This window comes from Flavobacterium aquidurense (genome assembly GCF_001404985.1).
In the GTDB taxonomy this organism is placed as follows: Bacteria; Bacteroidota; Bacteroidia; order Flavobacteriales; family Flavobacteriaceae; genus Flavobacterium; species Flavobacterium aquidurense_B.
Map to the genome: position 1 here is coordinate 1 of NZ_JRLF01000015.1, position 57,671 is coordinate 57,671.

At 34.8% G+C, this 57,671-nt stretch carries 45 protein-coding genes (1 of these 45 running past the window's edge); 27 read left to right on the forward strand and 18 right to left on the reverse strand.

From position 1 onward, the window contains the following. The first annotated feature begins 154 nt into the window (after positions 1-154). Entirely contained in the window at positions 155-628 is a 474-nt protein-coding gene (locus tag RC62_RS18485) for a DUF6934 family protein (RefSeq protein ID WP_055097782.1), read from the forward strand. Positions 629-630: 2 nt separating this feature from the next. Next, complete coding sequence (locus tag RC62_RS22930) at positions 631-795, forward strand: hypothetical protein (protein ID WP_157472577.1); 165 nt, start codon at positions 631-633, stop codon at positions 793-795. A 77-nt stretch (positions 796-872) separates the two neighbouring features. On the opposite strand, the gene RC62_RS18490 is transcribed toward RC62_RS22930, so the two are convergent. Beyond that, complete coding sequence (locus RC62_RS18490; protein ID WP_055097783.1) at positions 873-1,454, reverse strand: Crp/Fnr family transcriptional regulator; 582 nt, start codon at positions 1,452-1,454, stop codon at positions 873-875. A 57-nt stretch (positions 1,455-1,511) separates the two neighbouring features. Then, on the reverse strand, positions 1,512-1,970 hold the full coding sequence (locus tag RC62_RS18495) for a peroxiredoxin (RefSeq protein ID WP_055097784.1): 459 nt from the start codon (positions 1,968-1,970) through the stop codon (positions 1,512-1,514). 238 nt (positions 1,971-2,208) lie between these two features. On the opposite strand from RC62_RS18495, the gene RC62_RS18500 reads away from it, so the two are divergent. The 3 genes from RC62_RS18500 to RC62_RS18510 are packed head-to-tail and all read left to right on the forward strand — an operon-like array spanning position 2,209 to position 4,510. Next, positions 2,209-3,045, forward strand: a complete 837-nt coding sequence (locus tag RC62_RS18500) for a sulfite exporter TauE/SafE family protein (RefSeq protein ID WP_055097785.1) — start codon at positions 2,209-2,211, stop codon at positions 3,043-3,045. 4 nt (positions 3,046-3,049) lie between these two features. After that, positions 3,050-3,439, forward strand: a complete 390-nt coding sequence (locus tag RC62_RS18505; RefSeq protein WP_055098572.1) for a DUF1634 domain-containing protein — start codon at positions 3,050-3,052, stop codon at positions 3,437-3,439. A 48-nt stretch (positions 3,440-3,487) separates the two neighbouring features. Further along, positions 3,488-4,510, forward strand: a complete 1,023-nt coding sequence (locus RC62_RS18510) for an LLM class flavin-dependent oxidoreductase (RefSeq protein ID WP_055098573.1) — start codon at positions 3,488-3,490, stop codon at positions 4,508-4,510. Between the two features lie 218 nt (positions 4,511-4,728). Here RC62_RS18510 and RC62_RS18515 read toward each other — a convergent pair whose 3' ends face one another. Beyond that, positions 4,729-7,167 (reverse strand): TonB-dependent receptor, encoded by a 2,439-nt coding sequence (locus RC62_RS18515; protein WP_055097786.1) that lies wholly within the window; start codon positions 7,165-7,167, stop codon positions 4,729-4,731. 220 nt (positions 7,168-7,387) lie between these two features. Here RC62_RS18515 and RC62_RS18520 point away from each other — a divergent pair, with 220 nt between their 5' ends. Further along, positions 7,388-8,668 carry an acetyl-CoA C-acetyltransferase gene (locus RC62_RS18520; protein ID WP_055097787.1) on the forward strand — a complete coding sequence of 427 codons (1,281 nt, stop codon included), beginning with the start codon at positions 7,388-7,390 and terminating at the stop codon, positions 8,666-8,668. Between the two features lie 97 nt (positions 8,669-8,765). Here RC62_RS18520 and RC62_RS18525 read toward each other — a convergent pair whose 3' ends face one another. Continuing rightward, entirely contained in the window at positions 8,766-9,377 is a 612-nt protein-coding gene (locus RC62_RS18525) for an FMN-dependent NADH-azoreductase (RefSeq protein ID WP_055097788.1), read from the reverse strand. A 157-nt stretch (positions 9,378-9,534) separates the two neighbouring features. Here RC62_RS18525 and RC62_RS18530 point away from each other — a divergent pair, with 157 nt between their 5' ends. Together RC62_RS18530 and RC62_RS18535 are read left to right on the forward strand one after the other, a co-directional pair. Continuing rightward, positions 9,535-9,897 carry a winged helix-turn-helix transcriptional regulator gene (locus RC62_RS18530; protein WP_055097789.1) on the forward strand — a complete coding sequence of 121 codons (363 nt, stop codon included), beginning with the start codon at positions 9,535-9,537 and terminating at the stop codon, positions 9,895-9,897. Positions 9,898-9,958: 61 nt separating this feature from the next. After that, positions 9,959-12,877 (forward strand): PQQ-dependent sugar dehydrogenase, encoded by a 2,919-nt coding sequence (locus RC62_RS18535; protein ID WP_055097790.1) that lies wholly within the window; start codon positions 9,959-9,961, stop codon positions 12,875-12,877. A 136-nt stretch (positions 12,878-13,013) separates the two neighbouring features. Here the strand turns inward: RC62_RS18535 and RC62_RS18540 are convergent, their stop codons facing one another. The 3 genes from RC62_RS18540 to RC62_RS18550 all read right to left on the reverse strand — a co-directional run bounded on the left by RC62_RS18540 (position 13,014) and on the right by RC62_RS18550 (position 15,738). Further along, complete coding sequence (locus RC62_RS18540; RefSeq protein WP_055097791.1) at positions 13,014-14,342, reverse strand: S41 family peptidase; 1,329 nt, start codon at positions 14,340-14,342, stop codon at positions 13,014-13,016. Between the two features lie 3 nt (positions 14,343-14,345). After that, entirely contained in the window at positions 14,346-14,786 is a 441-nt protein-coding gene (locus RC62_RS18545; RefSeq protein ID WP_055097793.1) for a MarR family winged helix-turn-helix transcriptional regulator, read from the reverse strand. Positions 14,787-14,988: 202 nt separating this feature from the next. Further along, positions 14,989-15,738: a 4-hydroxy-tetrahydrodipicolinate reductase gene (locus RC62_RS18550; RefSeq protein WP_055097795.1), complete on the reverse strand. Its 750-nt coding sequence runs from the start codon at positions 15,736-15,738 to the stop codon at positions 14,989-14,991. A 529-nt stretch (positions 15,739-16,267) separates the two neighbouring features. Here RC62_RS18550 and RC62_RS18555 point away from each other — a divergent pair. The 6 genes from RC62_RS18555 (at position 16,268) to RC62_RS18580 (ending at position 23,337) form a co-directional block, all read left to right on the forward strand. Next, positions 16,268-16,699, forward strand: coding sequence for a DUF1810 domain-containing protein (locus tag RC62_RS18555; RefSeq protein ID WP_055097796.1), 432 nt, complete (start codon positions 16,268-16,270; stop codon positions 16,697-16,699). Positions 16,700-16,844: 145 nt separating this feature from the next. Continuing rightward, the gene (locus RC62_RS18560) at positions 16,845-17,195 is read left to right on the forward strand and encodes a hypothetical protein (RefSeq protein ID WP_055097797.1); all 351 of its coding nucleotides are present in this window, start codon (positions 16,845-16,847) and stop codon (positions 17,193-17,195) included. Positions 17,196-17,515: 320 nt separating this feature from the next. Then, a complete protein-coding gene (locus tag RC62_RS18565) occupies positions 17,516-18,211 on the forward strand; it encodes an ABC transporter ATP-binding protein (RefSeq protein ID WP_055097798.1) in 696 nt (231 codons plus the stop codon). A 29-nt stretch (positions 18,212-18,240) separates the two neighbouring features. Continuing rightward, positions 18,241-20,535, forward strand: coding sequence for a TonB-dependent siderophore receptor (locus RC62_RS18570; protein ID WP_055097800.1), 2,295 nt, complete (start codon positions 18,241-18,243; stop codon positions 20,533-20,535). A gap of 5 nt (positions 20,536-20,540) precedes the next feature. Then, the gene (locus RC62_RS18575) at positions 20,541-21,992 is read left to right on the forward strand and encodes an ABC transporter permease (protein ID WP_055097802.1); all 1,452 of its coding nucleotides are present in this window, start codon (positions 20,541-20,543) and stop codon (positions 21,990-21,992) included. A gap of 1 nt (position 21,993) precedes the next feature. Next, complete coding sequence (locus tag RC62_RS18580) at positions 21,994-23,337, forward strand: DUF3526 domain-containing protein (RefSeq protein ID WP_055097803.1); 1,344 nt, start codon at positions 21,994-21,996, stop codon at positions 23,335-23,337. Positions 23,338-23,390: 53 nt separating this feature from the next. Here RC62_RS18580 and RC62_RS18585 read toward each other — a convergent pair whose 3' ends face one another. Next, a complete protein-coding gene (locus RC62_RS18585; protein ID WP_055097804.1) occupies positions 23,391-25,595 on the reverse strand; it encodes an alpha-galactosidase in 2,205 nt (734 codons plus the stop codon). Between the two features lie 284 nt (positions 25,596-25,879). On the opposite strand from RC62_RS18585, the gene RC62_RS18590 reads away from it, so the two are divergent. From RC62_RS18590 to RC62_RS18630, 9 genes are all read left to right on the forward strand, one after another. Continuing rightward, positions 25,880-26,479 (forward strand): RNA polymerase sigma-70 factor, encoded by a 600-nt coding sequence (locus RC62_RS18590; RefSeq protein WP_055097805.1) that lies wholly within the window; start codon positions 25,880-25,882, stop codon positions 26,477-26,479. Between the two features lie 67 nt (positions 26,480-26,546). Then, on the forward strand, positions 26,547-27,653 hold the full coding sequence (locus tag RC62_RS18595; RefSeq protein WP_055097806.1) for a FecR family protein: 1,107 nt from the start codon (positions 26,547-26,549) through the stop codon (positions 27,651-27,653). 40 nt (positions 27,654-27,693) lie between these two features. Continuing rightward, positions 27,694-31,017, forward strand: coding sequence for a SusC/RagA family TonB-linked outer membrane protein (locus RC62_RS18600; protein WP_245176847.1), 3,324 nt, complete (start codon positions 27,694-27,696; stop codon positions 31,015-31,017). Between the two features lie 4 nt (positions 31,018-31,021). Then, positions 31,022-32,500: a RagB/SusD family nutrient uptake outer membrane protein gene (locus RC62_RS18605; protein WP_157472579.1), complete on the forward strand. Its 1,479-nt coding sequence runs from the start codon at positions 31,022-31,024 to the stop codon at positions 32,498-32,500. Beyond that, a complete protein-coding gene (locus tag RC62_RS18610) occupies positions 32,487-33,953 on the forward strand; it encodes a hypothetical protein (RefSeq protein ID WP_157472581.1) in 1,467 nt (488 codons plus the stop codon). The genes RC62_RS18605 and RC62_RS18610 overlap by 14 nt, the downstream gene beginning before the upstream one ends. A 244-nt stretch (positions 33,954-34,197) precedes the next feature. Then, the gene (locus RC62_RS18615) at positions 34,198-35,340 is read left to right on the forward strand and encodes a cytochrome-c peroxidase (protein WP_082421324.1); all 1,143 of its coding nucleotides are present in this window, start codon (positions 34,198-34,200) and stop codon (positions 35,338-35,340) included. Between the two features lie 305 nt (positions 35,341-35,645). Then, positions 35,646-36,299 (forward strand): VOC family protein, encoded by a 654-nt coding sequence (locus RC62_RS18620; RefSeq protein WP_055097810.1) that lies wholly within the window; start codon positions 35,646-35,648, stop codon positions 36,297-36,299. Positions 36,300-36,480: 181 nt separating this feature from the next. Next, the gene (locus RC62_RS18625) at positions 36,481-38,052 is read left to right on the forward strand and encodes an arylsulfatase (RefSeq protein WP_082421325.1); all 1,572 of its coding nucleotides are present in this window, start codon (positions 36,481-36,483) and stop codon (positions 38,050-38,052) included. Positions 38,053-38,163: 111 nt separating this feature from the next. After that, positions 38,164-38,562, forward strand: coding sequence for a tautomerase family protein (locus RC62_RS18630; RefSeq protein ID WP_055097811.1), 399 nt, complete (start codon positions 38,164-38,166; stop codon positions 38,560-38,562). A 64-nt stretch (positions 38,563-38,626) separates the two neighbouring features. On the opposite strand, the gene RC62_RS18635 is transcribed toward RC62_RS18630, so the two are convergent. The 5 genes from RC62_RS18635 to RC62_RS18655 all read right to left on the reverse strand — a co-directional run bounded on the left by RC62_RS18635 (position 38,627) and on the right by RC62_RS18655 (position 47,224). Beyond that, positions 38,627-40,621, reverse strand: a complete 1,995-nt coding sequence (locus RC62_RS18635) for a heavy metal translocating P-type ATPase (protein WP_055097812.1) — start codon at positions 40,619-40,621, stop codon at positions 38,627-38,629. Between the two features lie 409 nt (positions 40,622-41,030). Beyond that, complete coding sequence (locus RC62_RS18640) at positions 41,031-42,260, reverse strand: efflux RND transporter periplasmic adaptor subunit (RefSeq protein WP_082421326.1); 1,230 nt, start codon at positions 42,258-42,260, stop codon at positions 41,031-41,033. A 1-nt stretch (position 42,261) separates the two neighbouring features. Beyond that, complete coding sequence (locus RC62_RS18645; RefSeq protein WP_245176848.1) at positions 42,262-43,509, reverse strand: TolC family protein; 1,248 nt, start codon at positions 43,507-43,509, stop codon at positions 42,262-42,264. 142 nt (positions 43,510-43,651) lie between these two features. Then, positions 43,652-46,804 carry an efflux RND transporter permease subunit gene (locus RC62_RS18650; protein ID WP_055097814.1) on the reverse strand — a complete coding sequence of 1,051 codons (3,153 nt, stop codon included), beginning with the start codon at positions 46,802-46,804 and terminating at the stop codon, positions 43,652-43,654. 96 nt (positions 46,805-46,900) lie between these two features. After that, the gene (locus tag RC62_RS18655) at positions 46,901-47,224 is read right to left on the reverse strand and encodes a DUF6660 family protein (RefSeq protein WP_245176849.1); all 324 of its coding nucleotides are present in this window, start codon (positions 47,222-47,224) and stop codon (positions 46,901-46,903) included. A 317-nt stretch (positions 47,225-47,541) separates the two neighbouring features. On the opposite strand from RC62_RS18655, the gene RC62_RS18660 reads away from it, so the two are divergent. Next, complete coding sequence (locus RC62_RS18660) at positions 47,542-48,663, forward strand: hypothetical protein (protein WP_055097816.1); 1,122 nt, start codon at positions 47,542-47,544, stop codon at positions 48,661-48,663. 10 nt (positions 48,664-48,673) lie between these two features. Next, a complete protein-coding gene (locus RC62_RS18665; protein ID WP_055097817.1) occupies positions 48,674-49,441 on the forward strand; it encodes a porin family protein in 768 nt (255 codons plus the stop codon). 3 nt (positions 49,442-49,444) lie between these two features. Here RC62_RS18665 and RC62_RS18670 read toward each other — a convergent pair whose 3' ends face one another. The 5 genes from RC62_RS18670 to RC62_RS18690 all read right to left on the reverse strand — a co-directional run bounded on the left by RC62_RS18670 (position 49,445) and on the right by RC62_RS18690 (position 56,227). After that, positions 49,445-50,032: a chemotaxis protein CheB gene (locus tag RC62_RS18670; RefSeq protein ID WP_055097818.1), complete on the reverse strand. Its 588-nt coding sequence runs from the start codon at positions 50,030-50,032 to the stop codon at positions 49,445-49,447. Further along, positions 50,014-50,823: a CheR family methyltransferase gene (locus RC62_RS18675; protein WP_055097821.1), complete on the reverse strand. Its 810-nt coding sequence runs from the start codon at positions 50,821-50,823 to the stop codon at positions 50,014-50,016. Before RC62_RS18675 ends, RC62_RS18670 begins: the two co-directional genes overlap by 19 nt. Before the next feature lie 7 nt (positions 50,824-50,830). After that, positions 50,831-51,196 carry a response regulator gene (locus RC62_RS18680; protein ID WP_055097822.1) on the reverse strand — a complete coding sequence of 122 codons (366 nt, stop codon included), beginning with the start codon at positions 51,194-51,196 and terminating at the stop codon, positions 50,831-50,833. A 231-nt stretch (positions 51,197-51,427) separates the two neighbouring features. Further along, positions 51,428-54,997 (reverse strand): response regulator, encoded by a 3,570-nt coding sequence (locus RC62_RS18685; RefSeq protein ID WP_055097824.1) that lies wholly within the window; start codon positions 54,995-54,997, stop codon positions 51,428-51,430. A 15-nt stretch (positions 54,998-55,012) separates the two neighbouring features. Beyond that, positions 55,013-56,227 carry a response regulator gene (locus RC62_RS18690; protein WP_055097825.1) on the reverse strand — a complete coding sequence of 405 codons (1,215 nt, stop codon included), beginning with the start codon at positions 56,225-56,227 and terminating at the stop codon, positions 55,013-55,015. A 310-nt stretch (positions 56,228-56,537) separates the two neighbouring features. Here RC62_RS18690 and RC62_RS18695 point away from each other — a divergent pair, with 310 nt between their 5' ends. After that, on the forward strand, positions 56,538-57,386 hold the full coding sequence (locus RC62_RS18695) for an SDR family oxidoreductase (protein ID WP_055097827.1): 849 nt from the start codon (positions 56,538-56,540) through the stop codon (positions 57,384-57,386). 189 nt (positions 57,387-57,575) lie between these two features. Continuing rightward, positions 57,576-57,671: the 5' end (the start) of a SemiSWEET family sugar transporter gene (locus tag RC62_RS18700; RefSeq protein WP_055097828.1), read on the forward strand. The gene runs 168 nt beyond the window's last position; 96 of the gene's 264 nt are visible here — the first part of the coding sequence; the start codon lies at positions 57,576-57,578; its stop codon lies beyond the right edge, outside the window.

Below are 57,671 nucleotides of genomic sequence, written 5' to 3' on the forward strand. Positions count from 1 at the left end.
TCTGTCGCAAAGACTAAAAAATAGATTATTAATACTGTAATACAGCTTTATTATATAAACTCTATCATTTTCATATGATGGAGTTTTTTATTTTAAATAAAAAAAACAGATTTATCCTACTAAAAAATGTATTTTTACTGATAAATTTTAATCAATGGATTACCCTAAATATGATTTAAAAGTCAGTTCAAATTCTACTATTTTTGAATTTATAAGTTCAGGAAAACAAGGAAACATTAATAAAGTAATAAAATATACTTTAATGCAAAATCCCGAAATTGTAAATCTTGGTTTTGGAGATAAAATTAATATTAATGAGAGTAAAGGAACATTTGATATTGATGATGTTAATACAACCAATAATGGGGATCGTAATATTATACTAGCAACTGTTGCAAATGCAACTTATATTTATACTGAAATTTATCCTGATAAATTTATATTTTTCTCAGGTAGTTGCAAGATTAGAACCAGATTATATAGAATTCTAATTTCGAGTAATTATAATGAATTAGTAAAAACTTTCTTTATCTTTGGTATATTACAAAATCCTATTACAGGAAAATATTATAATGTATCTTTTAGAAATGACACAAATTTTATTGGATTTTTAATTAAAAGAAAATAATCATGAAAAATTTAGATAAAAAAATAGTGATAAATAAAAATCCTTCAAAGATTAACTCTACTGTCTCTATTGATAAAAAATTGGACAAGATTAAAAACGTAAATTTTGTTTCAAATAAAATAGAAGAAGTTAACAAGGTTATAAATAAATTAGAATTAACTTTCTGAAATGACTTATAAATATATGGAGTTTTACTACTCCTTTTTATTTTCCATTTTATAAATTTTACAGCCAAATTATAAATCTAACCTAATCTTTTTCTAATCCTGCTCAATGACTGACTAGTAATTCCCAAATAAGAAGCGATATGATATAAAGCAATCCTATTTAGAATTTCGGGTTGTTCAGTTTGCAATTTGGTATAACGCTGTTCTACTGTATTAAAAAGAAGTGCTTCCATTCTGGATTGAGCGTAGATAAAAAATAATTCTGCCAAAACCCTTCCAGTATTTGCCCAACCTTTATTGACATCATATAAATTCTGAAGATCCTTGTATTTTATAGCATACAACTCTGCATCTTCCAGCGCTTCGACATAATAAACGCAAGGATATTGATAAACAAAACTGGCAAAAGAAACGATAAATTGCCCTTCTGAAAAGAAAAACATATTTCGATCCTCCATTGCTTTTTCATCATAATAATAGATTCTAAAAATACCTTTTCGTATAAAACCAAGATCAGAACATACGAAATTTTGCATATTAAAAAATTCTCCTTTTTTAATTGTTCTGGTATACCAATATTGATTTCCCTTATCAAAATCTACTGTAGAAAGATTGGAGAAATTATGCAAAAAATCAAATAATACTTTTTTATCATCCATATATAAACAGGTAAACCCAGCTTTAGTAAACCGGGTTTAAAAGTATGAAATAAAGTATTACTTTGCTTGTTTTAAAAAATCCAATACTTCTTTTGCATGTGCAGCACCTTTAAAAAAATCCCTGAATTTATAGATTACAATTCCTTCGTTGTTTACAACAAAAGTTTCTCTACCGGTTAAAAACAATGCTTTTTTTACTCCAAATTGCCTGATGACCTTATTTCCGGGATCACTTAATAATTTAAAAGGCAATCTGTTTTTTTCGGCAAAATTTTTATGGCTTTCTATACTTCCTGCATTAATTCCTAAAACCTGTATGCCGGCATCTGTAAAATCCTGATAACGGTCTCGAAAAGCACAAGCTTCTTTTGTACAAACGCCACTTTCATCCTTTGGATAAAAATAAATCACTGTTGTAGTACCTAAAGTATCTGTACTGCTGTTAAAATTATTTCCGTTTTGATCCTGAAGGGTAAAATATGGTATTTTATCTCCTACTTTTAATTCGTTTATCATTTTAGTTTAAATTTTATAGTGCAAATTTGATCCGAAATAAAACTGACCGAATTAACTTAAGTTAATTAATATTCAAAAAAAGCAATTTTACAAAATACAAACGCTTCTATCATACTGGTTTTAAAAGTCTTATTTTGGTTTAAAAATGGCTCCTCTCATTTTTAAGGTATTATTAAGGTCGTAATTTTTCCGGAAACTAATATCAATTCGTAAATTAGCCACAATAAAATTTATCCGAATGACAGTACTTACATTTACCCTGATTATGATTCTTGGTGCTTTTTTAGCAGGTTTTATTGGTTCATTATCAGGCTTGGGTGGCGGAATTATCATAATTCCCCTTTTAACAGTCATTCTTGGCGTTGATATTCATTATGCAATTGGTGCGGCTTTAGTTTCTGTAATTGCAACCTCATCAGGTTCTGCCGCTGCTTATGTCAGGGAAGGAATTACCAATATGAGATTGGGAATTTTTCTTGAGATTGCCACAACAATCGGTGCGGTTTGCGGAGCTTTACTTTCTACCATTGCTCCTACTTCATTTATTGCCATATTATTTGGACTTACCTTGATTTTCTCTGCTATTAATTCACTTCGAAAAAAGCAAGAACATATTGTTTTAGAATCAAGTCCCTTGGCTAAAAAACTAAGACTAGAAGGAACTTATCCTTCGCACGACGGTCAAGTAATTAAATACGGAACCAAAAATGTGGTTGGCGGTTTTGGTATGATGGGAATTGCCGGTATGATGTCCGGATTATTAGGGATTGGTTCCGGTGCTTTTAAAGTAATTGCAATGGATAATATCATGAGAATTCCGTTTAAAGTTTCTACCACAACTAGTAATTTTATGATGGGTGTTACCGCAATGGCCAGTTCTGTAATCTACATTCAAAAAGGATATATTGAACCCGGTATTTGTATGCCTGTTGTCATTGGCGTTTTGTTTGGTGCTATGGCCGGAGCGAAAGTCCTGGTAAAAACCGATCCTAAAAAACTAAGAATCTTTTTTGCGTGCCTGATTTTTGTGCTTGCATTAAACATGATATACAACGGACTTAATGGAAAAATCTAAGGTTATGCAACACGAAAAATTTGGAGAGAAAGATTTTCAATTCATTATTGGTAATTTATTGCGCTACGGTGTCTGGATTTCATTATCTGTAGCTTTTATTGGCGGAATTGTTTATTTAATGGGACATAGCACTGATATAGAGAACTACTCTGTATTTCATGAAAATGACCGAAATATTTTTGAAGTAATTTCGTCAATCTACAATGGGGCAATTCAGGGAAAAGGAGAATCACTGATATTCGTTGGGATTATCCTGCTTTTTCTAACGCCTGTATTGCGTGTTTTACTATCACTGTTTTCTTTTCTTCTCGAAAAAGATTATCTGTATGTAGTGATCACACTAATCGTAATTTTAATAATTCTGATCAGTGTTTCCTTTGGATTTTCACATTAAAGCAGATTGTTTACATCAATAAAAGATTAATTTAAAAGAACTACTATGATAGAAATAGGAATAGACAGTTTTGCTTCGGCAATGTACGGAGACAATAATACTTTGAGCAGTGTCGATGCTATGGAACAATTACTGCAAAGAATCGAACTGGCAGATCAGGCGGGACTTGACGTTTTTGGAATTGGAGAACACCACAAGAAAGAGTTTCTGGATTCGGCTACAGCTGTAATATTAGGCGCAGCAGCAGCAAGAACAAGCCGCATAAGATTAGCAAGTGCCGTATCAGTTCTTAGCGCTGCTGATCCGGTTCGATTGTATCAAAACTTTGCAACCTTAGATTTAATATCAAAAGGAAGAGCTGAAATTGTCGTGGGTCGTGGATCAGCGATTGAAGCCTATCCCCTTTTTGGATTTAGCCTAAACGATTACGACGCACTTTTTAGTGAAAAATTAGATCTTTTACTTCAAATTAGAGATAACGAATTTATAACGTGGTCGGGGAAATTTCGCCCTGCATTAAATAATCTTCCAATTTATCCCAGGGCTTTACAGGAAAAACTGCCAATTTGGTTAGGCGTTGGTGGAACTCCTGAATCTTTTATCAGAGCAGGATCTTTAGGATTACCCTTAATGGTTGCGGTTATTGGAGGGCAAACGCATCGTTTTCGTCCACTGGTAGATTTGTATCGTGAAGCCGGAAAAGCTGCAGGTTACAAACCAGAAGAACTTAAAGTAGGTTTGCATTCCCCAGGGTTTGTTGGCAGTACAACTGCAAAAGCAATCGAGGAATATTATCCCGGTTATGCTGAGCTTTGGACAAAATTAGGAAGAGAACGCGGTTGGCCGCCTGTAACAAAAGACAAATTTGATGGGCTTATTGATGATCAGGGTGTATTAGTTGTTGGTGATCCTGAACGTATTGCCGAGAAAATTTTACGCCACAGCGAATCACTGGGAGGGATTTCGAGATTTACTTTCCAGATGGATAATGCAGGACTTACACATACACAATTAATGAATGCTATAGAACTTATAGGTTCAAAAGTGATTCCTTTAATTAAAAAAGCATAATTTTTTTGCTCACATATAGCACAGATTCAGGTGTTTTCGCTGGTTTACTTTATTAATAGAGTTTTTTTGCCACAAATTAAAATGATTTTTTAATCACTTTCTCTTAGAAAAAAACCAGCGAAAACCCTTTGAATCAGTGAAAATCTATAATAAACAAAAAGCATCCGCCAAATGACGGATGCTTTTTTATGTAAACTCTTCTCAAAGGAGAAATATTCTTAGAATTTATATGTTACACCAACCCTAAAATTTACAGGCTGTTCAGTTTGCCAGTAATACGCATTAAGATAAGAGTAATAAGAACCGCTGTAAAGATATTCATTAAGAATATTGTAAACGTTTGCAGTGATTTTGAACTTTTTGGCATCATAAGATAGCCCTCCATCCATTTTAAAATAATTTGGAAGTTTTTCCAGCCCCACACTCCATGTATCTGTTAAACGTCCTGCAAGATAAGTTCCTCCTAAAGAAGCTCCAAAACCTTTAAAAGTCCCGTATTGAACGGTATAGTTTAACCATGCATTTGCTGTATGTTTTGAATATCCGGGAACAATATCTCCCACTGCAATGCCAGGAATAGTTCCGTTTAATTTCAATACAACAGATTCTGTGAAGGCGTAATTTGCCACAACATTAAAACCATCAAAGATTTTTCCTCTTAAATCAAATTCAGCACCTCTTGCTCTTTTTTCTCCCAAAACAATACTGTATTGTTCTCCTGGTGTATTAGCTGGATCAGATGCCAGTTCATTTTGTTTTAAGATACTGTAAGCAGATAATGTAGTACTCCAAGATCCATCAAACCAGTCTTTTTTAATACCAATTTCAGTATTGCTTCCTGTAAGGGGTTTTACTTTATCTCCATTTTTTATAATACCGGATTGTGGTATAAAAGCCTGATCGTATAATCCGTAAAGTGCTAAGCTTTCAGTAATAGAGTAACTTATACCTACACGCGGCGTAATATGACTGTCAGCAATTGGAGCTCCGCCCCAGCTGGCATTACTAATCCATGTATATCTTCCTGCAAGGGTTACTCTAAGCTTATTTTCAAAAAATCCAAGTTCATCCTGAACATATCCGGCTGCATAGTTTGTAGTCATTAAACCACCTGCAGTTGCAGCTCTTATGGAAAGAGGTGTTGTATGGTCGAAAGCAGGAAAACCGTTAGATGGCGTACCATAATTTGGATTGTAAACATTAAACGGATTATCCACAGTATCAAGATCGTGAGATTGTCCCCAATCTGCCGCATAATCTTTACTTGCCAAATCTACACCAGCTAATATTTTATGGGTAACTGATCCGGTAGTGAATTTTCCGTTCAAAAATATCTGACCTAAATACATATTACTTTCTGCATCCCAAATACCAACGTTTCTGATAATTTCACCTTTTTCAAGTGTACCTTCCGGCACTCCGTCAAAATCCCTGTCTACAGGTCCTGGTCCAACAACGCCCGGCCATGAGCTATAACCTTGTTGTATGTATTTAAAATATGAAGTTTGAGCGGTCAATTTCCAGCGGTCATCAAACTTGTGTTCAAACATTAAATATCCGCTATGATCCTGAATATTGGTATCAGGTAATCCCGGTTGTGTCATTGTAAATCCAACTGGCAAAGTTGCATATCCTTCAGATTCCGGACCAAATACGTAGTAAGATCCAACTTCAGTCATATTAGCATACTGAAAATTATATTCAGCTGTAATTTTAGTTTTATCATCAATCTGGTAGCTGATAACCGGTGCAATTACGTAGCGGTCATTGTGCTCAAACGGACGATGAGAACCTTTTTTTTGTGCAGCAGCATTAAAACGGTATAATAATTTTCCCTTTTTATCTAATTTTCCGTCTAAGTCAACACTTGCTCTGTAAAAATCATAGCTTCCTGCCATAACATTCACTTCACCTTTTGTAATTCCAGTTGGTTTTTTAGTCACTACATTATAAAGTCCGCTTGGATCACCGCTGGAAAGCATGAATCCTGCCGGTCCTTTTACAAACTCAATATGATCGACAAAACTCATATCTTCGGTTAATGGTCCCCAGAAAGACGAAACCACATTAAATCCATTACGGAATGCCTGAATTTGAGATCCACGCATTGTAATATTAGTATACAAATCACCCCAGTGTTCTAAACGTACTGCTCCACTCACATTACGGATAACTCCGTCACTCATACTTATAATCTGCTGGTCTTTTAAAGTCTGACCGCTTACAATCTGAATGTTTTGAGGGATTTCAAGTACCGGAGTCTGAAGACGCAATGACATTGAAGGTTTGTCTTGCTTGTATTTATTTTTTGTAATAACTACTTCATCAAGATCTTCCTGACTTTCAGAAAGCATAAAATTTTTAGTCGTAGTTTGTCTTGCAGTAACTATAATCTGATCTTCGATTGAATGTATTCCTACAGCATGAATACTAATAGTATAACTTGCAGGTTTTACATTTTTAATTTCGTATTGTCCTTTTTCATTGGTAACGGCACTATACTTTGTTCCTCTTAGAACTACTGAAACATTCTCTGCAGGAACATTGCCGCTCAAGGAAACTTTTCCTGTTACTTTTCCTGATTCCTGACCTATCATGGTTAATGAGGTCAAAAACATCAGGCAAAATAAAGCTTTTTTTATAAACATGATATTCATTATTATTTGGTTTTGATTTCGCTCGCAAAAGTAGTAGCTAAAAATCTGTTTTCCAAATTATTTTTAATCATTCTAAATAAAAATTAAAGCTCATTCTGAATTGTCATAAGAGATTTAAAAAAGTTTACAATATATTATTTGAGAAAATATCCTATTACAAATAAGTCTCCTTATCTTTAAATCCGTTAAAATAAAATTGTCTCTATAAAACCAATCAGATATGAATAATACCACCACAATTAGAAAAGTAGCCATTGTAGGATACAACCGAATCCCGTTTGCAAGAGCTAATACAGCGTACTCCGAAGTTGGAAATCAGGATATGATGACGGCTGCACTTAACGGTCTTATTGATAAATATAATCTGAAAGGAAAATTATTAGGCGAAGTTGTTGGCGGAGCCGTAATCAAACATACTTATGATAATAATTTGATTAGGGAATGCGTCATGAAAACCACTCTTGATCCCGCAACTCCTGCTTGTGATTTACAACAAGCCTGCGATACCGGAATAGAAAGTGCCATTTATATTGCTAATAAAATTGCGCTTGGGCAAATAGAATCCGGAATTGCCGGAGGTGTGGATTCTATTAGTGATATGCCAATTGCCGTAAGCGAAAAACTGAGAAAAATTCTATTGAATGCCAGAAAGGCAAAATCATTAGGCGAAAAAATAAAACTGTTCTTAAAATTACGTCCCAAAGATTTGTCTCCTTTAGTTCCGCGTAACGAAGAATCGCAAACGGGACTTTCGATGGGCGGACATACTGAAATTACAGCAAAACACTATAAGATATCCCGTGAAGATCAGGATAATCTCGCGCTTAAAAGTCATTTGAATATGGCAAAAGCATACGATGAAGGTTTTTTTGATGATATGATTACGCCTTTTAACGGACTTGAAAAAGACAATAACCTTAGAAAAGACAGTACAATCGAAAAACTGGCAAAACTTAATCCTGCCTTTGATAAAGTAAACGGAACACTTACCGCCGGAAATTCTACTCCGCTGACTGATGGTGCATCCTGCATACTTTTAGCAAGCGAAGAATGGGCTGCATCACAAGGACTTCCTGTTTTGGCTTATATCACTTTTGCCGAAGTTGCAGCTATTGAATATGTAAAAAACCAACAAAATCTATTGTTAGCGCCTTTATTTGCCGCCAGCAAAATGCTTGATAAAGCCGGGTTAACTTTACAGGATTTCGATTATTATGAAATTCATGAAGCTTTTGCTGCACAGGTTTTGGCTACTTTAAAAATTTGGGAAAGCCCGGAATTAAGTGCTCAAATTGGACTAAAGAAAACTTTGGGAGCTATTGACAGAGAAAAATTAAATGTAAAAGGAAGCAGCCTTGCAGCAGCACATCCTTTTGCCGCAACCGGAGGACGAATTATTGGTGTTATGGCAAAACTACTAAATGAAAAAGGCTCAGGACGAGGATTTATCTCGATTTGTGCCGCAGGAGGTCAAGGAGTTACAATGATAATCGAGAAATAAATAACTATGAATACGAAACCCGACAGATTATACCGATGCTTCGGAACTGTCGGGTTTACTTGATACGAAAATGTCCAACTATCGTATTATTTCTATTTTAAAGCGCAAATTCCTTAACGGCAGTCAAAGCTTTTGGCAAAGCATTTTCGGCAAAATCAGGAATTGCAGTTCCTTCTACACGAAAAGTAGTAATATCTGTTATTCCTAAAAAGCCTAAAACGGTGCGCAGATATGTTTCTGAAAAATCATAACTTTTATAAGGTCCTTCAGAAAATATAGCACCGGAGGCAATAGATAAAAATACCTTCTTATTGATTAACAATCCTTTTGGTCCATTCTCATCATAACTAAACGTTTTTCCTGATCTCGCAACCTGATCGATCCAGCCTTTTAATACAGCCGGAATTCCAAAATTATAAAGCGGTACACCAATTATAATAATATCAGCTTCGATAACTTCTTTTGTTGCTTCATCAGAATATTTAAGTGCTTCTTTTTGTGCTTGCGTATGTTGATCTGCAGGAGTATAAAAAGCACTAATATCTACCGCATTCAAATATGGTAAAGGCGTTTTAGAAAGATCAAGCGTTTGTACCTGCGTTTCATGATATTCCGCTTTTATTTTCTCCAGAATAGCATTCGATAATTGGTTACTAAATGAAGCATCACCTTTAATGCTTGTTATTATATTCAGAATCTTTTTGCTCATATTTATTATTGTTTTGTTTATGATACAAACTTATCTACATTTGCTATCTCTTTTATAGTACTATCCTCAAGGATAGCGCTATCCTTGAGGATAGTAACGCATAAAATAAAAACGATACCGGATAAAAGTTTCACAAACCTTAATACCTTTGAAAATTATGAGTGTAAAAACAAAAGAATTAACTTGTGAGCCAGAAGAATGTCTGGCAGCATTGCGTCCGGTTCGAGATGCATTAGAAGTTTTAAGCGGAAGATGGAAATTACCCATATTGATCGCTTTATCAAACCGCCCAAAAAGATTCAAAGAGATTTCAAAAGACATCAACGGAATTACAGATAAAATGCTTTCAAAAGAGCTGAAAGACCTTGAAATAAACAAGCTTGTTACCAGAACTGTTTATGATACTTTCCCCCCAACTGTGGAATATGCTTCTACAGAACATAGCAAATCTTTGTCGGACGTAATCATGGCATTAAAAGACTGGGGAACTTTACATCGCAAAGAAATTATTGGAAATTAGATAATTAGACAGAAAAAGTTTAGATTTGGTTACCCAAATTATAAATTCATTCTGAATAATTATGAAAAAAAACCTACTCTCCTATTTTCAAAAGAGGCAGCAGTTAAAGCATTTATTCTATGCTTTTTTTCTTTTGCTGTCATCTCAGGCAAATTGCCAGTATATTACACAAAACCTTGCTCCTACAGCTGTTATTAAAGAAGGGCTTTCATTAGAACAATCTTCTGACGGACGAATATTTATAGCAGAAAGAGCCGGAATTGTAAAAGTATTTCAAAACAATACCGTTTCAACAGTTTTTACCGTAACCACTGTTACAGACAATGAACAGGGTTTACTTGGATTAACTTTGCATCCTGATTTCGCGACAAATGGCTACATTTATGTGTTTTATTCGATCAATGACGGTGTAATCAGGCATAGAATTGAAAGAATACAAATCGACAATGCCAATCAGGTTGTAAGCAGGCAGGAAATTTTATTATTAGAACCTATTGGCGGCGGTTTTCATAACGGCGGTGATCTAAAATTCTTTAACGGATTTTTATATGTAACCGTTGGAGACAGCCAGCAGAATACAAATTCTCAGAATTTAGATACGTATAAAGGAAAAATCCTTCGTCTTACAGAAGATGGACAGCCTGCGCCCGGAAATCCATTCTACGGAACTGGTTCTATACAAAGACAAAGCATATGGGTATATGGTTTTAGAAATCCGTGGAGGCTTGTAGCCAATAAAACAGCCAATAAATTATTTGTTCTGGATGTTGGAACTTCATGGGAAGAAATCAATGAAATCAGCAATCCTGCGATTCGCAATTATGCCTGGGGACATCCTCAGGGCGGCGACGGGAAACAAACCGAAACTGATTTGTTTACCAATCCCATATTTACTTATGCAACCGGAAGTATTGGAAACGCTTTAACAAACGGGGTTCTTTATAACCCAACTACATCTCGATATCCTAATCTCGAAGGCAAATTTATCATTAAAGATTTTGTTCGAAATGAAATCCGTTCTTTTGATCCCAATATTGCTGATCCTGTCTCAACCGAATTTTATTCAGCTCCGCAGCAACAGGCGCTCGGTATGATGTTAGGCAATGATGGCTATATTTATTATTGTGCTTATGGCAATAACGGTGCTTTAATTAAACTCGATTATATTGCCACAGCAGCTCCAACGATAGTAAATCATCCCATTTCTCAGTCTATCATGCAAACTACTCCCGTAACCTTTACAGTTTCGGCAAGTGGTGTAGGACTTAGTTACCAATGGCAATTTAATACTGTAAATATTCCCGGAGCAAACGCAGTAAGTTATACTATACCAAGCGTTATGCCTGCAAATGCGGGTGCTTACAGGGTTATTGTGACCAATACTGCCGGTGATGCCACCAGTAATGCTGCAACTTTAACTGTTACACCTTTTAGCAATGCACCAACTGTTACGATAGTTTCACCATTACCAACTTTAAAATGGAATGCTGATGATGTGATTCATTTTGAAGCCAATGGTACTGATATCGAAGACGGAGCATTACCTGCAAGTGCTTATTCGTGGAATATGGATCTCTTTCACGAAGATATTCCCGGAGCAGGACATTCACATCCCGGTGCAAGTCCGCAAGGCGTGAAATCCGGAAATTTTACAGCTTCTAATCAAGGAGAGAAAACACCAAATGTCTGGTATCGATTTACCGTAAAAGTTACAGACAGCAATGGTTTAACAGGAACTGCATTTGTAGATGTAAAACCAAATCTGGTCGATGTAACCGTAACAAGTTCACCGGCTTTACTGGCTTTAGAATTCAATCAAAAACCGGTTGCCGCGCCATCTACAAAACAAGTAGTCGCCAATGCGGCTTTACAGACTTTAAATGCTCCTACCCCGCAATATATTGAAAATATAAGATATGATTTTGACCATTGGAATCATGGAGGAGCTGCGAATCAGACTTTTAAAGCACCTGCAAACGGTACGATAACCTATACCGCAGTTTATACCGCTACTACATTGCCTAATGCACCCTATTTAGGAGTTGCAGCGCAAATTCCGGGTATTATCGAAGCCGAAAATTATGATGTAGGTCCAAGTGCTTATTTTGATAGCAATGGCGGTGGTGATACTGCCTACAGAGCCGGTGATGGCGTAGGAACCGAAGTTTGTAACGAAGGTGGTTTTAATCTTGCCTACGTTGCTAAAAGCGAATGGCTTAAATACACCACAAAAATTAATACAACAGGCAATTATACGATCAATTTAAGAATTGCATCGCCTTATGCCAATAGAAAGCTACATCTTGAAGTCGATGGTATAAATGCAACCGGAACGGTCAATATACCTAATACAGGAGGTTTTCAGGCCTGGCAAACAACTGCAATTCCTAATATTCCATTAACTGCGGGTACACATGTTATTACTTTATTTTTTGAAGAAAATGATATTAATGTCAATAAAATGGAATTTGTATTAACCGGAAGCACAACAGCTCCAATTGCTGATTATGAAGTAAATACACAAATGGGATGTTTGAACAATGCTGTTACTTTTACCTCTGTTTCAATAGGAACTGTTGATAATTATGTCTGGAATTTTGGCGATGGCGCACAACCCGCAACTGCAACAGGAATTGGTCCGCATAGCGTAATTTATGGTACCGAAGGAACAAAAACCGTTTCATTGACTGTAAGCAACACAATTGGCAATAATAAAAAAGAAACAGCTTACATGATTCATAATTGTACGCTTGGCATCGAAAATCCAAACCAGGAATCAAATAAAATCAGCATTTTTCCTAATCCCTCAACGGGAGTATTTCACTTGTCAAAAGAGTTAGAATGGACTGTTTATTCTCCTTTGGGAATTAAAGTAAAACAAGGATCAGGAAGTTTAATTTCTATTTCAGAACAGCCTTCAGGAATCTATTTTGTAAAAACAAATGCCGGCAGTAAATCCATTTCTATTAGCAAACAGTAATATTTAAAGTGCTGAATGTACTAAAGTATTAATTTTAGAGAATAATAAAACCCTGCATTCCCTAGATTTTGGGATTGTAGGGTTTTATTATTATTGCCCGTCTAAAGTGGCAAAATCAGAGAATTTATCTTTTATTTTATTCTTTTTTATAGAACTTTTCTTGTCCGTCCTGATAAATTCTTTTAATTCCTGTTACGGCATTTTTCTCAGCAATAATTTTTATACGAAAAGTGTCAATTCCATCAATTATGAATAAATCCTGCTCCAGCGGAATCAATAAAAAAGTGGCTATATTATTCCACTTATAATATAAATTACTGCCTTCATACGCCAATTCAGATTTCCCATAATGTCCCTGATATGATTTTAAAATTGTACTGTCGACTTTTACTGTTTTTTGTCTGTTTTTAATAACCGGAATATACCAGTCCAGATTGTTTGATGAATCCGTATTTTTTGATGAAAGCTTTTGTATTGCCAGTAAATGTGCTGTATTTACGGCATCTTCGCTTTTGCATAAAACATCCGGCATAACTCCTTTTCCTTCAAAATCCGTATGGGTTACAGGATCTTTTACTTCACCGAAAGGAATGTTTATAGAAAAACCGTTTGGTAATACCTTTCGATCAATTGGATGCGCGCCTCCGGCAGTTTTTTCACCTACAATTGTGACGCGTTTTAAATTTTGAAGAGAATAACTCATCCATTCAGCAGCAGAAAAAGTAACCGAGCTAGTTAAAATATAAATATCGATATCTTCCAGACGTTTTCCGGGAACAGAAGGCAATAGCCACATTTCTCTATCTATTTTTTTTCTGTTCTTCTCGTAATAATAATATTTATACAACGGTAATTCTTTACCTGAATAAAAATAACTGCTTAGAAATTGTCCCATTTCCATAGCTCCTCCATTATTCTTTCGTAAATCTATGATGAGAGCATCAGTATTGTTTAAAAACTGCATGACAGAAGCTGCTTTTTCACTTGCTATGGCAGGATCTTCAAAATAATCAAATTGCAGATAACCAATATTTCCCTCTAAAATTTGTGTCTTTTGAAACCCGAAATTTTTCTTTTTAGCTTCTGCTAACTCCTCTGCCTTAATTTTTTTGAGTATTTCTTTATCTTCTTTTTTCAGTTGATTTTCTGACCATTCGGGATCATAAATTACTGAAAAATGCAAATCTTTGCTAACCTCTATAAGATCTGCACTTAATTTACTGGCAAATTCATTTGGTTTGACAACGTCTTTATAAAGCCCTTTTTTGTAATTTTCATTCAGTTTCTTTTTAATATCTCCAATAGCATTTGGGCGTATATAGAATTCTTCGAGCTCTTTGGTCAGCGAATCAATAATTTGTTTTTTATTTAATTCAGTAAGAGTAACATCCTTTGCAGCCGGGTCTTTTTGCGAATACGCAACAATTGAAAATGAAAGGAATAGTATAGCTAATAGCTGTTTCATAAGTTATGAAGTTTTACAATTTGTGATTATTTTATTCAGGAGTTTATCAAGCAATTCAATTTCATCAGGAGATAATCCGTCAAGCGCCGTGCTGCGATTGAGTTTAAAAACCGGAGTCAGTGATACAATCGTTTTTTTGCCTTTTTCGGTGATAACAAGTTTAGATTTTCTTTTATCCAAATCATTTATTTCTCTTGAGAGATAGTCTTTTTTAACCATCAATTCTATAATTCTTGTAATCGAAGCATTATCCTTAAAGATTAATTTAGCTATTTCTATTTGAGAAATCTGTACATTATCATTCAGGATAATCAATACTAAACACTGATCAACTGTAATATCACTTACAATCTTCTGGATGTTTTTTTGGCAAATTTTCCTGTATTCCTTGATGGTTTGCTCTATAGTATAGAGAACTGTTCCGGTTGGTGTTTTTTGTTTCATATTTAAATTTTTATCCTGAAATTTATTTGATATATCAAATATAATTATTTATTTGATATATCAAACATTATTTAATTTAAATTTCTGCAAACAATAAACCCGACAGATTTTAAAAACCTGTCGGGTTTGAAATATTGAAGTAAGTTTCTTTTGTAAATGACTTTTTTGAATGTTTTATTTGAGTTTTAAACTAACAATTTATTTAAACAGCAAAATAGGGCGACAATATATCTTCAAAATTGTATAACCCTTTTTGTTTGTGTTCTAAATTTTCAGCAACAAAGACAACTCCGTTTCCAAAAGCTTCTCTTGAAATCGATTCGTGAATCAAGCGAACCGTTTGATACGGAAAGCCAAAAATAACCTCATGTTTACCCACGATTCCTCCTGCCCTGACCGAATTGATATTTTCTTTATCAACATCTAAGGCTTCAGCAATTTTTACCGCTGTTCCGGATGTTCCCTGCTTCATTTTAAAATGTTCTTCATTGACTTCTATATCCACCCAAGGCGCAATTTTCTTTAAAAATTTCGCTGCAAAAAGTAAATAATTTACTCCAAGCGTAATATTTGGGGACCAAAATACGGTGGTTTTATGAGCCAGTTTTTTTAGTAACTGAAGTTCTTTGTCTTTATAATGAGAGATTGCCGAGATTATTTTAATGTTGCGGTTTGCTGCAAGTTCTCCGTAGGTGTAAATGCCTTCATTTGACGAAAAATCAATAATCACATCAACCGGATGTTTGTCCAGTAATTCTTCCATCGTCGTTTTAGAACTCGAATATATTAATCCGGGTTCGTCTGACTGAATTCCAAAAAATTCGGGAACTGATCTATGTTCTAAAACAGTACTTTGTCTTAAAACCCACTCCAAACAAAATTTCTTGTTTTCCAGTAGTATTGATGCTACTGATTTTCCAGTCTTCCCGAATCCGATTAATCCTATTTTCATAATTTATTTTTTTATTGAGCAGAACGCCCGTTAACAGAAATTGACATTTTTTGAAACTAATGCCAAATCAAAAAATTTAATTATTATCTAAGTCGATAATTTAGTTGATTCGTAAAAATAGAAATATTATAACGTAAACGCTTAGTATTGTTGAGATTTGTAACAAAAAAGAGGGTTGTTAACAGGAATAATAATGTGAAAATATAATCTAAAGGAATAAAGATTTTTAGCAAAGTGATAGCGAATTGATGAAGCAAGTCAGAATATAAACTCAAAAATATTTGTCGAATAACTTGTGCAATTTCTGGTTAGGGTCGAAATGATAAAAAAATGCAACTTTGGGAGATTAAATTTTCTCTAATTTTTAATTAATCTTTAAGAATTCAATAATATTTCCGATTAATACTACAGATAATTTCCGCCATAATATATAGAAAAAAATAGACGTAAAAAAAACTTTAGGAATGTACAACTACATTTATTTTCAGTAGATTTACGACCTGATTACCTCAAATAAAATCAGTAAATAATGGCTTACAATAATAAAGAATTGGTTCGTTTTTTAGACGCTCAAAATAAATTATACCTGTCTGCACTTTCAGAAATTAAAAAAGGAAAAAAAGAATCTCCGTGGATGTGGTTTATTTTTCCTCAGATAAAAGGATTAGGATCTTGCGATACCTCAAAATTCTATGAAATAAAAAATGCAGATGAAGCAATAGCCTTTTTAGAACATCCAATTCTGGGAAAACATCTCATCGAAATTACTGCCGAATTAATCAAAACGGATGAAAAAACAGCCGAAGAAATCTTTGGAAATCCGGATAATGAAAAATTACAATCCTGTATGACTTTATTTGCCAGTATTCAAAATACAGAACCTGTTTTTAATGATGTATTGGATAAATATTTTGACGGATCGTCTGATTTTCATACCCTGCAATTGTTGTATAATTTTTAGATTTGCAGAACATATAAAAGTAAAATAATCTTAAAATAATATCCAGCTTTTAATGGATTTATAAATAAGATATCTATATTTGCAACCAAGTTGCATTAGATAAAAACTCACAAAGTCCGCGTAAACAGTAGGATTTTAAACAGAAATGAAAAAGAAAATTATCTTAATTAATCTTTTTATGTCTTTAACCGTATTGTTCGCAATGCTGTTTCAGACCATACATTCCTACGAGCATGTTTACAGGCAATTAACAGAAAAACGTTGTGATCATCAATATGTTGAGGGTCAAAAACAGATTACGCACAGTCATAGTGTTGATACAAACTGCCACGTTTGTCATTTTGCTTTTAGCACATTTATCCCAAACACCTTTCAGGCTTTATTCTTTTATAAAGCAAGTATTGAAACTTCTTCTATTTCTTTTTATACAAAAGATACTTCAAATTTCTTTAAAGGAAGTCTTTTTTCTCTTAGGGCACCTCCTACTTTAATTTAGTTTACTACATTTTATTTTCGAAAATTAAAATTCCCTCTTGCCTATTCTATAATCGGTAAAGGAAATGGATTGCATTTTTTATTTGACGCATTTATTTACAATAAATCGAGTTGAATAAGACAACAATGTTATTCTTATTTTTCGAAAGCCAGTTAATTTCTTTCTATAGAAACCGTAGTAACCATCCTCCTATTCCCGCACTCAACTAAAACTGAGACTGCACTAAGATCCAGACTGTCACTACGACTGAGACTGCGACTGTCACTGCGACTGCGACTGCGACAAAAAACAAATTAAATCACTCCAAATACATAAAAACTATGCTTATAGCTGAAAATCTGACCAAAAAATATGGCGATCATACTGCTTTGAATAAACTGAACCTGACAATTAAAGAAGGTGAAATCTTTGCGCTTTTAGGTCAAAATGGAGCAGGAAAAACGACCACAATTAATCTTTTTCTGGGGTTTATAGAACCAACAGACGGTGAACTGAAAATAAATGATATATCCGTGATTGATAATGCGCAGGAAACCAAAAAATATGTCGCGTATATTCCTGAAACGGTAATGTTATACCCCAATCTGACTGGTTTAGAAAACCTGAAATTCTTCTCGTCTCTTGCCGGATTTAAATATTCTAACGGAGAACTTACCTATTTCCTGACCAAAGCAGGATTGCAAGTTGCTGCACACGATCAAAATCTTGGAGGATATTCTAAAGGAATGCGCCAGAAAGTAGGTATTGCGATCGCCATTGCCAAAAGAGCAAAAGTTCTTTTGCTGGACGAACCTACCAGCGGATTAGATCCAAAAGCATCAAACGAGTTTTCACAAATCCTCAAGGAACTTTCTGCAGACGGAACAGCAATTTTAATGGCAACACACGATATTTTCAGAGCCAGGGAAGTCGCATCTCATATTGGGATTATGAAACAGGGAAATCTGGTTACAGTAATCGAAGCCGATAAAATATCGGCAAATGAACTGGAAGATCTTTATTTACAAACGGTATAAAAGGAAGTATAATTTCCATCATCATAAAAATGAAACATATATATCCCTTTTTATTGCTAATTATTGGCACACAATACTCACAATCTCAAAATGTTGCTAAAAAAGCGACAGACAGTATTGTTTCCGATTCTATAAAAATGGCAGGAAATCAATTGCAAACCGTTGAAATCCTGGGACGTTCATCAAAAAAGTACAATAGTGATTATTCTTTCGCAGCGACAAAAACTGCCGCATTAAATAAGGATATTCCGCAATCTATATCGACAATTACAAAAGAATTAATTGCTGACAAAGGTGCTTTTTATCTTGCTGATGCTGTAAAGATGGCAAGCGGCGTGATTCCGGCAAGTTATTACAATCAATATACAATTCGCGGAATTAGTCAAAATGAAGAAGGCCAGATCATCAACGGAATGCGAACCCGTCAATATTATTTTTTACAGCCTTTAACGAATAATATCGAACGTGTTGAAGTCATCAAAGGTCCATCGAGCGCCACATTCTCCTCTGTAGATCCCGGCGGAAGCATCAATCTGGTGACTAAAAAACCTTTAGCCATTGATCGAAAAGAAGTAAGTCTGAGTGTAGGGAGTTTTAGCACTTTTCGCGGAAGCTTAGATTTTACAGGGCCTCTAAACGAATCAAAAACTCTTTTATATCGTGTAAACGGAGCATATCAGGAAGCAAAATCATTTCGTGATTTAGTGAGTAACAAGTCGTTTTTAATTTCTCCTTCTTTTAGTTATATCCCAAATGAAAAAACGGCTATAAATACTGAATTGATTTTAAGCGACATGACCGGAATTCTTGATAGAGGTCAGCCAATATTTGGCGCTGTTGCAGGAGTTACCAGTTTAAACAAAACACCAATCAGTTTAAATCTGGGTGCGCCAAGTGATTTCTTTAAATCAAAGGAAATGATTTTTACGACCAGTTTTGCACATAAATTCAGCTCTAAAATTGGTTTTAATGCCCAATACATGAAACAATCCTGGACAGAAAATCTGCAGGAACACAGAACCACAAATGGTTTTGCAGTTGATATGAACAATCAGCCTGTAACGAGTCTGGCAATGATGCAATTTGTTCAGCGTCAGCAATATTGGGACGTTGATAATCTGAGTACTTATTTTAATTTCGATTTAAAAACCGGAAAGCTTAAACATAAATTATTGGCGGGATACGATTTAAGTTCGTGGAACAAAACCAAAGGCGGCGGACAAAATGCAGCAAGAGGTTATGTATTAAAAGACGGAACGGTGGCCAGTACTTTTGTTCCTGCAAATGCTGCCAATTATCAAACCACAACAATTGACGGAGTCGTTTTACCAAAACCCAATGTCAATTATTTCAATCTGAATAATCCAGCCTATACGATTACAAGTGCAGATGATTATACTTTGAATGTTAGAACGGCGCTGCCATCAGCATTAACGACTACAAATGCAATTTATATTCAGGATCAGATTGCCTGGGAAAAATTTACTTTTTTACTGGGTTTGAGACAAGAATGGTTTGAAGACATTACCAATTATAAATCGAAAAATGAATTAACGGTCAAAAAATCGGCTTTGTTGCCTCGTGTTGGAGTGACTTATGCCATTAACAATCAAATTAATGTTTACACCACTTATCTGGAGGGATATCAGCCACAATCGAATACGGTGACTTTAATGCCTCAAACCGGATCTTTACCGGCCGGAAGTTTATTTGATCCGCTTGAAAGCAATTTGAAAGAAGCAGGTGTAAAAGCGACTTTCTTTAATAATTCGATGAGTTTTAATGCTGCCGTTTACGAGATCAATCAGCGTAATATTTTGATGAATGCCAATGATCCTGCAAATCCTGATTTACTCGTAACCAGAGGAGCTGAAAGAAGCCGTGGTTTCGAATGCGATTTAGCAGGTTATATCACACCCGATTGGCAAATAAATGCTTCTTACAGTTATATCGATGCCCAAATTACAAACGATCGCGATGCATCATTAATTGGTGCCAGAAAGCAAAACACGCCAAAAAACAGCGCCAACTTATGGACACGTTACAATTTTAGCTCAGATTCAGCCTTAAAGGATTTGGGAGTTGGTTTAGGAATGCAATATCAAAGCAGCAAAGTGCCTTGGTTTACCAGAGATTTTACACTTCCGGATTTTACCGTTTTTGATGCGGCTGTTTATTATAAACCCAACAAAAGTAATATGCAGATTGCCCTGAATGCGGGTAATTTATTCAATAAAACGTATTGGTTAGGTGCGCAGAATTATCTGAGACTATTTCCCGGGGCTCCCCGAAATTTCAGCCTTACTGTAACTTATAAATTTTAATTGGTATGAAACCACTACACATAGAAATTCTAATCGCCAAACATTTAAGGAACTCCGTTTTTAAGAATTCGGCTGTTTTTATCATCACCCTTTTTATAGGGATTATTTTGCTTTATGCTGCTTTTTCAGGTTGGGAAAATTATACCAGTCAAAACGAAACCAGCGAAAAATACCAACATGAATCACGTGAAGACTGGTTAAAAAATCCGGACAAAAATCCACACCGAATGGCGCATTACGGAAATTTTGCTTTTAGAAAAAGTACGCCTCTCAGTGTTTTTGAATTTGGAATGGAACCGTTTTTCGGGAATGCTATTTTCCTTGAAGCACACAAACAAAATACTGCCAATTTCTCTGAAGCCGGATTTTCGAATAGTATGCTCCGTTTTGGAGAAATCAGTATCGCGATGGTTTTGCAAATTTTACTGCCTTTATTGATCTTTTTCTTAGGATTTAATGCAATCGCATCCGAAAGAGAAGACGGAACTTTAAAATTACTTTTAAGTCAGGGAATTAGCTGGAAACAACTATTAAGAGGCAAAATACTAGGAATTGCGAGCGTTATTATGCTGCTGTTTATTCCAACAATCATTGTGTTGATTTTTATCTGGTTATTACTTCAGGATTTCGCGATTTCGACTGACGAAACGATCAAAATGCTGTTGTTTATTGGGTTTCATTTTATTTACCTGATTTTCTTTTGTGTCCTGGCGGTTTTGGTTTCAGCATCAAGCAAAACATCAAAAAAAGCTTTGATTTCATTGATTGGAATTTGGCTGGTTTTTACCATTATTTTACCAAGAACCACTCAGGCAATTGGAGCTTATATCTATGAAGCGCCATCAAAAATTCAGTTTCAGAGTGATATAGAAAAGGATATTCTCAAGCAGGGAGACAGCCATAATCCGAATGATTTGCATTATAAAGCCATCAAAGATTCTCTTTTGAGGGTTTACAAAGTCGATTCGGTACAAAAACTTCCTTTTAATTATTCTGGATTTATTATGACCGAAGGCGAGAAAATAAGTTCTAAAATTTACAATGAGCATTTAGCAGGTTTACTTCAGGTTTACGAAAAGCAAAATAGTTTCTCTAAGACCGTTTCTTTTATAAATCCTTATATCGCCATGAAAAATTTATCGATGGGATTATCGAATACAGATTATGATTCGTATATCGACTTCCAGAAACAGGCTGAAGAATACCGTTATAACATGGCGCAGAAAATGAATGCGTTGCAGGTAAAATACATTAGCAATAAAAAACCCGGACCAAATGAAAAACCGCTCACGATTAATAAAGAACACTGGGCTGATATAACTGAGTTTCACTATGAGCCAAAAGGGATTTGGGATGTTTTAAAATCCGAAATTGTTTCTGTTCTTTCTATCATTCTCTGGATTATTATGCTGTTTATTTTGATTCGCATTGCAGCTAAAAACCTTAAAGCCATTTAATATGTTAGCATTACTTTTTAAAAATTTCATACGCTCCAAAGGAACCAAAATTGGACTGATTTTCCTTTTGGTTATCTGTTTTATAAGTCTTTTGACTGGACAGCAATTTCAGCAAAAACAACAAAATAATATTCGAGAAGCAGCAATGTATCAAAAAGAGCATATTGCCAGAAATGCTGCTTTTCATAAAGATGAAATGGGGCTTCTGCTCTACTACATCAAGTTTTCATTAGTAAACAAAACATTGCCTGTTAATAGTCTGGCGATTGGTCAAAGAGATGTAAATCCATCGATACAAAGTGTTACGATTCGTGGGCTGGAAGGTCAGAAATATGATGCGGAACTTAACAACCCGAATAATCTGTTATCCGGAAATATCGATTTTAGTTTTGTGCTTATTTATCTTTTTCCGCTTTTAATTATTGCATTTTCGTACAATCTGGTTTCGGAAGAAAAAGAAAGCGGCACCTGGAAAATTGTCGCAACTCAAAGTGATAACACTTTTTTATACATTTTGAATTTATTCTATATCCGAATTTTAATGCTGATTGCGGTACTAACAATCGTGCTTTTTATTGCTGTATTGTTCCTGAATATCCCATTTGATAAATCTCTTTTTACCTTTTACGGACTGGGAATTTTATATATTCTCTTTTGGTTTGCCGTAAGTTTTTTTATTGTTTCCTTACAGAGAAATTCAAACTTCAATGCTGTTATTTTATTGACAATCTGGTTGTTTTTTATTATCATTTTGCCGGCAATAATCAATACATACATTGTTAACAAATATCCAATACCAGAAGCGTTGGAACTTACTGTAAAACAACGAAATGCCTATCATGAAAAATGGGATATGGATAAAAAATTTACGATGGATAAATTCTATCAGCATTATCCTCAGTTTGCACATTATCCGCTGCCAAATACTGAATTCAGCTGGCTTTGGTATTATGCCATGCAACAAGCGGGCGACGATGACTCAGCAAAACAATCACAGGAATTAGAAAATAAATTGCAGCAACGAAACAAGGCCAGTCAGCTTATTGCGCAATTCATTCCTACATTGCATACGCAGATTCAGCTTAATGAAATTGCACAATCTGATTTGGGAAACCAGCTTTTATTTTTGAAAGCAACAAAGCAATTCCATGAAAAAATGAGATTGTATTTCTATCCAAAAATCTTTGATAATGCCGCAGTTAATAAAGAAAACTGGTCAAAATTTGTCGAAACATTCAATGATCCTTCAGAAATAAGTTTTGCAAAAGCATTTTTGCCATTACTGCTTTTCAATTTGTTATTGATAGGTTTTGGATGGAGGAATTTTAACCGTAAAGGTTTTTAAATTTAAATTATGAGAGAGCCCTGACAGGTTTTAGGAACCTGTCAGGACTTTATTTAAGCTTTTGTAATCTTTAATACAACGCTTGTATTCGAAGCATTTACATTTGGATTAATACCAACCTGCATTAAAAAATCACCCGAATAAACAGCCGTTTCTACTGCTGTTTTTTTGTCCGGATACACATTTATTTCTTCTACTTTATAATTTTGTGCGGCCTGTAATCCTTTTAATTTTACAGGAAGATGTGTTCCTGCATCATAACGGGAATTAACTGCATAATTAAACACAACGGCTTCGTTATCATTTTTATTCACAAACATTACAGCTGCAGCATCATTATCCCACGGGTTCTGCAAACGGTATTGGTCTCCTTGCCAAATAGTATTGCTCAATACACCATAATTTTTTATGGCCTGCTGACAAAAAGCCAAATCTTTTTCGTTTAAATCCTTAACGACAATATCAAAACCAAGTCTGCCCATCATGGCAACATCTGTACGGAATTTTATGGGCTGTTTTCCCCAATCTGTTACGTGTGCGGCAAGAGTCAACGCAGGATAAAAATACGAGTATTCCCATTGTATAAAAATACGTTCTAAAGGATCTGTATTATCACTTGGCCAGAACTCAGTAAAGTATTTTAAAGCGGCATAATCTACTCTGCCGCCCCCACCGGAACAAAGCATCATAGGTACTTTTGGATATTTTATACGAATACGTTCTAAAACTTTATAAAGTCCGTTGACATAATCAGTATAAAAATTAGCTTGTTTGTCTTTCAAATTACTTGAATATGCATTGTAGATCACAGCATTGCAATCCCATTTGATATATGCCAATTCCGGATTTTCAGTAAAAAGATGGTCTACAACACCATAAACAAAATCCTGAACTTTTGGGTTCGATAAGTCCAGAACCAATTGATTACGGAAATAATGCTCAGCTCTTCCGGGTTGTTTGATGATCCATTCCGGATGTTTTTTATACAAATCACTCGCCGGATTGACCATTTCAGGTTCGATCCATATTCCAAATTTCACCTGATTCTCTTTTGCTGTTTTAACCAAAGTTCCAATTCCGTTTGGCAATTTCTTTTTGTTGACTTCCCAATCCCCTAAAGCTGCTGCATCATTATTACGCGGATAATTATTACCAAACCATCCGTCATCCAGCAAAAACATATCTACGCCCAATTTCTTACTATCGCCAATAAGTACTTTGAGTTTCTCTTCATCAAAAGTAAAATAGGTAGCTTCCCAATTGTTCAGTAAGGTTAAACGGCTTCCTTTACCGTCTAATATTTTATAACTTCTGGACCAATCATGCAAATTACGGCTTGCGCTTCCTTTTCCTTTAGCCGATAATGTGTACCAAAATTTTGGCGTTGTAAATACTTCATTTTTAGCCAGTGTATAAGCTGCTGCCGCATTATTGATTCCTGAAATAACCCGCAGGTTGTTTAACGGGTCCAGTTCAAGATCAGTTCTAAAATTCCCTGACCATTCCAGACCGGCAAACAACACTTTTCCTTCTTCTTCTGTCGCCGGTTTGTCCAGGGAAACCATAAATACTGATGGTTGAAACAGGTTTGCACGTGTTCCCAGTTTCGAGTCCAAAACTTTTATACCGTGAGTCAGTTTCGTTTCTTCCGGCTGCATTTCTTTTGCCCATTCTCCGTGATACTGGTTGAGCCAGAAATTGCTGTATCCTTTTAAATATAAATTGGCCGAAGCATATTTGTTTAATGTAATATTTGCTTTTTCATTGTGTTTAATCGTTGTCCATTGTTCGATAACATCCGTATCGTAATACGCCAGAATAAACAAATGAACTTCAACAGGATAAACATTGTCCTTCAGTATAATTTCTGTCTGGGAAACTCCTGTACTTATCGTAGTCGTTTTATGATCCAGATATAACAAATCCAGCGAAGTATTCCCGTCAGCATGCGTTATTGCAATGGCAGGTTCCAACAGGTTTTTTGAACCGGACGGTGTATAAGCTGAGTTGTAAATTCCGGTATAATCTGTTCCCTGGCGAAACTGACTTTCCATTTTTACGTATTCAAAATCATTTGCTAATTTCTCACCAAAATAAATTGTATTCACTTCTTTTCCCGGATTTACCTGCAAAACAAGCGCATTGCTTTTTGTATTTACTGCGATAATCTGTTGTGCCAAAACAGGATTGCAATAACCCGCCAGAATAAAAAATGCAATCTTAAAAGATTGCGTTAAAGTGATACTGTATTTTTTCATTTCTTATTATTTTATTTTTAAATGCATTCAAATTAAGGTTATTTCGCTTAATTTAAGTTTACAATATAGTGCAATGACATAAAAATCAAGTTTAAATTTAATGATATAACAAATCGAATTTAAAAATTTTACACTTATTCTGAATAATATTTTTCCAAATGACCTTTATTTGAATTTTATTTAGAATTAATATAAATAAACTTTTATATTTGCCGCTTTCAAAGCAAAAAAAGGCATTTTTTAATATTGTACTTATCTTGCTCCCACAAAAGTGATTCTTTATAATGAATGATAATACCAGTTTCGAATTAAATCTTTTTGAATCTTTCAAAGAAGGAGACGAAGCTGCTTTTACTTATTTCTACGACAAATACTTTCGCAGAATCACTGCTTTCAGCATTCAGTTTATTTATGATAAAGAAGAAGCCGAAAATCTTGCACAAGAAGCCTTTTTATACTTATGGCAGGCCAGAGAAAATGTGGAATCCATAAACGGAATACAATCTTTTTTGTATACGTATGCTAAATCAAAATGCCTTAATATGATACGGCACAATAAAGTGAAGGATAAATTCAAGAACGATATTTTAAATCAAAAAGAAAGAGAACTGGATATTGAAATCCTGAACTCAGTACAATTTGATACTTTAGAATTAACAGAATTAGAACGTTTAATTCACGAATCAATAAGCGATCTTCCGCCTAAAACCCGTGAAGTTTTTATAAAAAAACGTTTTGAAAATAAAAAAAATGCAGAAATCGCTGAGGAAATGCAAGTAACGTTAAAAGCTGTAGAAGCCCATATGACAAAGGCTTTGAAGATTTTAAAAACGAAATTATCCGATTATTTGTTTCTGATTTTTATTCTTATTTGTAATAATTAAAAATAAAAGGTAGGGTATTTTATTTCTGAAGTGTACTTACTAAAACGAGAAGTTTAAAAACTCAAAGATGACATCAGAAATAATTTATAAATACCTTTCTAATGAAGCTTCAGAACAAGAAGTTCAAACCCTTTTTGAATGGATTGATGCTTCTGAAGAAAATAAAAAACACTTTATCGCTTTAAAAAAAACCTGGGCTTTAGCGGCACTTTCTGAAGATGTTTCGAAAGAATTAACTCCGGTAATTTCAATTAAGCCAAAAAAGAAATCAGTTCAGTATCTAAAATATGCTGCTGTATTTTTAGTTTTATTTGGGTTAGGAAAATTAGCTTTGGACTTTAGTCAAAAAACAAAATCAGCCTCAAAAGAAATTGTGCTCGAATGGGCTGATGGACGTTCAGAATATATTACCAAAGACAATCAAACGAAATTAGTAAACGACAAAGGCGATTTGATTGCAAAGAAATTTACAAACCACATTATTTATTTTGGGAAAGTAAAGAATCAGGAAGTGGTTTACAATACGCTTAAAGTTCCTTACGGGAAAAAATTCAAACTCACACTTTCTGATGGAACTGTTGTAAGTGTAAATTCAGGGACAACTTTGCGTTATCCGGAGCAGTTTGGCATCAACGGAAAAAGAAATGTTTACCTGAACGGAGAAGCTTTTTTTGATGTCGCCAAAGACAAAAAACACCCGTTTATTGTCAACGCCAATAAGGTTGATATTGAAGTTCTGGGTACAAAATTCAACATTAGTGCTTATCCTGAAAATCCAAGTGTAAACAGTACTTTGGTCGAAGGAAGTATCAAAATGTATGAAGTCGAAAACAAACTAAATACAGTTTTGCTTGCGCCAAACCAAATGGCAACCTGGAATAATAATTCTAAAAAAATTACAACAAAAGCGGTTGATCCTACTTTTTATTCGGCATGGACAAAAGGCGAACTTGCTTTTAAGGATACCCCATTTTCAACAATCGCTAAAATAATTCAACGTACTTACGACGTCGAAATTATAAATGAAAATACTGTTTTGGCCAAGCAGAATTTTACTGGCAGCATTAAAATTAGTGAATCCAGTGTCGAAAACATTTTAGAACTTCTAAAACGTGACACGCCGTTTAAGTATTCGATTAAAGAAAATACGATTACCATTACCAATCTTCCATAACTAAATAAACATGACTTTTACGATACCCAATTTAAGGAAAATGCTATTTTTCCTAGCCCTGATCATATCCTGTTTTAAAGGTTTTTCTCAGAATAAAGGCATAACATTACAAGTAAAAAACAAACCTATCAGTTTGATTATTAAATCGATTGAAGAACAAACTGATTTTAGGATTATTTATAATGCAAGAAAAATTGATGCTGATCAGCTGGCAGATATTAATGTTCAAAATGCATCTTTAGAAGCCGTTTTGACGCAATTATTTGAAGGGAAAAATATTTCGTTTTATATCCAGAAAAAGCAGGTTTTATTAACGAACTCTGCTCCTGCTTCAACTTCTATTTCTTCTGATGAAAAAGAAAGGTTTATTACCGGAACGGTTTATAATGTCAAAGACAAACAGCCGCTTCCAGGAGCAACAATTCGCATAAAAGGAACCGGAATGGGTGCTATAACTGATTTTAACGGAAAATTTGTGTATCAGTTAAAAGGAAACAACATCAACAATATGGTGCTTGAAGCGGGTTTTTTAGGAATGATATCCCAAACTGTAAAAGCAGATAATAAAAAAGAGTTTTCATTTTATCTGGAAGAATTCACAGACGAATTGAATCAGGTGGTTATTACTTCATCTTACGGAACCACAAAATTAAAAGAGGAAATTGTTGGAAGTATTTCAAGCATAAATGCAAAAGATATTCCGGTTCAGCAAGCATCTGAAAGTATTGATAAAATGCTTGAAGGACAAGTTGCGGGTGTCTTAATCGAAAATACATCCGGAGTTGGCGGACCTGTAAAAATTAACATTCGCGGTCAAGGTACTTTAAAGTCCTTATCAGGTTCTATTTTAGGTACTTCGACACAGCCATTGATTATTGTTGATGGTGTAATCATGAGCGAACAAAGTGGTATTGACAGTCAATATTTTGATGGAGGAAGATTAGCCGAAGGATTATCAAATCCATTAGCGATGATTTCTACTGATAATATTGAGGATTTTACAGTTCTTAAAGATGCTGCGGCTGTTGGTATTTATGGTGCTGATGGTGCAAATGGTGTAATTTTAATTACTACCAAAAAAGGAAAAGTTGGAAAAGCCAAGTTTGGATTTTCAAATCAATTGGGAGTTTCATCTGCAATTAATCAGATTAAATACTTAAACGGAAATCAGTATACAGAACTAAGAAACGATTATCTAAAAAATACTTCTCCGGGAAGTGCGCTTCTTCCCTACAACGGCGTGGATACAAACTGGTTTGATTTATTAAATAAAACAGGAATTTATAATAAATATAATTTTAGCGTTTCAGGAGCTAATTCAAAGTTTTCATACCGAACAAATTTAACGTATTTAAATATTGACGAACCTCAATTGGGCAATACAACAAAACAGCTTAACGGGGGAATTAATTTGGGATACAGACATTCAAAATGGAATGTGAATCTATCTTTAAATCCAAGTTTTATTAAAAAAGATGCACCAAATGTTTTTTATGATTTCGCTTATCTCCCTACCATTTCACCGTATAATGCTGATGGAAGTTATTCTAAATTAGGAGTTTCGGGCGGAAACACCGGAGGAAATCCATTTGCTGCGATTGAGCAAAACAGAAATCAAACGGAGACTTTTGGAATTTTAGGAAGTCTTAATTTAGGGTATGAATTGAATAAAAACATAAAATTTGCCACCTTATTTGGTATTGATTATGTCGATAAAGAGCAGGATCGTTATTTTTCAGGTGAAAATGAAAGCGGACAAAATAACAGCACATTTGTTTTAGGTGGAGAAACATATCCTAACTGGGGAAGAAGGCTTTTTAATAACCGAAATTCAACAAAATGGAACTGGCAGGGACAAATGTTGTTTGAAAAAGAAATCAATAAAAACAACAAAATTGATGGTGTAATAGGATTTGAACTTGGCGAAGAAAAGATAAATTTTGATTACGCTTCAGCATCCGGTTTTGTGAACCCAAATGTACTTAACAATATCGCAGATGCTCTGCAGGATGATAATACTGCAACTCCTAACGTAGATGAATCAAAAGCAAGACAAGTTAGAGGTAATGAAATAAGTTATAATTCGAGAGTTTCGGCATTTGCCCAGGTAAATTATAATTACAAAAAGAAATATTATGCTTTGGCAAACATCAGGCGTGACGAAAGTTCTGTTTTTGGTGATGATACAAATGTTGCCTTAAACAGCGGTGCAGGCTTAGCATGGATTATGAGCAACGAAGATTTTCTGCAATCAAGTTCATGGGTAGATTTCCTGAAATTAAAAATTAGTTATGGTTCAACCGGGAACTCCAGAATTGGTTCATACCGCTCAAAAGGACTTTATACTGTTGTTCAAAACGGTTATAATGGCGATTTAAGCGCTGGTTCAAGTGTGTCTCCTAACGGAAATTTAAGCTGGGAGAAAAACTTAAAATTCAATACCGGATTTGAGTTCAATGTTTTCAATACTGTAGAACTTTCGCTTGAATATTATTATGACAATTTATCTGATTTAATTACATCACGCGATATTCCAACAGAAACCGGATACAGTACCGTACAGTTAAATGCATCTGATATGTACAATAAAGGTTTTGAATTGACAACCCGATTTAAATGGTTTCAAAAAGAAAATTTTAAATGGAGTACGACTTTTAATATCTCTACCGTAGAAAACAAAGTGACCAATTTGGTTGGTTTAGGAAGCGATTATTCTTTGGCAAATATTGCGCTGGCACAAAAAACAGGATACAGCACATCGACAATTTGGGGCGTAAACTGGATAGGTGTTGATCCTGCTACAGGCCGTGACTTAATTAGAAAAAACGGTCAGGTTTATGATGCGGCAACTTATAACAGATTGTTTACCAATGCAGATTGGGAACCAATTGGGGATACGCAGCCAAAAGCTTTTGGTGGTTTTGGTAACAGAATTTCATTTAGGGACATCACTTTAACAGTAAATGGTGCTTTTCAATTGGGCGGTGATAAATTAATCTCTGATGAAATTATTTCTAAATACAGCATTACTTCCAATAGAAATATGTCTGTAAATGCATACGATTACTGGAGAAATCAGGGAGATATTGTCTCACAGCCTGCCCCAAGCAATAATACACTGCTTTCTAATATGAGCAAATATGTATATGATGCTACTTATGTCAAAATCAGTAATATTAACTTAAGCTATAATGTTCCTGTAAAAAATACTTTTCTTGATACATTGACCATTTTTGCAGATGTCTCGAATGTATTGTATTGGTACAAAGAAAAAAGTCCTTCAGGAATGAATGGCATCAGAGAATTCAGTTACAATTATCCACAAGCCAGAACCATTTCATGTGGCATTAATACTAAATTTTAAAATAATGAAATACTTTAAAAATATAAATGCGGTTAAACTTCCAGCTTTTTTTGTTCTGGTATTTTTATTGCACGGCTGCAGTGACTTCTTAGAACAGGAACCCGGAACACAAATTTCGATTACAGAACAATTAAAAACAAAAGAAGGTGTTCTGCAAGCGGTAAACGGAATGTACAGATCACTTGAATCTACTTTGCGCGGCGGGAATTTCGCAGTATATGCTGATCTTCAGGGCGGGAATCTAAAATTTACGCCTTCGCGAAGTGAAAGTTCAAAAGGGCAAGTTAGCATTCTCGAAGGCGTATCAAACCTATATTCGTTTGATGATCAGCCAAACAATTCTAATCTTGCTTCTTTTTACAACAATAGTTACACCGTTATCAATCAGTCAAATTTAATATTAGAATTTACAGATGCACTGACAGATGCTACCGAAGCAGAAAAAAATCAAATAAAAGCCGAAGCTTTGACAGTTAGGGCTTATGCACACTTTTTATTAAGCGAAGTATACAGCCAAAATTATGGTTATACAGAAAATGCGTCACATTTGGGCATTATTTATACCAAAGCTTCTATAAACAAAGGCCTTGTATATCCTGCAAGAGAAACTGTGGCTAATACTTATGCTTTTATTATCGACGATATCAATACGGCTTTAAATCTTTATTCTGATGCAAAAATTTTGAGCGGCCCTGTTTATTCTTATTTTAGTAAAACAAGCGCAAAAGCATTACTGGCAAGAGTTTATTTATCTAAAAAAGACTGGAAAAATGCCTATGATACAGCAAATGATGTCATTACAAATTCAGGCGTAAACCTGGTAAGTTCTGCTGCTTATATTTCGCAATGGGCAGAGCCAGATCTTCCAATTTCAGAAATCCTTCTCGAATTCACGATACCCAGAACTAACGAAGGTGGAGCCAGCGGTTCGCTATCTGCATTTTACGGATATACTTCTTCAACAGTTTATGGTAATTATGCGGCTTCGCAGGATTTAATAGATTTATACGAAGCCTCAGATATTAGAAAGCAATTATTTCTGGTAGTGCCAATTTCGACAATCGTTAGTCTCCAGCCTGTAAATTTAAATTATTATTTTACTAAAAAGTTTCAGGGAAATCCCGGTTATGCTGCTTTTAGATTAAGTGAACAATATTTAATACGTGCGGAGGCTGCTTTTGAACTTAACAATACAGATCAGGCAAAAAGTGACATTAATACCATCAGAAACCGATCAAATGCTAGTGCTGTAAAAGATTCTGAAAATCTAAAAGACGCTATATTCCTGGAAAGAAGAAAAGAACTTTGCTTTGAAGGACAGTTACTTTTTGACATAGGCCGAAACAAAAAAGACATTTCAAGAAATGATGGTTGTATTGCCCTAAGCTGTGGTCTTACCTATCCGTCGCCAAAATTTGTATTGCCAATACCAAGAAGTAATATTAACCTTAACCCAAACCTGAAACAAAATGAATCGTATTAAAATCATATTCCTATTTAGTATTGTTATAGCACTTGCATCTTGTTCTAAGGATGATTACAGGCTAGATGCGCAAAACATAGATCCTTTTGTAAGGTTTAACTTTTTGACAAGCGGTGCCGGAGTTCCGTTAGAATATCCTGCTGTAAGCACCACAATTCAGCCTGCTGCCAGTTACGAAAATAAATCAGTCAAAATACTTAAAGTTCCTGTTACGCTGACCTCAACAACCTTAAAAACTCCTGTTACAGTAAATTTTAGCGCATTTACTTCCGGAAATCCGGACACTTTTACGCTGGAACCTGCCAGCGAATTAGTATTTCAGGGCAATAAATTAACCGATACCATTTATTTATCTTTTGATAAAAGATGGGCAAACAAACAAACTATTACCTTAAAATTAGAGCGTGCATCTGATGAAAATATTCACGTAGGAAACTTAAATACCTATGCCGCAAATGACATTTTTACAATTAATTTACAAGATATAAGCACCACTTATACTTTTCCGGTAAAAGACTTTATTGTAAAAGGAGAAATTGGCGAAACAATCGATTTTAAAGTTAATTTCCCTAACGGATTTTTCCCTTCGGAAATAGAAAACGCTTCTATTTTTAAATTCCAAAATGGTTTTGAATATTCTTTAACGCATGATGATTATGGCGATAACAGAAGTTCAATAACGTATCATCTAAAACTTTTGGAAGATATTCAGAATGATGATGCACGTTATGAGACAAAAATTAATTTAATCAATATTCCAAATTACACTGCTACCGGAAATGTAGGTATAACAGTCGTAAAACCTATAAAATCACCGCGAGATATTCAGGCAAATCCGGCTTCGAAATTCTCTGATCCTGCCAATGCATTTTACCTGACTTATGGCGAACATTGGTTTAACAACAATGGCACTTGCTCCTGGCAGACTTTTAATGCTTTGACATTTCCGGTTGTCGTAACAAAAGACAACGAAAATGCGATATTATATAGTGATAAAGGAACAGCAAACCCAAATGATGATGTATATCATGATGCCTTCAAAATTGGTTTTAATGTTGCCACCGGAACCAATACAGTCAATTCTTTTGGTTTAAAAAGGTGGTTTTCTAACGAAAATAACTCCGCAGCCGTTTCTCCCGGATTTAATATTACCTCAGCATTAGAATTTTTTCCGGCAAACGGAAACAGCAAAACACAGGGAACCGTATTAGTGATTCCGCAAGATATCACCATTGGATCCAGTGCTACAAATACTCATGTAATTGCGATTTCAGGCGACGGAACATATAAGGAAATCAGCGCGGGTTTATATGAGATTTCATTCGAATTGAAACTAACCAACGATAAACTTTTTGGAGGAACCGTTTCAACACAGTACAGAATGTATAACAACAGGGTTTATCCAAAACCTGCTGCATTAAATATTCCTTGTCCTAAAGAAGTTACGCTTTAGTTTTTAGTTGACAGTCGCAGTTGACAGTCGCAGTTGACAGTCGCAGTTGACAGTCGCAGTTGACAGTCGCAGTAACTTTGTCAAAGTTTTAAACTTTGACAAAGTTCTCGAAAACCGAAGACCTAACCTAAAACTGAAAACTGAAAACTGAGACTGAGACTGAGACTGAAACCTGAAAACTGAGACTGAAAACTGAAACCTGAGACCTAAAACCTAAAACAAGTCAAAATCAAAAACAACAAAATTGAAAAAACTAATCTTCCCTATTCTTCTTCTGTTGAGTTTAACAGCCTATAAAAGCGTTGAACAGCCGGATTATATTGATGTACAGGAATTACGAAAATTATATTCCGGCGGAGATCTTGCAAAATGGCCAGAGGCAGAATTACATAAAAATATCGATAAAACTAAATTTCAGGATATTGGTGTACTTCCTGCTGTTCCCTACCCGGATTATAATCCGTATTCTAAGGAAAAAGAAAGTCTGGGCAAGATATTGTTTTTTGATCCAAGGCTGTCTACAAGCGGACAAATTGCATGCGCTTCGTGCCATAATCCTGAATTGGGATGGACAGATAATTTAACGCGCTCTTTTGGTCACGACCGTCAAACCGGGAAACGAAACTCCATGACGATTTTAAACTCGGCGTATGCTACTTCATTATTTTGGGATGGCCGTGCTTCAAGTCTGGAAGATCAGGCACAATTCCCGATTGGAGATCCGCTTGAAATGAACGAAAAACTGACGATTGCCGTTGATAAAATCGCCAAAATTAAAGGCTATAATGAGTTGTTTACAGCAGCATTTGGGGATAAAAAAGTGAATCTGCAAAGAATTCAATATGCGATTGCTACTTTCGAAAGATCTATAAATAGTCCGAAAAGTAAATTTGACAACTTCATTAGCGGTAAATCTGAGGCATATACAGATCAACAAGTAAAAGGGTTGCATTTGTTCAGAACCAAAGCCCAATGCATCAATTGCCACAATACGCCTTATTTCAGCGACAATCAGTTTCATAATGACGGACAAACTTTATTTGGAACAAAAAATGAAGATTTCGGACGTTATAATGTCACGAAAGATGTAAAAGATATTGGCAAATTCAGAACGCCAACACTTCGTGAAGTTGCCAACACAAAACCCTGGATGCATCACGGACATTTTCCTTCTTTACTGGATGTTGTTGAATTGTACAATTTAGGAAACCCATCGCCTGTTCAGAAAAAATATTTGGGAACTGCAAGAGATTCCCTAATTCCGAAAGTAGATCCAATGCTTAAAAAACTAGATTTAAACAAAGAGGAAATTAGTGATTTATTGGCTTTTATAGAAACACTAAGTACGCCAACACGAAGAATTATGACGCCTACAATGCCGAAATAATCACCATATATAAAACTGATTTGAAATTGCCCCAAAAATTTCAGATCTGTAAGGCCCGATTCTTCATGAAACGGGCTTTTTTATTTTAAAAACATAGAAATGATGTATAAAATTACCTTAATTGTAGTTTCAAATTCATCTTTATATGCGTTTAAAAAAATGTGTATTAGTAAAGAACTCCTCATCGTAATTAACTATTGTTTCATTGAAGTTTAAAATGACTAATGCATCATACTACAATTATCATTTTTTAAATTTGTTAGAAACATAAAGAAGCTCTTTCTTCTTTTATAAAAAATACCATTATGAAGTTATCACACATCCAGATTCAGACTAATAATATTCAGGAAACTACAGCATTTTATAAAAACATTTTAGAACTACCAATTATAGAAAAAACAGCAGAATCAGTTACTATCCAGGCTGGAAATTCTAATTTAAAATTCGTAGAAAAACCTCAATTTAACTCTATTTATCACTTTGCATTTAATATTCCGGAAAACAAACTCGATGAAGCTATTGAATGGTGTAAAAGCAAAGTAGATTTAATTTTTATTGAAGATCAAAAAGTGATTACCAATTTTGAAAACTGGAATGCCAATGCTATTTATTTCTATGATAATAATGGCAATTTGTTAGAATTTATTGCCAGAAATGATCTTGATAATGCACAAACAGAAGCATTTAGTCCTAAAGCTATTTTAAATATAAGTGAAATAGGAATCGTGAATGAAAATCCTTTAGAACTAGGAAAACAATTAATCACCCAACATGGATTAGCATTTTTTTCTAAAAATGCCAATAGTGAATTTTTTGCTGCCGTTGGTGATGACGAAGGTTTATTGATTATGGTGAAACCAAATAGAAACTGGTATCCAACTCAAACACCTTCGGAAAGTAATCCTACTGAAGTTAGTATTGGAAATAACGGAAATTTTATAGAATTATCGTTTTTATAATTCAGGAAATAAAAATTATAACAGGAAGCCTAATTCTAATGAATTGGGCTTTTTTTATGTTTCATTTTATAAAATGAAACATAAAACTTTGAAAAATAAATATTTAGAATAAATAACTTTACGTGTTTATTTTCTTATAATTTTCATTTGCCCTTATTCAAACCTTTTAAAAACAATTTCCATGAATTTATTAAAAAAGTTACAGCAGAATAAAATAACAATGAAATTGATAGTAGTATTTTTATTGTTATTTGGAATTTCAATAGATGGTCTGGCACAAAAAGACAAATCAAAACCTAACATTCTAATCATCTTTGGTGATGATGTAGGAGTTACAAATGTAAGCGCTTATAGTCGCGGATTAATGGGATTTATGACGCCCAACATCGATAAAATCGGTAATGAAGGAGGTGTTTTTATCCAATATTATGCACAACAAAGCTGTACTGCAGGTCGTGCTGCATTAATTACCGGACAATCTCCTTATCGAACCGGATTAACAAAAGTGGGATTACCCGGATCACCTGTTGGTTTGCAAAAAGAAGACCCTACTATTGCCGAATTTTTAAAACCATTAGGTTATGTGTGTGGTCAGTTTGGTAAAAACCACCTTGGAGATCAGGATAAATATCTGCCAACTGAACATGGATTTGATGAATTTTTTGGAAATCTATATCACTTAAATGCTGAAGAAGAACCGGAAAATCCGGATTATCCAAAAGGAGAAGAATTTAAAAAAGCATTTGGTCCGCGTGGAGTATTAAAAGCTACTGCCGGAGGAAAAGTAGAAGATACTGGGCCTCTTACTAAAAAAAGAATGGAAACCGTAGATGAAGAATTTTTAGCCGCTGCAAAAGATTTCATTACAAGATCTGCAAAAGCAGGAAAACCTTCCTTTACTTGGTTTAACAGTACGAGAATGCACGTTTTTACACATCTTAAACCGTCATCTTTAGGAAAAACCGGTCTTGGAACGCAAGCGGACGGAATGGTAGAACATGATGCAATGGTTGGCGAACTTTTAAAACTACTAGATGATCTTAAAATTGCTGATAATACAATCGTAATTTGGTCTACTGATAATGGCGCGATGAAAAATCAATGGCCTGATGGAGGTTCTTCTCCGTTTCGTTCTGAAAAAGATACCAATTGGGAAGGTGCTTATCGTGCGCCGGCAGTTGTTCGCTGGCCGGGAGTAATTAAACCCGGAAGCAATTTAACCGGATTATTTTCGGCCGAAGATTGGCTGCCAACTTTAGTAGCTGCGGCCGGAGGCGATCAAAACTTAGTTCAAAGTGCTCAAAATGGTGTTCAGGAAGGTGGTAAAAACTTCAAAGTACATTTAGATGGATACAATCAATTACCTTATCTAAAAGGACAAACTGGGACAGCACGTCATGAGTTTATCTATTTTGATGATGATGGTAATTTAGTTGCGTATCGTGATGATCGTTTTAAATATATTTTTCAGGCACAATATGCAAAAGGAATGGAAATATGGCGTAATCCAATGGTAAAATTAAGAGCGCCTCTTACTATCGATTTATTGGCTGATCCGTACGAATATGCAGTAGATGGTTCTATAGGGTATGAAAAATGGCTGATAGATCGTGCATTTTTAATTCTGCCAGCCGTATCAAAAGTATCTAAATATCTGGAAACCTATCGTAAATTTCCGCCGCGTCAGGCTCCTGCAACATTCTCAATAGATGATGTAATTGCAAAATTACCAAAACCGCAAGTTGAACGATAATATTTCATAAAATATAAATCCCGAAAATTACTTTAGGGATTTATATTTTAAATCGTATTACTGTTTCAAAAAGAGCCTTTATCTTTGTTAGTACATCATTAAATCATAAAAATGCCATTCGTTAGAATCAGTTTACCCAAAAAGCTTTCGTTAGAAACAAAAAATACGATTTCAGAATCTATTCATCATTCTTTAATAGCAGAATTTAATATTCCCAAAGATGATTATTTTCATGTAATTGAAGAACTGGAACCTCATCAGATAAAATACCCTGAAAGTTACCTTGGTGTTTCACATTCTGATGAAATTATTTATATTCAGATTACCACCGGACAAGGAAGAACTTTAGAACAGAAGAAGCAATTGTATCATCAAATTGCTACCCGAATTGCTGCATCAACCCAAATTTTGATCAATAATGTAATCATTGTTTTGTTAGAAAATAATGGTTTGGAAAATTGGTCTTTTGGTAATGGGGAAATTCAGGTACCAACACATTTAAAGAAGTAATTGCATAAAACAGAAATCCCAATTCAAACTAATGAATTGGGATTTTTTATTTAAGTGAAATAATTTAAAACTTCATTTTCTGAATTCTCACTGCATTTAGTATCGCCAATAATGCTACACCAACATCAGCAAAAACGGCTTCCCACATGGTGGCAAGCCCACCTGCACCCAGAATAAGGACAAAAGCTTTTACGACAAAAGCCAATGTAATATTCTGCCACACGATTTTTTTGGTTTGTTTCCCAATATTTATTGCCATTGCAATTTTACTTGGTTTATCATCCTGAATTACCACATCGGCAGTTTCAATTGTAGCGTCGCTTCCTAAACCTCCCATTGCAATTCCTACAGTACTTAGGGCAATAACGGGCGCATCATTTACACCATCGCCCACAAAAGCCACAGTTTCATTTTTAGCTTTAATTTCGTTTAGTTTATTTACTTTATCTTCCGGAAGTAAATCCCCGTAAGCATTTGTGATTCCTAATTTATCCGCAACAAATTGTACAACATTCGTTTTATCTCCGCTAAGCATGGTAACCTTTACGCCTAATGATTTTAGCCTGCTTACCGCTTCTTGTGCATCTTCTTTAATTTCATCTGCAATGGTCAGATATCCGGCAAATTTATTATCATAAGCAATTGCAATTGTAGTATAAACGACTTCGTTGGGATCTAAATCATATTTTATATTGAATTTATCCATTAATTTAAAGTTCCCTACATGCAGTTCTTTTCCGTTTATCAGCGCTTTTAAGCCATGTCCTGAAATTTCTTCTACATCTTTTAATTCGATTAAGGCATCAATTTGACCAACATGATTATGAACTGCAGTAGCAACGGGATGTGTACTTTGACTTTCCAGGGCATTTACCAGTTTTAGAATTTCATTTTTATCAAACCCTTCCTGAATAATAACTTCCTGAACTTTAAAAACACCTTCGGTCATGGTTCCGGTTTTATCCATAACTACATTCTGAATAGTTGAAATACTATCCAGAAAATTACTTCCCTTAAACAGGATTCCGTTTTTACTTGCTGCGCCAATTCCGCCAAAATATCCCAGCGGAATACTAATTACCAATGCACAAGGACATGAAATCACCAAGAATACCAAAGCCCTGTACAGCCAGTCACTAAAGACATAATTGTCTACAAAAAGCCATGGCAATACGCAAATCGCAATGGCAAGATAGACTACAATTGGCGTATATATCTTGGCAAATTTGCGGATAAACAATTCGGCTGGTGCTTTTTTAGTGGTCGCATTTTGTACCATTTCTAAAATCTTAGAAAGTTTACTGTCTTTGTAAGCAGTGGTTACTTTTACAAGTGCAATTGTATTACCGTTGATCATTCCGGCCAAAACCGTTTCTCCTTTTATTTTAGTATCAGGTTTGCTTTCGCCCGTTAAGGCAGCGGTGTTAAACGAAGCTGTATCTGATAATAATTCTCCATCTAATCCTAATTTTTCTCCTGCTTTAAGCTGAATGACCGATCCTATTGTAACATCAGCAGCTTTTACTTTTGTGGCCACGTTATTTTCTAAAACATTAACTTCATCAGGACGCTGATCGAGTAAACTTTTAATATTCGATTTTGCACGGCTTACTGCCAATCCCTGAAAGTTTTCTCCAATCGTATAAAACAACATAACCGCAACACCCTCAGGATATTCACCAATAGCAAACGCTCCGATTGTAGCAATACACATCAGAAAAAATTCTGAGAAAACATCGCCTTTCATAATGCTTTCGTACGCTTCTTTCAAAACCGGTAATCCAACAGGGAAATAAGCAACAATATACCAGGCAATTCGAACATAACCCGTGAACCAGTTTTGCTGAAAATAGTTATCAAGTCCAATGCCTGTAAGCAATAAAACAAATGAGATAATCGCCGGCAAGAACATTTTGAATAATCCTCCTTCGGCATTATGTTCGTGATCGTGATCGTGTCCGTCATTTTCGTTATGTACCGGCTCATCATGAGAACAGCAGCAACTGGATTGTTTTGGTTTCTTTATAATTACTTTTTCTTTTATATGTGTATGTTCCATAAAAAATTTGTTTCAGGTTTCAGGTTTTCTTTGTTTCAAGTTTGCCTGTAATAGTTGCTTTAACGGCTATTAAAACACTTTCTAAATTTACAACTTTTGTTGCAATTGTTTTTAAGTTTGTTTTGATTTCAGTACAATAAATTGAATTGCCTCCAGCTTTAGCTGGTAGTTAGAAAAATTAATTGAAATGGCTTTAGCCGAAAAACAATTTGGCTAAAGCCTTTTTCATTATCTCTAATTAACCCCAGCTAAAGCTGGGGTCTGGTCAATGAGCACTGAACATAAAAAATCCTATTATTTTTCTTTTCTTGTCTGATCTCTCTTTATAGAAATAACAAATAGTACGTTAATCACAAGAGAGTAAAAAACTTAGCAGCTTAGTATCTTAGTAACTAAGCAACTAAAAAAATCAATGCCCATGCTCCCCTCCGCCTTTCATTGCCGAAAGCAGGTAAAAAGCACCTTTCGTAACAATTTTTGCATCTGGATCAATCTTATCTACAAACTTTACTTCTGTAAATCCTAAATCTGTTGTTCCGGGAATGACTTCAATCGCTTTAAAATGAGTTTCTTTTTCATGTGTTTTTTCCTCCTCTGATTTGTGTTCTGCATGTTCTTCTTCCTGAACAAAAACAAAATACTTATCTGCGTTTCGAACCACGGCATCTTTTGGCAACGCAGGAACGGTGGCATTTGTAATGTTGATATTAGCCGAAACGTACATTCCGGGAATCAATCCTTTTGCATCATCTGATTCAATTTTGGCATGAACAGCAACTGTTTTGCTTTCGTTGGAAAATGATTTATTGATTCCGAAGATTTTTCCTTTTATCGATTTGTTTGATTGATTTGTCAATACAAAATCAATTACCTGTCCAATCGAAATTGACCCCAGATCTTTCTCATAAACATTCAGGTCCAAATGCATTTGGCTGTTATCGACCACTTCAAATAATGTGATTCCGGTTTGTGCATAAGCGCCTTTTGCAATTTTTATATTTCCTACATAACCGCTAATTGGCGCTACAATAGGCACTAGCGAAGTACTTCCTTTTGTGCTTACATGCAATGCATCTAATTTGTTTTTTGCTGCTTGTGCACGCGCTCTTTCTGCTGCCAGTTTTGATTTTACTTCCTGAAAAACTTTCCTTGGATTTACATTTTCATCACTCAACGTTTTCTGTCGATTGTATTCTAATTGCAAATATTCAATATTGGCTGTAGCCGAATGATAATCTTCCTGCATTTCGATAACTTCCAGGTTCTGGATCGTCGCCAAAACTTTTCCTTTGTTTACAAAAGTCCCTTCGAGAACAAATATATCCTTCACTGTCCCTCCTATCAAAGTCGAAACTTCGGCAGAGTTTTGTGGCGGAACTGTCGTGTAACCATTTGCTTTTATGACTTTATTCAGATTTCTGTTTTCTACAAATCCAGTCTCAATACCAACCGTTTTATATTGAGATTCGTTTAAGGCTACTTCTGTTTGTGGTTTTTCTTCTTCCTCTTTTTCTTCAGCTTTCTTTTCATTGCAGGAAAATAACATAACGCTGCAGACAATAAGCAATAAACCATAAGCTAATTTTCTTTGCGTCCAGATAGTCATTGTAATTACGGTTAAATTTTCAAGTATATTCATTTTAATTGTTTTTGATAGTTGGAAATTGAAGCTCGATAGCACTTTGATTAAAGCTATGAGTCGCTTCGGTATATTGTTTTTTAATATCAATTGCCTGATTCAGAAAACTGATATACGACCAATAACTCATATCGCCATTAGCATAACTTTTTTGTGCTGTATTAATAATTTGATCAGCATATTGCAAACCTTCTTTCTGATAATAATCTAAAGCTTTCTGTTGTTTTTGAAAGTTGTTTTGCAATTCCTGTTTTTGGAGATTCAGCGTTAGTTTATTTTTATCCAAAGCCAATTGTGATTGCGAAATACTAATTGCCGAAGCTTGAGCTTTTGCTGTATTTACGCCTCCAAACAACGGAATTTGCAATCCTGCAGTAAATCCCTGAAACAATGATTCAGTATTGATCGTCTGGGCAAAATATCCTAATCCCAGTTTAGGCGTTCGCATCGCTTTATAGGTATTGGCTTCTTTTTGATAAACCAAAATTTGCTGCTGATAATAATCGTTCATTAAACCTTCTGCTTTCAAATTTTCTTCTTCTTTTAGAATCGAATACTGCAGCGATATTGTATCATCAGGAACTATATTTTCATCGGTCTGAACAAAAAATTGCAATTGTTTTTGATAAATCGCAAGATCATATTCTAATTGGGCTTTCTGCGTTTCGATCTCTTTTACTTTCGCTTTTGCACTAATCACTTCAATATTTCCGCTTTCACCTGTTTGAAAACGCAGTTCTGCATTCTTTAGGAATTTGGTATAAATTGCATTGAGTTCCGAGTTTAATTTCTGCATCGAAATACCATATAAATATTGGTAATAAGCCAGCGTAACTGCTTTTTCAATCTCATAAGACGATAAAGCTTTTCGTTTTTCGGCCAGCTTTACCAATTCTTCCTGCAATTGTCTGTTGGCTTTTGTGATGTTTCCTATCGGGAAAAACTGCTGGACAGAAACGTTATGATCAAAATCGACGCTGTTAAATTGTCCGCCCTGATATTGTACCTGTAGTGGTTCCGGTTGAAATGCCGTTTTCTTTAGAACCGTTTGTTTTTCTATTTCCTTATCAGCTATTTTTAAATCGATATTATTTGATTTGGCAAGTTCGATTGCTTTCTCTAAACTGATTTTTTCTTGTGCTTGCGAAATTATACTAGTCAGTAGGAATGCTATTAACCGCAAAGTTCGCAAAGGTAGATTCGCGAAGTTCGCAAAAGGTTTTGTACTTATATTATATATTGAGTTCATTTTTTTGTTATTTAGTTTATTCAGCCACATTTTTATTTCACGCAGATTTTAAAAAGATTTAAGCCGATAGACGCAGATTATTTTCTAAAATTAAATCTGCCTTAATCTGCAGAATCTGCGTGAAACAAAATCTTTTTCCTCTTTAATTTTCATTGCGCTCTTCGTGTAAATCCTCGCGCTCTTTGCGTTTAAACTTCTTCTCCAACAACAAATACAAAATGGGTAAAACTATTAATGTTAATAATGTTGCAGAAAACAAACCGCCAATAACAACAGTTGCCAAAGGTTTTTGTACCTCAGCTCCTCCGCTTGTTGATAATGCCATTGGTAAAAATCCTAAAGAAGCTACGGCAGCGGTCATTAAAACAGGACGTAATCTGGTTTTTGTACCGATTAAAACCCTTTGCAGCGGATCTAAAATTCCTTCCGTTTTCAATTGATTGAAATATGAAATCAATACAATCCCGTTTAAAACCGCGATTCCAAATAAGGCAATAAAACCAATTCCTGCCGAAATACTAAAAGGCATTCCGCGTAACCAAAGCGCAAAAACTCCTCCAATCGCAGATAAGGGAATTGCTGTGAAAATTAATCCTGCCTGTTTGAAGCTTTTAAAAGTGAAATAAAGCAGCACTAATATTAATCCCAGCGCTATGGGCAATGCTATCGAAAGTCGTTTGGTTGCTTCTATTAAATTCTCAAACTGTCCGCCATAAGTGACAAAATATCCGGCAGGAAGTTTAAAGTTTTTATCTAATTTATGTTGGATTTCCTCGACAACACTTTTTATATCACGGCCGCGAACGTTTAATCCAATAGTAATTCTGCGTTTTCCGTCTTCACGAACTACTTGTACCGGACCTTGCTCATAATCTACTGTTGCGACTTGCGAAAGTGGCACTTGCTGACCATTTGGCAACGGAATAAACAAATTACTCACGTCTGTAATATCAGCACGATTGTCCTGGTTCATTCGTACTACGACATCAAACCTCTTGCTTTCGTCGTAGATTTTGCCCGCACTTTCTCCGGCAAATGACGAACGGATAATTCTATTGATATCTGAGATATTCAAACCATAAAGGGCAATTTTATTATAATCGTATTTTATTGTGATTTGGGGCAATCCTGTCACTTTATCGGCTTTTAAATCTCCAATTCCTTCAATGTTTTTTATCTTCGAAATTAACTCAGTAGCTTTTGAATCTAAAATTTCTAAGTCATCGCCAAAAATTTTGATGGCGATATCGCTTCGGCTTCCGGTCATTAATTCGTTAAAACGCATTTGTATAGGCTGCGAAATCTCAATATTGGCGCCTGGAATTACTTCCATTTCTTCTTTCATGGCATTGGCTAATTCTTCCCAATTGTGATATTTTCCTCCCCATTCTTTTTTGTCTTTCAAAACAATAATCAAATCACCACTTTCAATGGGCATAGGATCTGTAGGGATTTCCCCGCTTCCTATTTTGGTTACAATGGTTTTTATCTCCGGAAATTTTGCTTTCAGAATCTGCTCGTATTTTGTGGCTGTTTCTACCATCTGCGTAAGCGAACTTCCTGTCATGATGGTGGCATTTATGGCCAAATCACCTTCTTCAATAGTTGGGATAAATTCTCCTCCCATTCTATTAAAGACTAATAAACCAAGTACAAACAGACTAAGAGAAATTCCTAAAACAATCTTTTTAAATTGCAGCGCTTTCTCTAATAATGGGGTGTAAATTGACTCTAGCCAAGCCATCATTCTATCGCTAAAATTCTCTTTGTGCTCGGTATTTTTAGATAAAAATAAAGCACTCATCACAGGCACATAGGTAAGGGAAAGTATAAAAGCTCCTGCAACGGCAAAACCAACGGTCATGGCCATCGGTTTGAACATTTTACCCTCGGTTCCAACTAAAGCCAGGATGGGCAGGTAAACAATCAAAATGATGATTTCTCCAAAAGCTGCACTATTTCTGATTTTTGAAGCCGAATTGTAGACTTCAATATCCATTTCGCCTTGTGATAATTGCTTTTTTCGTTTCAATTGCTGCAAATGATGCATTGTAGCTTCGACAATAATTACGGCTCCGTCGACAATGATTCCAAAATCAATTGCGCCCAAACTCATTAAATTTCCGCTTACGCCAAAGGCATTCATTAATATAATAGCAAAAAGCATCGCTAACGGAATTACCGAAGCGACGATTAAACCTGCACGAAGATTACCAAGGAATAAAATCAGGACGAAAATCACGATCAAAGCTCCTTCTAATAAATTCTTCGTAACGGTACCAATTGCGTTATCGACTAGTTTTCCTCTGTCAATAAAAGCTTCAGCAACTACGCCTTCGGGCAGGCTTTTATTAATCTGGATCATTCTTTCCTTAATTCTGTCTACAACTGCGCTGGAATTTTCTCCTTTTAACATCAAAACCATTCCGGAAACAATTTCTCCTTTTCCATCTTTGGTCGATGCTCCGTAACGCAAGGCAACTCCTTCGCGGACTTCGGCGACATCGCGGACTAAAACGGGCGAACCATTTCGGTTTTTAACCACTACATTTCCCAAGTCGTTGGTTCCTTTTGCCATTCCGACACCACGAATAAAATAGGCCAATTGATCTTTTTCAATATAAGCACCGCCTGTATTCTGGTTGTTTTTTTCTAAAGCATCAAAGATTTCGGTAATCGTAACGCCCAGACTATTCAGTGTGTTTGGGTTTACGGCAATTTCGTATTGTTTCAGTTTTCCGCCCCATGTACTTACATCTGCAACACCTTTAACGCCTTGTAATTGCGGAATAATAATCCAATCCTGAATGGTTCTTAGTTTTACGGCGTCATATTTGTTTTCATAACCTTTTTTAGCATAAACATCATATTGGTAAATTTCTCCTAAACCGGTTGTAATGGGCGCTAATTCAGGCGATCCGGCATAAGCGGGAATGTTTTCTTCTGCTTGTTTTAAACGTTGAAATATTTGTTCCCTTGCCCAGTAAATATCTACGTCGTCTTCGAAAACAACAGTAACGACTGATAATCCGAAACGGGAAATACTGCGAAGTTCTATAATATCCGGAACGGTTTTTACAGCTTGTTCCAGCGGATAGGTTATTAATTGCTCTACTTCCTGACTGGCCAAAGTAGGCGCTGTCGTGATGATTTGTACCTGATTATTCGTGATATCCGGCAAAGCATCTAATGGTAATTGTTTAAGCGAATAGCTTCCCCAGGCTATTAATACAAGGGTGAGTAATAGTATAACGAACTTATTCTTTATACTAAACTGTATGATTTTATCTAACATTTTAATGGTATAATGACGTGAGAAATTAGACAAAGTTTGTCTATTACTTCTGTGGAAAATCCACAACTCTCTAACCTGAACTTAATCAGGCAATCATTATGCTATTTGAGGGGGCTGCCAAATACTTCCGTAGAAATTGGAAGCTAAAACTGAATTGTAGTTGGGTAATGGTATTGAAATAATAGTATGTGCTGCAGGAAAATCAAAATTTAAGGCAGTCTGATAACTTAAAACCTGCGCACCACAGCAATTACAGGCGCAAAAAGGGGAACATAGATCATTGTCCTTATCATGAGAATGGTTTGCTTCTGATGAAAACCGGGCAGTTTTATGAACAGCACTATCTACCTCCATATCTGCACAGGGCATATTTGAAAGTGCCATTAAATAAACCGACAATATGATGGTTATCCATTTCACAAAACAAAAATACTATTTATTTCTAATACAAAATCTAAATAATTGAAAATGATCTGAATGAAAAGGATAAACTTCTTTCTGATTTTAATAAAATACATTTTATTCAAGAAATATATTTTCTTAAAAAAAAGTATAACCAGTAAGAAAATTTAGTTAACTTTAACAATAATTAACACATAAATTCAGTTCTTAGTTTTAAGCCAAAATACCTAATTCACTATAAAACAAAAGCTTAAACAATATTTACTCTCAGCATACATTAGTCCCTATTTATTTTACGCATTTCAATTAATTAACCATTATAAACACGAAAGTCAATGAAATATAATACACTACTATCAGCCTTTTTTTTATTTTTTTGCATGCAGATTTTTGGACAGGTCTACACTGAAAAAATCGTAGGAGCAAAAAATCAGGAATTAAAAGACAGTCTTAAAGTCGAGGAATATCCATATGCTTTACCTATTTGGGGACAAAAAGTGGCTCAAAAAGGGTATAAATTACCTTATTCTGCAGGACTTTCAGTAAATTATTTCTGGCAGGATTCTGAAATAACCATCAAAGATCTGCAAGTTGGTTTTAATAATGGTCCTTTATATAATTTAGATGAAATCGTACGTTTTGATAAATCCTCTGTAGAAGCAGGAGCAATAACAATAAGACCTGATATTTGGCTGCTTCCGTTTTTAAATGTTTATGGAATTTTTGGAAAAGCAAAACCTACAACTAAAATAAACGCGGGAATCTGGATTCCTGACGCTGATAATAATTGGTCACAAATTGCCAGTTTTAGTACAAAAGCCAATTTTGATGCCACCACATTTGGTTTTGGACTAACGCCTACTATTGGTATTGGCGGCGGCTGGCTGGCACTTGATATGAATATGTCCTGGAGCGATGTAAGTGCGCTGGATAAACCTGCTTTCTCTTATATTTTTGGTCCAAGATTGGGTAAAACATTTAAACTTCGTAAACCGGATAAAAACATTGCCGTCTGGGTTGGTGGTTTCAGGGTTCATATCGAAGGAAATACACAGGGAAACATCGCTTTATCCGATGTATTAAATCTGGATGGCGCTCAGGAAAAAGTAGATAACGGAATTGGAAAGGTTGCCGAAAATCAGACAAAAGTTGATAACTGGTGGGACGGATTAACAGCGGCAGAGCAAAAAAATCCGGCTAATGTTGCCAAACACAATACGGCAAACCGGGCACTGGAATCTGCGGGGACTTTTTTGACTACGCTTGACGGCGCTTTAAGTACAGCAGGATCATCAACGGTGCAGTATTCGTTACAAAAAGCTCCTAAAGATATGTGGAACTTTATTGTTGGGACTCAATTTCAATACAGCAAACATATTATGTTTAGACTCGAAGCAGGATTTTTAGGGACTCGTACACAATATTTAGCCGGACTGCAATACCGTTTTGGACTTTAATCCTCATTATATGAAAAAAGGTTTATTATTACTTATCGCATTGTTTTGTATCTCTCCGGCACGCTCGCAAGTTTTAATTTCCTTAATTTTTGGAGATAAATTGAATTCTCCTTTTCTGGAATTTGGTCTCGATGGCGGGGTAAATTTCTCTACTATTTCAGGTCTTGAATCTTCAGGAACCAATGTAGGTTTTAATCTGGGTTTTTATTTTGATATCCGATCTAAAAAAAATCCTGCCTGGATGATTAATACGGGCGTAATTGTAAAATCTCCTATGGGCGCGCACGGAATTCCGGTTTATTCGCTAAACGATGTTAATCTGGATAATACTTTTGCGGGAGGAAGTGTAAATCGTGAAATACGTTATTTTAATGTGCCTGTTTTAATTAAATATCAGTTTAAGAATAATATTTATCTTAAAACCGGACCTCAGTTGGGTTTGCTTGCCAAAGCTTTTGATGAATTTACGAAAGAAGTCGATAAGGATGATGTAACTTATAAAAAGAATATCCGGGACCAAATTCGTGTTATTGATGCCGGAGTTGCTCTTGGCGTTGGGTATCATATGAATGTTGGGAACGGATTGAATATAACGGTTCAATATTATTACGGGCTGGTTCCTGTCATGAAAGGTGACGGACCTGATGTATATAACAGATCGTTGTATGTAACGGCTGGTTTACCGATTGGAAAAGGGAAAGCTGCACAAAAAAGAGCCGAAAAAGAAGCAGAATTAAACAAAGTGATTCTTCCTGAAGATGAAGAACCCAAAAAATAAATCTTAAGTATTGATCTCACTAATAAAGGTTAAGATCTCTTCATTTGTTAAAATAAAATCAGGATCAGCATTTAAAATAGCGTTGTTGGGCATGAAAGGCATATCTGCAGAAAGTGGATTTTGAACCGCAATTTTTCCTCCTGCTGCTTTAATTGCTTTCAAGCCATATGTTCCGTCAGTATTGGAGCCTGATAATAAAATACCCACTAGAGAATTCCCGTAAATTTCTGCTGCCGACTCAAATGAAACATCTATACTGGGACGGCTATAATTAATCTTTTCTGAGATATCTAAAGAAAGTGTCTCGTTTTTCTCGAATAATAAATGATAATTAGAAGGAGCCACATAGATATATCCGGCCAAAAGTGGTGCTTTATCTTCTACTGTTTTAACCTCAATATTCGATTTTAATACAATAAGTTCTTCCAGTGTCTGATCGTCTGTGCTTTTGCGATGCAATACAATGACAATTGCAAAACCATTTATATTGTGCAAATCAGGCAGAATTTGCATTAAAGCATTCAGGCTTCCTGCAGATCCTCCTATAATAAGTACTTTACAGTTTGATATTGTTACTTTATTTTCCTCCATATTTTCTCTTTATCCAACTGTTTGTATTTATGCATTCCAATAGAATATTTTATGGTTTCTTTAGTTCCAAGTGCTAAGAAACCTAAAAGTGCTAAACTTTCATCGAATAAATTAATAACTCTTTTTTGAAGGTTATTATCAAAATATATTAAAACATTGCGGCATAATATCATATCAAATTCATTGAATGAAGTATCCGAAACTAAATTATGCTGTGAGAAAACCATTTTTTCAGCCAGTTCATCGTTAAATTTGGCAATGCCATAATTGGCAATATAATAACTTGAAAAATCTTCGAGTCCGCCTGCATCACGATAATTTTCTGAATATTCTTTCATCATTCGCAAAGGAAAAATTCCTTTTTTGGCTGTTTCTAATACCGTTGCATTGATATCTGTTGCATAAATTAAGGATTTATGCAGCAAACCGGCTTCTTTAAGCATAATCGCCATAGAATATACTTCTTCACCAGTAGAACATCCTGCATGCCATAATCTGATAAAGGGTTTTGTGCCCAATAAAGGCAAAATTTCTTTTCTAACGATATTATAAAACGCAGGATCGCGAAACATTTCCGTGACATTTACGGTAATCTCATCGACCATTCGTTTGTAATATTCCTGATCATAACGAACTTTAGAAAGAAATTCATGAAAATGGACAAATCCATCTAAATGCATTACTCTGTTTACACGTCTTTTTAATGAAGCACGGGAGTAACTGCTAAAGTCAAACCCATAATATTCATATACATCATTAATAAGTGTTTCTAATTCGATATCCTCAATCATAATCTCATCAAATTTTGCTCAAAATAGCAAGTAATTTATCTACATCTACCGGTTTTGAGATATACGCATCTGCTCCGGCTTCCAGACATTTTTCTTTATCGCCTATCATTGCCTGAGCTGTTACGGCAACAATAAAAGCTGATCTCCTGTCAGGAAGTGCCTTAATTATCGGAATTGCATCATAACCATCCATTTCTGGCATCATCATGTCGATCAAAATCGCATCGATATGTTCTTCTGTACTTAATATTTTCAAAGCTTCCTCAGCACTTAAACAAGACAAACAATCGTATGATTTTGCACGTAGAGTATGCTCTAAAGCAAAAATATTCCTAGAATCATCATCAATAATTAAGAGTCTCTTTTTATTCATTTCGCCCACTTTTTACTTTAAGTTTGTTTTTTTGCCACGACTTCCACAAATTATTTTTTTAATGTTTGCGTAGCTTCTTTTTCTTTTGCCACAGATTTCACAGATTCAAAATAATTTTTAAAATTAATCCGTAGCAACTTCTTTTTTCTTTACTCTCTATTCTTTCCTCTTTCATCTTCCTTCTTTCTTCTTTCCTCTTCCTTCTTCCTTCTTCCTTCTCTACTCTTTCCTCTAAATCTTATCGTACAACCACACTCTCAATAACGAAAGTAACTGATCTATATCTACCGGTTTTGTAATATAATCTGATGCTCCGGCTTTGATGCATTTTTCTCTGTCGCCTGTCATTGCTTTTGCTGTAACTGCGATTAATGGCAAGCTTAAAAACTTAGGCATGCTTCGTATTTTTTCAGCAGTTTCATAACCGTCCATATTAGGCATCATCATATCCAGTAAAACGACATCAGTATCAGGATGTTCGCCTAAAATTTTAATAGCCTCTTTACCATCAAAAGCGGTAATCACATTCATTTTAAAGACTTCGAGTGCTTTTGTCAAAGAATAAATATTACGAACATCGTCGTCTACAATCAATACCTTTTTCTCGTGCAGGATATTATTTAGTAAATTTAGCTTTTTATGCCCTTCTTTTTTGTCTTTTCCATCTTTTTTATCTTCTACTAAATGAAGGAAAAGTGAAACCTCATCTAACATTCTTTGATATGAATGTGCTGTTTTTACAATAATAGAATCGGCATATTTTTTAATTTTAACCTCTTCTTTCATCGATAAACTTTTTCCTGTAAATACAATTACCGGAAGATTTTCTAATCCCGGAGATTTTTTTACTCCGTCTAAAATTTGGTAAGCGTGTTTATCCGGAATTCCCATATCAAGAATAACACAATCTACTTCTGTTTTATTTAATGCCTCTAATCCTTGCGAAACTTCACTTTTTATTTCAGAATTAATATTATAAGTTTCCAGGAAATAAGCCAGTGCTTTAGCATGTTTTGGATTGTCCTCGATGATCAGCACTTTTTGCGCATCTTTATTAATAATGTGTTCTATTCTTAAAAACACATCCGGAATTTTATCAAAAGCAACGGGTTTATCTAAGAAATCAACGGCTCCTTTTAGTAAACTTTCCTGTTTTAATTTATGCGATGACATAATATGAACCGGCATGTGTTTGGTCGCTGAATGATTTTTTAATTCTTCTAAAACTTCCCAACCACTTTTTATTGGTAGTTCAATATCTAATAAAACACCAACCGGATTGTATAATAAAGCAAAGTTCAGCGCATAATCGCCACGAACAGAAACAACACCTTTATATCCTTTTTTTCTGGTAAAAGTCAAAAGTGATTTTGCAAAGTTAATGTCGTCTTCTACAATCAAAATTACTTTATCGCCTTCTTCAATTGAATCTCTGTCATCTTCAATTTCAGCAGGAATAGTCTCGCTTATATATTTTTTCTTAACCGGTGTTTTTTCTTCTTCAGGGATTTCAGTAAATTCTGTTGGAGGAATTTTCTCTACATTAATTTTATTTATTGCTGCTCCAAAAACCGGCAGACATAAAGTAAAAGTACTTCCTTTATTTACTTTACTGTGCAGGATTATTTCACCACGAAGCAGTTTTGCTAATTCCCTGCTGATTGATAATCCCAATCCGGTTCCGCCATATTTACGTTTTGTAGATCCATCAGCTTGTTGAAAAGCTTCGAAAATTAAAGGCTGTTTTTCTAATGGAATACCTATTCCGGTATCTTTTACAATAAAACAAATTATTTTATCATCGTCTGTATTTATTTTTATTTCGACACTAACAGTACCTTTTTCTGTAAATTTAATGGCATTAGAAATCAGGTTTTTCAAAATTTGTTCTAAACGCATTTTGTCTGTTTTAATGACAATTGGCGCATCTTTAGAAATAATTTCAAACTTAATTCCTTTTTCTTTCGCAACCTGATTAAACAAGTTCCATAAAGTATCTGTGATTTCTTTTGTTGAAACATCTAAAAATTCAAGTTCCATTTTACCGGCTTCGATTTTAGATAAATCCAATATTTCATCGATCAAGCCCAATAAACTGTTTCCTGAACTCTGAATCACTTTAGCGAACTCAATTTCTTCGGCAACCATGCTTTTGTTGTTGTTTTCAGACAGCAATCGGCTCAAAAGTAAGATTGAGTTCAAAGGTGTTCTTAATTCGTGCGACATATTCGCCAGAAACTCTGATTTATATCGTGTTGTAAGCTCTAACGCTTCTGATTTTTTCTGGATTTCATTATTTTTCTCTTCCAGTAAGACACTTCTTTCAGATAATTCTTCATTGGTTTGTTCCAACTCTTCCTGCTGCACTCTTAGTTCTTCTTCAGATGCCTGTAATTTCTCTGTTTGAGCTTCCAGTTCAGCATTAATAGCTTCTAATTCGCTGTGTTGCACCTGAAGTTCTTCAGACTGGGATTTGGTTTCTTCTAACAATTCCATCACTCTTTTTCTATTTTGAGTTGATTTAATTGCGATTCCAATATTATTAGAAACAGTATTTAAAAATTCTAACTGCAGATCTGAGAATCCGTAAATACTTGCCAATTCAATAGCACCTTCTATTTTGGTATCTAGTAAAGGTACTGCTACAATATGAGTAGGTTTAATTTGTCCTAATGCATAATTTATATGAATATCATCCGGTGACAACGTTTTTAATTCCAGTAGTTTTCCGGAAATAATAGCCTGCCCAATTAATCCTTCGCCTTTTTGAATGCGTTCGCGGTTTTTACTTGGTATATAGCTATATCCTCCCGCAACAAAAAGTTCGTTATCTTCAAGAACGTATAAAACTCCCGCGCTGCTATTGGTATACTGACAAACAAATTCAATAACATCTTTAGATAATTTTTGCAGTGTTTTATCTCCCAGCATCACATTATTAAGATTGGCAACACCGGTTTGCATCCATTCTTTTTGGGATAATAAATCAAAAGAATTTTTTAGGGAAATCCCCATATTATTCAGCGATTCTCCTACACTTCCCAATGCATCAGCTTTTGTATCGTCTACTCGAATGTCATAATTTCCGCTAGAAATGTTACTTGCAATTGTACTAATCGCTTCAATTCTTTGTGCCGTTTCTTTGTCTTTTTTCTCTAATTCGTTTTGAAGTAAGGCACGCTCATTAAAATCTTTTAAAATTCGAATTAAAAAGACAATCGAAATTAAAAAAGCGACGATAAAAGCAACAATAATCAAAATGATACTATACATCCCGTATCGTTCTGAGTTTTGGTTGCGTTCTTTTAGGAGATTTTGTTCTGTATTTTCGACAATTTTAATTTGAGCACGCAAGTCGTTCATCATACTTCTGCCTTCATTGAGGTCGAATGTTACGGAGCCTTTCCCCAATCGTTTTTTTACGATCTGGTTGTTCAGATATTTAAAAAAATTACTTCTTTGGGTTTTTAATTCTTTTAATTGCTGCTGCTGAGACGCATTATCGACAGTAAGTTCTGTTACTTTATCAAAATACGAGTTTGATTTTATCTCCGCATCATTATATCGCTGCACAAATTGTTCGTCGCCGGTAATCAAATATCCCCGCATACTGGTTTGTGCTTCTGTAATTATAGCGGAACCTTCGTTCAGGTTATAAATTACTTCCTGAGTATGATTTACCCAAAAATTGCTGCTTAGCAAGCTTTTTATACTTAGATAAGAAGCTGTAGAACTGATCATTAAAACCAGTAATGACACACTAGAACTTATTAGTAAATTTCTTCTAAAATTGCTCTTCATACTTTTAAATTATAATTATTCGTATTTTAAAGGGAGTATAATAATAAAACTGGCACCATGGCCAACCTGACTTTTTGCGGTGATTAATCCGTTGTGTTTTTCGATAATTTTTTTAGCGATTGCCAATCCAATTCCGGTTCCTTCATAAGACTGACGATCGTTTAGACTCTGGAAAATAATGAATATTCGATCGAGGTAAATTTCATCAAATCCTATTCCGTTATCTTTTACCGTGATTCTGCAAAATTTACCATCCCGTGAAGCTGAACTCTCAAAAGATTTTTCTGAAATTAATTCAGATGTAATTTCGATTAAAGGATGTTGAGAATTTCCGGAGAATTTTAGTGCATTTCCTATCAAATTCTGAAAAACCTGTCTCAGCTGACTCGGGATACTATCTATTGTAGGAAGTTCGCTTGTTTTTATAGTAGCATTTTTTCTTTCGATCAGGTAATCAAAATCCGAAAGTACTTCTTGTAACACAACATTTAAGTCTGTAGATTCTGGTTTTACCTGAGATGATAATCTTGAATAGGCTAACAAATCAGTAATTAAAGTCTGCATTCTTTCTGCTGATTTAATCGTACGATCTACATAATCGACTGCTTTGGCATCATCAGCGAGATAAAGTTCTTTGATGATTTTTATAAAGATTTGGATTTTCCGGATGGGTTCATTTAAATCATGCGAAACGACCCATGAAAATTGTTGCAGTTCGTGATTTTTCATCTCTAATTCTTCGTTTTTCGAAACCAGTTCTTTGGTTCTTTCAGCGATTTTAATTTCGAGATTATCCTGTGCTTCTTTCCTGATTTTTATTTCTTTAGAAAGCAAGTCTTTTATGCCTTTTAATTCATTTTGCTGCTCGTAAATTTTAATGAAAGTTTTTACTTTTAAAATCAGCAAATCTGTATCTACGGGTTTGGTAATATATTCTACAGCACCAGTTTCATATCCTTTAAAAATATATTTTTTCTCGATATTTAATGCTGATAAAAATATAACCGGAATGTCTTTTGTGCGTTTATTGCCTGAAAGTATTTTGACTACTTCAAAGCCATCAAGTCCCGGCATTTGAACGTCCATGATAATAAGACAGTAACTTATTTTCAGGATTTTCTTCAGGGCTTCTTCTCCCGACTCAGCAGTATCTACTTCAATATTATGCAGCTCTAATGTTTTTTTAAGGGCAATAATATTTGCCTTTATATCGTCTACGATTAATACCATACTGTTGTGGGGGAGTAAAAGTGTTATGAATAAAACTTGTTTTTTTTAGTTTGAAATCTTTTTATAAAATGACATTTAATACTATCTGATCCTAATATTAGTGCCATTGGCAAAACTTTCAAATTTATAAAAAAAAAGAAGAAACAACTTTTATAGGATATGAAATTAGTTACATAATTCCCATGTTAAATCCCTGCTGTAAATGATAATTCTATAAGTTTTATTGAGACAATTTTAGATTTATTTCAGTTAATGTTTTCTGCATACAATCCTTATTTTTAAACTAATGATTAACTCTAAAGTAAGTATTATGAAAACGATAAAAACATTTCCGGAACAAAAGCAAAATCTTCCGGGTAACGAACATCAAATGAATCCTGAGCCTGAAATCATTAGAGAAAATTATGTTGGAAGCGGAAAACTATTGGGTAAAGTTGCCTTTATAACCGGCGGAGACAGTGGTATTGGCCGTAGTGTTGCCGTACATTTTGCGAGAGAAGGTGCTAATATTGCCATTGTTTACCTTAAAGAAGATAAAGATGCGAAAGACACCAAAGCACTTATCGAGAAAGAAGGCAGGGAATGCCTGATTATAAGCGGAGATCTAAAGGATGAAAAATTCTGCAAAAGTGCTGTAAAAAAATGCCATACCACATTTAAAAAAATAAATATTATAGTTAACAATGCAGCTGTACAATTTCCTCAAACCGAATTCGAAAGCATTACTACTGCACAGCTTCATAAAACATTTGAAACTAATATTTATCCGTATTTTTATATTACAAAAGCAGCATTGCCTTTTCTTACAGAAGGTGATACTATCATTAATACAAGTTCAGTTACGGCGTATCGCGGCAGTGAACATCTGGCAGATTATGCCAGTACAAAAGGCGCGATTGTGAGTTTCACCAGATCATTATCGACTATGCTTGCCAAAAAGAAAATAAGAGTAAATGGCGTTGCCCCCGGTCCTATCTGGACACCATTGATTGTTGCCAGTTTTGATAACTTATCTGATTTTGGAAAAGATAATCCGATGGAAAGAGCCGGTCAACCCTCAGAAGTTGCTCCTGCTTATGTATTCCTGGCATGTCAGGACAGCAGTTACATCACCGGACAATTTATTCATATTAATGGTGGTGAATTGGTTGGTGGGTAAAGTTTTAAAAAGGGTCAAAGCTGCAAAGTTGCAAAGGTTCTGAGATACTGAGTTGCTAAGTTTTTTTTTCTTAATAATTAAAAAAATAACTTTTACTCCTGATAAACCAGGTATTGCCTGATTTAAAAACTTAGTCACTCAGTCCCTTAGGAACTTAAAAAAAAAAAAAAACTTAATAACTCAAAAAAAATGAATGCAATTGATGCTGTTGGACTTTTTGCCGGAACTTGTGTTACGATATCCGTAATTCCGCAAATTATAAAAGTTTGGAAAACTAAAAAGGTA

Bases quoted from the DNA above. Each gene is read 5' to 3' on its own strand.
- RC62_RS18605 (WP_157472579.1), top strand. From the start codon at position 31,022: ATGAAATACTTTAAAAATATAAATGCGGTTAAACTTCCAGCTTTTTTT.
- RC62_RS18610 (WP_157472581.1), top strand. From the start codon at position 32,487: ATGAATCGTATTAAAATCATATTCCTATTTAGTATTGTTATAGCACTT.
- RC62_RS18620 (WP_055097810.1), top strand. From the start codon at position 35,646: ATGAAGTTATCACACATCCAGATTCAGACTAATAATATTCAGGAAACT.
- RC62_RS18650 (WP_055097814.1), bottom strand. From the start codon at position 46,804: ATGTTAGATAAAATCATACAGTTTAGTATAAAGAATAAGTTCGTTATA.
- RC62_RS18570 (WP_055097800.1), top strand. From the start codon at position 18,241: ATGAAACATATATATCCCTTTTTATTGCTAATTATTGGCACACAATAC.
- RC62_RS18485 (WP_055097782.1), top strand. From the start codon at position 155: ATGGATTACCCTAAATATGATTTAAAAGTCAGTTCAAATTCTACTATT.
- RC62_RS18590 (WP_055097805.1), top strand. From the start codon at position 25,880: ATGAATGATAATACCAGTTTCGAATTAAATCTTTTTGAATCTTTCAAA.
- RC62_RS18490 (WP_055097783.1), bottom strand. From the start codon at position 1,454: ATGGATGATAAAAAAGTATTATTTGATTTTTTGCATAATTTCTCCAAT.
- RC62_RS18595 (WP_055097806.1), top strand. From the start codon at position 26,547: ATGACATCAGAAATAATTTATAAATACCTTTCTAATGAAGCTTCAGAA.
- RC62_RS18545 (WP_055097793.1), bottom strand. From the start codon at position 14,786: ATGAAACAAAAAACACCAACCGGAACAGTTCTCTATACTATAGAGCAA.
- RC62_RS18500 (WP_055097785.1), top strand. From the start codon at position 2,209: ATGACAGTACTTACATTTACCCTGATTATGATTCTTGGTGCTTTTTTA.
- RC62_RS18525 (WP_055097788.1), bottom strand. From the start codon at position 9,377: ATGAGCAAAAAGATTCTGAATATAATAACAAGCATTAAAGGTGATGCT.
- RC62_RS18690 (WP_055097825.1), bottom strand. From the start codon at position 56,227: ATGGTATTAATCGTAGACGATATAAAGGCAAATATTATTGCCCTTAAA.
- RC62_RS22930 (WP_157472577.1), top strand. From the start codon at position 631: ATGAAAAATTTAGATAAAAAAATAGTGATAAATAAAAATCCTTCAAAG.
- RC62_RS18670 (WP_055097818.1), bottom strand. From the start codon at position 50,032: ATGGAGGAAAATAAAGTAACAATATCAAACTGTAAAGTACTTATTATA.
- RC62_RS18645 (WP_245176848.1), bottom strand. From the start codon at position 43,509: ATGAACTCAATATATAATATAAGTACAAAACCTTTTGCGAACTTCGCG.
- RC62_RS18600 (WP_245176847.1), top strand. From the start codon at position 27,694: ATGCTATTTTTCCTAGCCCTGATCATATCCTGTTTTAAAGGTTTTTCT.
- RC62_RS18665 (WP_055097817.1), top strand. From the start codon at position 48,674: ATGAAAAAAGGTTTATTATTACTTATCGCATTGTTTTGTATCTCTCCG.
- RC62_RS18680 (WP_055097822.1), bottom strand. From the start codon at position 51,196: ATGAATAAAAAGAGACTCTTAATTATTGATGATGATTCTAGGAATATT.
- RC62_RS18520 (WP_055097787.1), top strand. From the start codon at position 7,388: ATGAATAATACCACCACAATTAGAAAAGTAGCCATTGTAGGATACAAC.
- RC62_RS18635 (WP_055097812.1), bottom strand. From the start codon at position 40,621: ATGGAACATACACATATAAAAGAAAAAGTAATTATAAAGAAACCAAAA.
- RC62_RS18505 (WP_055098572.1), top strand. From the start codon at position 3,050: ATGCAACACGAAAAATTTGGAGAGAAAGATTTTCAATTCATTATTGGT.
- RC62_RS18575 (WP_055097802.1), top strand. From the start codon at position 20,541: ATGAAACCACTACACATAGAAATTCTAATCGCCAAACATTTAAGGAAC.
- RC62_RS18640 (WP_082421326.1), bottom strand. From the start codon at position 42,260: ATGAATATACTTGAAAATTTAACCGTAATTACAATGACTATCTGGACG.
- RC62_RS18675 (WP_055097821.1), bottom strand. From the start codon at position 50,823: ATGATTGAGGATATCGAATTAGAAACACTTATTAATGATGTATATGAA.
- RC62_RS18580 (WP_055097803.1), top strand. From the start codon at position 21,994: ATGTTAGCATTACTTTTTAAAAATTTCATACGCTCCAAAGGAACCAAA.
- RC62_RS18585 (WP_055097804.1), bottom strand. From the start codon at position 25,595: ATGAAAAAATACAGTATCACTTTAACGCAATCTTTTAAGATTGCATTT.
- RC62_RS18535 (WP_055097790.1), top strand. From the start codon at position 9,959: ATGAAAAAAAACCTACTCTCCTATTTTCAAAAGAGGCAGCAGTTAAAG.
- RC62_RS18515 (WP_055097786.1), bottom strand. From the start codon at position 7,167: ATGAATATCATGTTTATAAAAAAAGCTTTATTTTGCCTGATGTTTTTG.
- RC62_RS18685 (WP_055097824.1), bottom strand. From the start codon at position 54,997: ATGAAGAGCAATTTTAGAAGAAATTTACTAATAAGTTCTAGTGTGTCA.
- RC62_RS18530 (WP_055097789.1), top strand. From the start codon at position 9,535: ATGAGTGTAAAAACAAAAGAATTAACTTGTGAGCCAGAAGAATGTCTG.
- RC62_RS18550 (WP_055097795.1), bottom strand. From the start codon at position 15,738: ATGAAAATAGGATTAATCGGATTCGGGAAGACTGGAAAATCAGTAGCA.
- RC62_RS18660 (WP_055097816.1), top strand. From the start codon at position 47,542: ATGAAATATAATACACTACTATCAGCCTTTTTTTTATTTTTTTGCATG.
- RC62_RS18565 (WP_055097798.1), top strand. From the start codon at position 17,516: ATGCTTATAGCTGAAAATCTGACCAAAAAATATGGCGATCATACTGCT.
- RC62_RS18625 (WP_082421325.1), top strand. From the start codon at position 36,481: ATGAATTTATTAAAAAAGTTACAGCAGAATAAAATAACAATGAAATTG.
- RC62_RS18555 (WP_055097796.1), top strand. From the start codon at position 16,268: ATGGCTTACAATAATAAAGAATTGGTTCGTTTTTTAGACGCTCAAAAT.
- RC62_RS18540 (WP_055097791.1), bottom strand. From the start codon at position 14,342: ATGAAACAGCTATTAGCTATACTATTCCTTTCATTTTCAATTGTTGCG.
- RC62_RS18560 (WP_055097797.1), top strand. From the start codon at position 16,845: ATGAAAAAGAAAATTATCTTAATTAATCTTTTTATGTCTTTAACCGTA.
- RC62_RS18695 (WP_055097827.1), top strand. From the start codon at position 56,538: ATGAAAACGATAAAAACATTTCCGGAACAAAAGCAAAATCTTCCGGGT.
- RC62_RS18495 (WP_055097784.1), bottom strand. From the start codon at position 1,970: ATGATAAACGAATTAAAAGTAGGAGATAAAATACCATATTTTACCCTT.
- RC62_RS18630 (WP_055097811.1), top strand. From the start codon at position 38,164: ATGCCATTCGTTAGAATCAGTTTACCCAAAAAGCTTTCGTTAGAAACA.